The sequence below is a fragment of the Pseudomonas alkylphenolica genome, assembly GCF_016009175.1.
GTDB classification, from domain to species: domain Bacteria; phylum Pseudomonadota; class Gammaproteobacteria; order Pseudomonadales; family Pseudomonadaceae; genus Aquipseudomonas; species Aquipseudomonas alkylphenolica_B.
In genome coordinates, this window is the sequence record NZ_JADUCM010000009.1 from 57554 (window position 1) to 114284 (window position 56731).

At 61.4% G+C, this 56731-nt stretch carries 50 protein-coding genes (2 of these 50 cut by a window edge); 18 read left to right on the plus strand and 32 right to left on the minus strand.

Annotation, left to right across the window (positions count from 1 at the left end):
• Positions 1–5903, plus strand: partial view of an autotransporter-associated beta strand repeat-containing protein gene (locus I5S59_RS10765; RefSeq protein ID WP_197876586.1) — the 3' portion only. 3007 nt of this gene lie to the left of the window's left edge; 5903 of the gene's 8910 nt are visible here — the last part of the coding sequence; its start codon lies beyond the left edge, outside the window; its stop codon occupies positions 5901–5903.
• Between the two features lie 56 nt (positions 5904–5959).
• Here the strand turns inward: I5S59_RS10765 and I5S59_RS10770 are convergent, their stop codons facing one another.
• Both I5S59_RS10770 and I5S59_RS10775 read right to left on the minus strand, forming a co-directional pair.
• Positions 5960–6949, minus strand: a complete 990-nt coding sequence (locus I5S59_RS10770; RefSeq protein WP_197876587.1) for an aldo/keto reductase — start codon at positions 6947–6949, stop codon at positions 5960–5962.
• 91 nt (positions 6950–7040) lie between these two features.
• Complete coding sequence (locus I5S59_RS10775; RefSeq protein WP_197876588.1) at positions 7041–7721, minus strand: class I SAM-dependent methyltransferase; 681 nt, start codon at positions 7719–7721, stop codon at positions 7041–7043.
• 93 nt (positions 7722–7814) lie between these two features.
• Here I5S59_RS10775 and zapE point away from each other — a divergent pair, with 93 nt between their 5' ends.
• Both zapE and I5S59_RS10785 read left to right on the plus strand, forming a co-directional pair.
• On the plus strand, positions 7815–8933 hold the full coding sequence (gene zapE, locus I5S59_RS10780; RefSeq protein WP_197876589.1) for a cell division protein ZapE: 1119 nt from the start codon (positions 7815–7817) through the stop codon (positions 8931–8933).
• An 11-nt stretch (positions 8934–8944) separates the two neighbouring features.
• On the plus strand, positions 8945–9526 hold the full coding sequence (locus tag I5S59_RS10785; protein WP_197876590.1) for a DinB family protein: 582 nt from the start codon (positions 8945–8947) through the stop codon (positions 9524–9526).
• Here I5S59_RS10785 and I5S59_RS10790 read toward each other — a convergent pair.
• Genes I5S59_RS10790 through I5S59_RS10810 form a run of 5 tightly spaced genes read right to left on the minus strand, consistent with a single transcriptional unit; the run spans position 9523 to position 14085 of the window.
• Positions 9523–10521, minus strand: a complete 999-nt coding sequence (locus I5S59_RS10790; protein WP_197876591.1) for an alpha/beta fold hydrolase — start codon at positions 10519–10521, stop codon at positions 9523–9525. The genes I5S59_RS10785 and I5S59_RS10790 overlap by 4 nt on opposite strands.
• 58 nt (positions 10522–10579) lie before the next feature.
• On the minus strand, positions 10580–11014 hold the full coding sequence (locus I5S59_RS10795) for a YqaA family protein (RefSeq protein WP_197876592.1): 435 nt from the start codon (positions 11012–11014) through the stop codon (positions 10580–10582).
• Between the two features lie 10 nt (positions 11015–11024).
• Complete coding sequence (locus tag I5S59_RS10800; RefSeq protein WP_197876593.1) at positions 11025–11453, minus strand: DUF411 domain-containing protein; 429 nt, start codon at positions 11451–11453, stop codon at positions 11025–11027.
• A 15-nt stretch (positions 11454–11468) separates the two neighbouring features.
• Positions 11469–12374 carry a copper resistance protein B gene (locus I5S59_RS10805; protein ID WP_197876594.1) on the minus strand — a complete coding sequence of 302 codons (906 nt, stop codon included), beginning with the start codon at positions 12372–12374 and terminating at the stop codon, positions 11469–11471.
• Entirely contained in the window at positions 12367–14085 is a 1719-nt protein-coding gene (locus I5S59_RS10810; protein WP_197876595.1) for a copper resistance system multicopper oxidase, read from the minus strand. The genes I5S59_RS10805 and I5S59_RS10810 overlap by 8 nt, the downstream gene beginning before the upstream one ends.
• Before the next feature lie 173 nt (positions 14086–14258).
• Here I5S59_RS10810 and I5S59_RS10815 point away from each other — a divergent pair, with 173 nt between their 5' ends.
• Entirely contained in the window at positions 14259–15005 is a 747-nt protein-coding gene (locus I5S59_RS10815; RefSeq protein ID WP_197876596.1) for an SDR family oxidoreductase, read from the plus strand.
• A 19-nt stretch (positions 15006–15024) separates the two neighbouring features.
• On the opposite strand, the gene I5S59_RS10820 is transcribed toward I5S59_RS10815, so the two are convergent.
• From I5S59_RS10820 to ccoG, 3 genes are all read right to left on the minus strand, one after another.
• Positions 15025–17121 (minus strand): hybrid sensor histidine kinase/response regulator, encoded by a 2097-nt coding sequence (locus I5S59_RS10820; RefSeq protein WP_197876597.1) that lies wholly within the window; start codon positions 17119–17121, stop codon positions 15025–15027.
• 68 nt (positions 17122–17189) lie between these two features.
• The gene (gene mapR / locus I5S59_RS10825; RefSeq protein WP_197876598.1) at positions 17190–18599 is read right to left on the minus strand and encodes a GntR family transcriptional regulator MpaR; all 1410 of its coding nucleotides are present in this window, start codon (positions 18597–18599) and stop codon (positions 17190–17192) included.
• Between the two features lie 40 nt (positions 18600–18639).
• On the minus strand, positions 18640–20052 hold the full coding sequence (gene ccoG / locus I5S59_RS10830) for a cytochrome c oxidase accessory protein CcoG (RefSeq protein WP_197876599.1): 1413 nt from the start codon (positions 20050–20052) through the stop codon (positions 18640–18642).
• 297 nt (positions 20053–20349) lie between these two features.
• Here ccoG and I5S59_RS10835 point away from each other — a divergent pair, with 297 nt between their 5' ends.
• On the plus strand, positions 20350–20874 hold the full coding sequence (locus tag I5S59_RS10835; protein WP_197876600.1) for an MgtC/SapB family protein: 525 nt from the start codon (positions 20350–20352) through the stop codon (positions 20872–20874).
• 540 nt (positions 20875–21414) lie between these two features.
• On the opposite strand, the gene I5S59_RS10840 is transcribed toward I5S59_RS10835, so the two are convergent.
• From I5S59_RS10840 to I5S59_RS10850, 3 genes are all read right to left on the minus strand, one after another.
• A complete protein-coding gene (locus I5S59_RS10840; RefSeq protein WP_197876601.1) occupies positions 21415–22314 on the minus strand; it encodes a hydroxymethylglutaryl-CoA lyase in 900 nt (299 codons plus the stop codon).
• Positions 22315–22332: 18 nt separating this feature from the next.
• On the minus strand, positions 22333–22734 hold the full coding sequence (locus I5S59_RS10845) for a MerR family transcriptional regulator (protein WP_197876602.1): 402 nt from the start codon (positions 22732–22734) through the stop codon (positions 22333–22335).
• A 113-nt stretch (positions 22735–22847) separates the two neighbouring features.
• Complete coding sequence (locus I5S59_RS10850; protein ID WP_197876603.1) at positions 22848–23780, minus strand: LysR family transcriptional regulator; 933 nt, start codon at positions 23778–23780, stop codon at positions 22848–22850.
• Between the two features lie 138 nt (positions 23781–23918).
• On the opposite strand from I5S59_RS10850, the gene I5S59_RS10855 reads away from it, so the two are divergent.
• The gene (locus I5S59_RS10855) at positions 23919–25148 is read left to right on the plus strand and encodes an acyl-CoA dehydrogenase (protein WP_197876604.1); all 1230 of its coding nucleotides are present in this window, start codon (positions 23919–23921) and stop codon (positions 25146–25148) included.
• Between the two features lie 42 nt (positions 25149–25190).
• Here the strand turns inward: I5S59_RS10855 and I5S59_RS10860 are convergent, their stop codons facing one another.
• The 3 genes from I5S59_RS10860 to xthA all read right to left on the minus strand — a co-directional run bounded on the left by I5S59_RS10860 (position 25191) and on the right by xthA (position 28586).
• A complete protein-coding gene (locus tag I5S59_RS10860; RefSeq protein WP_197876605.1) occupies positions 25191–26198 on the minus strand; it encodes a TerC family protein in 1008 nt (335 codons plus the stop codon).
• 153 nt (positions 26199–26351) lie between these two features.
• A complete protein-coding gene (locus I5S59_RS10865) occupies positions 26352–27674 on the minus strand; it encodes a substrate-binding domain-containing protein (RefSeq protein WP_197876606.1) in 1323 nt (440 codons plus the stop codon).
• Between the two features lie 99 nt (positions 27675–27773).
• Positions 27774–28586: an exodeoxyribonuclease III gene (gene xthA / locus I5S59_RS10870; RefSeq protein WP_197876607.1), complete on the minus strand. Its 813-nt coding sequence runs from the start codon at positions 28584–28586 to the stop codon at positions 27774–27776.
• Between the two features lie 161 nt (positions 28587–28747).
• Here xthA and I5S59_RS10875 point away from each other — a divergent pair, with 161 nt between their 5' ends.
• Genes I5S59_RS10875 through I5S59_RS10885 form a run of 3 tightly spaced genes read left to right on the plus strand, consistent with a single transcriptional unit; the run spans position 28748 to position 34875 of the window.
• Positions 28748–29407: a GNAT family N-acetyltransferase gene (locus I5S59_RS10875; protein ID WP_197876608.1), complete on the plus strand. Its 660-nt coding sequence runs from the start codon at positions 28748–28750 to the stop codon at positions 29405–29407.
• A 57-nt stretch (positions 29408–29464) separates the two neighbouring features.
• Positions 29465–31204, plus strand: a complete 1740-nt coding sequence (locus tag I5S59_RS10880) for an autotransporter assembly complex protein TamA (RefSeq protein ID WP_197876609.1) — start codon at positions 29465–29467, stop codon at positions 31202–31204.
• Complete coding sequence (locus I5S59_RS10885) at positions 31201–34875, plus strand: translocation/assembly module TamB domain-containing protein (RefSeq protein ID WP_197876610.1); 3675 nt, start codon at positions 31201–31203, stop codon at positions 34873–34875. The genes I5S59_RS10880 and I5S59_RS10885 overlap by 4 nt, the downstream gene beginning before the upstream one ends.
• A 3-nt stretch (positions 34876–34878) precedes the next feature.
• On the opposite strand, the gene I5S59_RS10890 is transcribed toward I5S59_RS10885, so the two are convergent.
• The 4 genes from I5S59_RS10890 to I5S59_RS10905 all read right to left on the minus strand — a co-directional run bounded on the left by I5S59_RS10890 (position 34879) and on the right by I5S59_RS10905 (position 37326).
• Positions 34879–35415 carry a DUF2589 domain-containing protein gene (locus I5S59_RS10890; protein WP_197876665.1) on the minus strand — a complete coding sequence of 179 codons (537 nt, stop codon included), beginning with the start codon at positions 35413–35415 and terminating at the stop codon, positions 34879–34881.
• Positions 35416–35538: 123 nt separating this feature from the next.
• A complete protein-coding gene (locus I5S59_RS10895; protein WP_197876611.1) occupies positions 35539–36186 on the minus strand; it encodes a DUF2589 domain-containing protein in 648 nt (215 codons plus the stop codon).
• A 67-nt stretch (positions 36187–36253) separates the two neighbouring features.
• Entirely contained in the window at positions 36254–36646 is a 393-nt protein-coding gene (locus I5S59_RS10900) for a Mor transcription activator family protein (protein ID WP_197876612.1), read from the minus strand.
• Between the two features lie 218 nt (positions 36647–36864).
• Positions 36865–37326, minus strand: coding sequence for a hypothetical protein (locus I5S59_RS10905; RefSeq protein WP_232239693.1), 462 nt, complete (start codon positions 37324–37326; stop codon positions 36865–36867).
• 157 nt (positions 37327–37483) lie between these two features.
• Here I5S59_RS10905 and I5S59_RS10910 point away from each other — a divergent pair, with 157 nt between their 5' ends.
• Positions 37484–37672 carry a hypothetical protein gene (locus I5S59_RS10910; RefSeq protein WP_197876613.1) on the plus strand — a complete coding sequence of 63 codons (189 nt, stop codon included), beginning with the start codon at positions 37484–37486 and terminating at the stop codon, positions 37670–37672.
• Between the two features lie 36 nt (positions 37673–37708).
• On the opposite strand, the gene I5S59_RS10915 is transcribed toward I5S59_RS10910, so the two are convergent.
• Complete coding sequence (locus I5S59_RS10915; RefSeq protein ID WP_197876614.1) at positions 37709–38095, minus strand: fe2+ zn2+ uptake regulation protein; 387 nt, start codon at positions 38093–38095, stop codon at positions 37709–37711.
• 210 nt (positions 38096–38305) lie between these two features.
• Here I5S59_RS10915 and I5S59_RS10920 point away from each other — a divergent pair, with 210 nt between their 5' ends.
• On the plus strand, positions 38306–40615 hold the full coding sequence (locus I5S59_RS10920) for an acylase (protein ID WP_197876615.1): 2310 nt from the start codon (positions 38306–38308) through the stop codon (positions 40613–40615).
• Positions 40616–40649: 34 nt separating this feature from the next.
• Here I5S59_RS10920 and yegQ read toward each other — a convergent pair whose 3' ends face one another.
• Positions 40650–41969 (minus strand): tRNA 5-hydroxyuridine modification protein YegQ, encoded by a 1320-nt coding sequence (gene yegQ / locus I5S59_RS10925; RefSeq protein WP_197876616.1) that lies wholly within the window; start codon positions 41967–41969, stop codon positions 40650–40652.
• Between the two features lie 273 nt (positions 41970–42242).
• On the opposite strand from yegQ, the gene I5S59_RS10930 reads away from it, so the two are divergent.
• The 3 genes from I5S59_RS10930 (at position 42243) to I5S59_RS10940 (ending at position 44535) form a co-directional block, all read left to right on the plus strand.
• Complete coding sequence (locus I5S59_RS10930; RefSeq protein WP_197876617.1) at positions 42243–42989, plus strand: helix-turn-helix domain-containing protein; 747 nt, start codon at positions 42243–42245, stop codon at positions 42987–42989.
• A 9-nt stretch (positions 42990–42998) separates the two neighbouring features.
• Positions 42999–43385, plus strand: coding sequence for a hypothetical protein (locus I5S59_RS10935; RefSeq protein WP_197876618.1), 387 nt, complete (start codon positions 42999–43001; stop codon positions 43383–43385).
• An 85-nt stretch (positions 43386–43470) separates the two neighbouring features.
• Positions 43471–44535: an AI-2E family transporter gene (locus I5S59_RS10940; RefSeq protein ID WP_197876619.1), complete on the plus strand. Its 1065-nt coding sequence runs from the start codon at positions 43471–43473 to the stop codon at positions 44533–44535.
• Here I5S59_RS10940 and I5S59_RS10945 read toward each other — a convergent pair.
• The gene (locus tag I5S59_RS10945) at positions 44532–46595 is read right to left on the minus strand and encodes a TonB-dependent receptor family protein (RefSeq protein ID WP_197876620.1); all 2064 of its coding nucleotides are present in this window, start codon (positions 46593–46595) and stop codon (positions 44532–44534) included. The two genes, I5S59_RS10940 and I5S59_RS10945, sit on opposite strands and share 4 nt — an antisense overlap.
• 226 nt (positions 46596–46821) lie before the next feature.
• On the opposite strand from I5S59_RS10945, the gene I5S59_RS10950 reads away from it, so the two are divergent.
• The 3 genes from I5S59_RS10950 to I5S59_RS10960 are packed head-to-tail and all read left to right on the plus strand — an operon-like array spanning position 46822 to position 47835.
• Complete coding sequence (locus I5S59_RS10950) at positions 46822–47085, plus strand: helix-turn-helix domain-containing protein (protein WP_197876621.1); 264 nt, start codon at positions 46822–46824, stop codon at positions 47083–47085.
• A gap of 35 nt (positions 47086–47120) precedes the next feature.
• A complete protein-coding gene (locus tag I5S59_RS10955; protein WP_197876622.1) occupies positions 47121–47489 on the plus strand; it encodes a head completion/stabilization protein in 369 nt (122 codons plus the stop codon).
• Complete coding sequence (locus tag I5S59_RS10960; protein WP_197876623.1) at positions 47482–47835, plus strand: putative holin; 354 nt, start codon at positions 47482–47484, stop codon at positions 47833–47835. Before I5S59_RS10955 ends, I5S59_RS10960 begins: the two co-directional genes overlap by 8 nt.
• A 12-nt stretch (positions 47836–47847) precedes the next feature.
• Here the strand turns inward: I5S59_RS10960 and I5S59_RS10965 are convergent, their stop codons facing one another.
• The gene (locus tag I5S59_RS10965; protein WP_197876624.1) at positions 47848–48261 is read right to left on the minus strand and encodes a helix-turn-helix domain-containing protein; all 414 of its coding nucleotides are present in this window, start codon (positions 48259–48261) and stop codon (positions 47848–47850) included.
• Positions 48262–48530: 269 nt separating this feature from the next.
• Between I5S59_RS10965 and I5S59_RS26440 the strand changes: the two genes are divergently transcribed.
• Complete coding sequence (locus tag I5S59_RS26440) at positions 48531–48866, plus strand: ogr/Delta-like zinc finger family protein (protein WP_197876625.1); 336 nt, start codon at positions 48531–48533, stop codon at positions 48864–48866.
• Between the two features lie 61 nt (positions 48867–48927).
• Here the strand turns inward: I5S59_RS26440 and nuoN are convergent, their stop codons facing one another.
• The 8 genes in view from nuoN to nuoG are tightly spaced (at most 39 nt apart) and all read right to left on the minus strand, a layout consistent with a single transcriptional unit that may run on beyond the window.
• Complete coding sequence (gene nuoN, locus I5S59_RS10975) at positions 48928–50397, minus strand: NADH-quinone oxidoreductase subunit NuoN (protein ID WP_128324636.1); 1470 nt, start codon at positions 50395–50397, stop codon at positions 48928–48930.
• A gap of 7 nt (positions 50398–50404) precedes the next feature.
• Positions 50405–51937 (minus strand): NADH-quinone oxidoreductase subunit M, encoded by a 1533-nt coding sequence (nuoM, locus tag I5S59_RS10980; protein WP_197876626.1) that lies wholly within the window; start codon positions 51935–51937, stop codon positions 50405–50407.
• Between the two features lie 39 nt (positions 51938–51976).
• Entirely contained in the window at positions 51977–53830 is a 1854-nt protein-coding gene (gene nuoL / locus I5S59_RS10985) for an NADH-quinone oxidoreductase subunit L (RefSeq protein ID WP_128324638.1), read from the minus strand.
• Entirely contained in the window at positions 53827–54135 is a 309-nt protein-coding gene (gene nuoK, locus I5S59_RS10990) for an NADH-quinone oxidoreductase subunit NuoK (RefSeq protein WP_028944232.1), read from the minus strand. Before nuoK ends, nuoL begins: the two co-directional genes overlap by 4 nt.
• A 4-nt stretch (positions 54136–54139) precedes the next feature.
• A complete protein-coding gene (gene nuoJ / locus I5S59_RS10995) occupies positions 54140–54640 on the minus strand; it encodes an NADH-quinone oxidoreductase subunit J (protein WP_128324639.1) in 501 nt (166 codons plus the stop codon).
• A gap of 9 nt (positions 54641–54649) precedes the next feature.
• On the minus strand, positions 54650–55198 hold the full coding sequence (gene nuoI / locus I5S59_RS11000; RefSeq protein WP_009400993.1) for an NADH-quinone oxidoreductase subunit NuoI: 549 nt from the start codon (positions 55196–55198) through the stop codon (positions 54650–54652).
• Positions 55199–55209: 11 nt separating this feature from the next.
• Positions 55210–56217, minus strand: a complete 1008-nt coding sequence (gene nuoH / locus I5S59_RS11005) for an NADH-quinone oxidoreductase subunit NuoH (protein WP_128324640.1) — start codon at positions 56215–56217, stop codon at positions 55210–55212.
• A protein-coding gene (gene nuoG / locus I5S59_RS11010; protein WP_197876627.1) for an NADH-quinone oxidoreductase subunit NuoG crosses the window boundary here: on the minus strand, positions 56214–56731 show its final stretch. Its footprint extends 2197 nt past the window's final position; only the last 518 of its 2715 coding nucleotides appear in the window; its start codon lies beyond the right edge, outside the window; the stop codon is at positions 56214–56216. The genes nuoH and nuoG overlap by 4 nt, the downstream gene beginning before the upstream one ends.

The window sequence follows — 56731 nt, forward strand, 5'->3', positions numbered from 1 at the left end:
GTGCGCTGGGGATGGGCAACCTGAGGGTAACGGGTGCGTCTAACCTGGACAGCAGCACAGCTGTCAGCTTGAACAATTATCTGGAACTCGACGCAACCCTGACTAACACCGCCAGCAATGACCTGACCCTGGGCGGTGTCATCAGTGGCGCCGGCGCCTTGAGCAAAAGCGGTAACGCCAACCTGACGCTCAACGGCCTCAATACCTACCAAGGTGGCACCACGTTGAATGCCGGTACCCTGACGCTAGGCACCGCCAGCGCACTGGGCAGCGGCGCACTGACCGCCACCGGCAATGCGACCCTGGACACCAGCGCTGCGCTGCTGCTGGCCAACAACGTCAATGTCAACGCCAACCTGAATGTGGCAGGTAGCAACCATCTGACCTTGACCGGTGTAGTCGCCGGCGCTGGTACCTTGAGCAAAAGCGGGCAGGCCGACCTTACCCTCACAGGTAACAACACCTTCAGCGGTATGTTCGATGTAACAGGTGGCCGGCTCTTGACGCTAGGCAACAATGCACTGGGCAACGGCTCCAGTGCCAACGTCGATGCTTCTGCCAGCCTCAATCTTGGCGGCAACGCCAGTCTCGAGGCATTGACCGGGAATGGCACAGTGCAGACCCTTGCCGGTAATACCTTGACGCTTGGCGGGATAAACCACACCGGTACCTTCGATGGTTCCATCGTTGGTGGCGGCAACTTGAGCAAAGTTGGCAGTGGCACACTGACCTTGAGCGGTATGAGCGGCATCACCGGCACCACCCAGGTCAATGGCGGTACGTTGAACCTCAGCGGCTCTCTGGCCAGCGCGCAGGTCAACGTTACCAGTGGCAGTACCCTGACCGGCGAGGGCACGGTACTCGGTGCGGTCAGTGTCAACAACGGGGGGCACCTGGCGCTGTCTTCAGGCAGCACCCTGTCGACCGGCTCGTTGATTCTCGACGCCAACAGCAACTTCGATGCAACGCTGGGCGCGCCTACGCTCACGCCACTGCTCACGGTCAACGGCAACCTGTTGCTGGACGGCAACCTGAACGTCACTGATGCAGGAGGCTTCGGTGTCGGCGTGTACCGTTTGATCGACTACACCGGTGCCCTGATCGACAACGGCCTCGAGTTTGCCGGCCTGCCGAACGGTTATGGCCTGGGCGATCTCGTGCTTCAGACGGCAATCGGCAGTCAGGTCAATCTGCTGGTTTCGGCGCCTAACTACGACATTCGGTTCTGGGACGGCAGCCAGAGCATTGCCAACGGCTCCGTGGAAGGCGGCAGCGGTACCTGGAATGCGGGCAGCACCAACTGGACCAGCGTCAATGGCACGATCAACCAGACATGGGCCGGCGACTTCGCGGTGTTCCAGGGTGCCGCCGGTACCGTGACGGTGAACGGCACTCAGCTGCTGACCGGCATGCAATTTGTCACTGATGGCTACGACCTCGTCAGCGGCACGGCGGGGCAACTGACGGCGGTCAACGGCACCAGTGGCACCACGGCGGTGCGGGTCGATCCGGGCGTGACGGCGACGGTTGGCGTCGCTATCAATGGTAGCGGCATTCTCAACAAGCTCGACAACGGTACCCTGGTACTCAACGGTGCCAATACCTACACCGGTGGTACCCTGCTCAATGGCGGCACCCTGGTAGTGGGCAGCAATAACGCGCTGGGCTCGGGACAGTTGACCGCTGCAGGCGGTACGCAACTGGACAGCAACACCGCCGTCGTTCTGGGCAACGGTGTGACCCTTGACGGCAACCTCAACGTTAGCGGCAGTAATGCGCTGACGCTCAACGGTGTGATTGACGGTGCCGGTGGCCTGACCAAAAACGGTGCCAGCCTGCTTACCCTGGGTGCCAGCAACACCTTTGTTGGCCCGGTGCTATTGAATGACGGTGGGCTGGTGCTGGGCGCCGACTCGGCGTTGGGCGCAGGCACATTGGCTGTGGCCAATGGCACTACGCTGGACGCCAGCACGGCGGTCGCCCTGAGCAACGCAGTCAGTTTGACGGGCAGCCTGGGCATTGGCGGCACTGCCGACCTGACCCTGAACGGGACCGTCAACGGCATTGGCAGCCTGGTCAAGTACGGTGTGGCGGGCTTGACCCTTACCGGTAACAACGCCTACTCCGGCGGCACCACGCTCGCTGCCGGCGCGCTGACCGTCGGTAGCAACAGCGCGTTGGGGCTGGGTAACCTCACTGTTGGCGGTGCATCGACCCTGGACAGCAGCACGGCCGTCACCCTGGGCAATGATATGGTGCTCAATGCCAGCCTGACGAACGTGGGTAGCCATGACCTGACCCTGGGCGGTGTAATCAGTGGCACCGGAGGCTTGAGCAAAAATGGCAACGCCAACCTGACACTCAATGGCACCAATCTGTTCCAGGGTGGCACGCTGTTGAACGCTGGCACCCTGACGCTCGGCACTGCCAGTGCACTGGGTAGCGGCGCAATGACCGTTGCCGGCAATGCGACCCTCGCAACCGGTGCACCGCTGGTGCTGGCCAACAACGTCAACGTCAACGCCAACCTGAACATCGCCGGGGTCAACAACCTGACCCTCGGTGGCGTAATCGCCGGCGCCGGTACCTTGAGCAAAAGCGGCCTGGCTGACCTGACCCTGTCGGGTAACAACACCTTCAGCGGTGCCTTCGACGTCTTGAGCGGCAGCCTCTCCACACTGGGCAACTCGGCGCTGGGCAACGACGCCAGCGTCAACCTCGGCTCGGGTGCCGCGCTGAACCTTGGCGGCTCAGCAAACATTGCCAGCCTGAGCGGCGGCGGTACTGCAAACGTTGGTGCAGGCAACACACTGAGCCTCGGCGCCAGCAACCTGAGCAACACCTTCGTGGGTACCCTTAGCGGTAGTGGTGCGCTGGCCAAGCTTGGCACGGGCACCCTGACCCTGACCGGGAGCAACACCCTGACAGGCGGAACCACGATCGATGCCGGTACCCTGAAGGTCGACGGTTCGCTGGACAGTGCCCATGTGCAGGTCAACAGCGGTGCCACCCTTACCGGCGCTGGTTCTCTAGGTGGGGCTGTGACCGTGGCCGACGGCGGGCACCTGGCCGTGTCCAGCGGTAGCGCCCTGGCGATGAACGCGCTGGTGCTGGAAAACAGCGCCAACCTGGATGTCGACCTCAGCGCCCCGGTGACCGGTGGCGGCAATGGCCTGCTGGATGTGGCGGGCAACCTGACCCTTGACGGCACCCTGAATGTCAGCGACCTCGGCGGCTTTGGTACCGGTGTGTATCGCCTGATCAATTACACCGGCACCCTGACCGACAACGGCCTGGCGATCGGCAGTGTGCCGGGCAACGTGACGCTGGCTGACCTGCAGTTGCAGACCGTCATTGCCAACCAGCTCAATCTGCTGGTCGCTGCGCCCGATGTCGCTGTGCAGTTCTGGGATGGTGCTCAGCAGTCGAGCAATGGTGCCGTGGATGGCGGCAGTGGCAGCTGGGGAACCGGCAACGCCAACTGGACGTCGGTTGACGGTACTTCGAACCAGGCCTGGGCCCAGAACTTTGCGGTGTTCCAAGGCACACCGGGCACGGTCACGGTAAACGGCACGCAAGGTCTCACGGGCATGCAGTTTGTCTCCGATGGTTACCATCTGGTTGCCGGCGCTGGCGCTGAGTTGACTTTGAGCAATGGCAGCCTGGGTACGGCGTCGGTACGAGTCGATCCCAAAGCTACGGCTACGATTGACATCGCAGTCAATGGTGCCGGCACGTTGGGCAAATACGACAGCGGAACCCTGGTCCTCAATGGTAACAACGGCTACACCGGCGGCACTGCACTGAACGGTGGCACGCTGGTCGTCGGTCATGACAATGCCTTGGGCACGGGCGGCCTCACAGTGGCAGACGGCACGACGCTGGACAGCAATTCCGCCGTGACCCTGCGTAACGCGGTGGCGCTGAACGGTAACCTGACCCTGGCCGGTAGCCATGACCTGACCCTCAGCGGCGTGATCAGCGGCAACGGTGCCTTGAACAAACAAGGCGATAGCGAATTGACCCTGAGCGGCAACAACACCTTCAGCGGGGCGCTCAATGTACTGAATGGCACCCTGAACCTGATTGGCAACACCGCGCTGGGCAACGCCAACCTGAATGTCGCTGATACTGCATCGGTCAGTGTCGGCGGCCTCAACATCCTCAACGCGCTCGGTGGCACCGGTGCACTGACGCTGGCGGCGGGCAGTACGCTGCAGGTGGGTGCCAGCGGTGCCAGCAGCGTCTATGACGGCTTCATCAATGGCGCCGGCCGTCTGGTCAAAGTGGGCGATGGCAAGCAAGTACTGAACAACAGTGTGGCGCTGGGCGGCGGCACCCTGGTCGCCGGTGGCAGTCTGATCGTCGGCGGTGCGGCCGGCTCCAGTGCGCTGCTGGGCAGCGATGTCGATGTAGCCCAGGGCGCCATGCTCGGCGGCCACGGCCGCATTGTCGGGGATGTCGAGCTGGGCAATGGTGCAACCCTGAACCCAGGCAACTCCATTGGCACCCTGACGGTCGATGGCGACATCAGCTTCGACAGTGGCTCGACCCTGGTGATCGAGGCCGATCCTGACGGCCGTTCAGACCGGCTGGTGTCCACCGGTACCGTCTCGCTGGGCGGCGCTAACCTGAGCGTGCAGGCCGGCACCGGTAGCTGGGCGCCGAGCACGCAGTACAACATTATCCAGGCCAGCAGCCTGAACGGTACCTTCGGTAGCGTCAGCAGCAACCTGGCATTCCTGACGCCGCAGCTGACCTACGCCAGCAATGGGGTGACGCTGAACCTGGCGCGCAACGACGTTGCGTTCACGTCGGTTGCACAGACCTACAACCAGCGCGCTGTATCCGGTGCGCTGGATGCCGCCGATGCCGGTGGTGTGTATGACGCCATCGCTGTGCTCAGTGCCGATGAGGCGCGTGCGGCATACGACAGCCTGTCCGGCGAAATTCACGCCAGCACCCGCGGCGCGCTATTCGACGACAGCCGTTACGTGCGTGATGCAATCGGCACGCGCTTGCGCAGTGCCCAGGGCCAGGCCCCCGGCGAAGGTATTCTGCACGTCGACGCCGACAGCGGCATGACCTTCTGGATACAGGGCTACGGCGGCTGGGGTGACAGCAACGGCAACCACAACGTTGCCGATCTGGACCACAACAGCCAGGGCATGTTGCTGGGTGTCGACATCCCGTTGAACGACACCTGGCGTGCAGGGCTGGCGGCCGGCTATGGCAGCAGCGACCTCGACGTCGATGGCCGCAACTCGTCCGCACAGGTCGACAGCACATCGCTGACGGCCTACCTGGGCGGCCAGTGGGATGCGCTGCATGTGCGCCTGGGCGCCTCTTATGCCTGGAATGAGGTCGACAGCAGCCGTCACGTCAAGGCCGGCAGCCTGCAGGAGCACGTCAAGGCGAACTACGACGCCAGCACCCGTCAGGTGTTTGGCGAGTTGGGCTATGCCGTACAGGCCGGTGACCTGACCCTGGAGCCGTTCGTGGGCCTGGCCCATGTTGAAGTGAGCACTGACAGCTTCAGCGAAAAAGGCGGCAGTACCGCGCTGAAAGGTGATAGCGAGAAAGACCGTGCCACCTACACCAGCCTCGGGGTGCGCGCTAGCACTCCGGCAGCCGACGTGGCCGGTGTGCCGGTCAGCGTACAGAGCAGCCTGGCCTGGCAGCGAGTGCTGGATGAGCCCGGCGAAAGCAGCCGCATGACCCTGGCGGGCTATGACAGCTTCACCGTCAAGGGCGTGCCGGTTGCCCAGGACACGGCGCTGGTACAGCTTGGGGTCAGTGCAAAAATCGCCCCGCAAGCAAGTGTCGATCTGGGCTACTCCGGGCAACTCGGCGATGGCTACAGCGATCACGGCGTACGTCTGGGGCTCAACATCGCGTTCTAGTGACAGAAGCCTGCGCGGTGCACTACCGCGCAGGCTTTGCTGCCGGCCAGCAACCCCTACAGGCCCGTGGTAGCGAGCAACTGCTCGGGATAACGTTCGCCTTCAATCTGGATCGCTGCGGCGGCCTGCTCGATGCCGGCCAGTTCTTCAGCGCTCAGCTGCACGTTGGCGGCGCCGAGGTTTTCTTCCAGACGGTGCAGTTTGGTGGTGCCGGGAATCGGTACGATCCACGGCTTTTGCATGAGCAACCAGGCCAGGGCGATTTGCGCAGGGGTAGCGTCTTTAACGCTGGCAATGCGCTTGAGCAGATCAATCAGGGCCTGGTTCTTGGCCATGGCCTCTGGTGTGAAGCGCGGGAGCAGATGGCGAAAGTCGCCCTCGCCCAACGCGGTGTCCTTGCTCATGGCGCCGGTCAGGAAGCCTTTGCCAAGCGGGCTGTATGGCACCAGGCCGATGCCCAGTTCTTCGCACGTTTGCAAGATACCGTTGCTTTCCACGCCGCGCGTCCACAGCGAGTATTCGTTTTGCAGCACGCTGACCGGTTGCACGGCATGGGCGCGGCGAACCGTATTCGCCCCCGGCTCCGACAGCCCGAAATGCTTGACCTTGCCTTCGGCGATCAGGTCCTTGACCGCTCCGGCCACGTCTTCAATCGGTACGTTGGGATCGACACGGTGCTGGTAGAACAGGTCGATCTGTTCAATACCCAGGCGCTTGAGCGAGGCTTCGGCCACTTCGCGAATGTGCTCGGGACGGCTGTTCATTCCGGCCAGTTTGCCATCGACGATGTTGAAGCCGAATTTGGTCGCGATCACCACCTGGTCGCGCACAGGGCGCAGGGCCTCGCCGACCATTTGCTCATTGGTGAACGGGCCGTAGGCCTCGGCGGTGTCGAAGAGGGTGACGCCGCGCTCCACGGCCTGGCGGATCAGGGTAACGCCTTGCTGTTTACTGACCGTGTTGGCGTAGCCGAAGTCCAGCCCCATGCAGCCGTAGCCAAGGGCTGAGACGAGCGGGCCGTTGCTGCCGAGTTTTCGCAGTTGCATAGGGGGATCTCCGAAAGGTGAGCCCATCAGCGTAGGCGTGGTGGATTACCTTGATAAGTAGCTGAATGCCGATTGCAGTTATACCGGGATTTTATAAATGCCCCGGGGCGCGTTCGGCCACCAGCAGCAAGGACTGCGGCACCGGGCTTTGCGGGTGTTGCGGTTCTTGCAACGTGGTTAGCCGAAAGCCCGCCATGTCCAGCGCGTTGAGCCAGCTGGAGAGGGTGCGAAAATACCACGGCATCGGCTGCCACTGCCCCGCAAGCCCGGCGAAGGTTTCCTCGCGCCAACCATCCTGATAGCTGTTCTGCGCCACGGCCCAGGGGTGCAGGGTCTGGATGACCAGCGCGCCGCCGGGGGCGAGCAGGGCATTCATGGCGGCGAGCAGCGGGATGATGTCCTGGTGCAGCAAGGAAAAATTCGCGCAGATCAGGTCATAGCCACTGCCAATGTCGATCTGGCCCTCGACCAGTGCCTCATAGCTCGCGCAGTGTACCGGCGCATCGCCTGCAGCGCGCGCCGCAGCGGTCAGGCTGGCATCGCCGTCAACACCGACGGCCTCGATGCCCCGTTCGCTCAGGGCACGCAACAGCCAGCCCTCGCCGCAGCCAAGGTCGAGTACGCGCCCGGGTTGGCGGCCCAGCACCGCCAGGAGGATCGCCTGGTTGGTAACCTGCTGGCGGCTTTCAATGCTGCCCGAGCGGATCGCCTTGATCCAGGCGTCGGCATTGTGCTGCCAGCTTTGCAGGAGCGTGGTGTCATCAGTAGGCATGGGCGTACTCCGGCGTGAGGGCGGGATACACAGCATAGGTCAGCCACCCCGGGTATTTGCGCGTAGAATGGCGGTTTTTTCACGGGCGTTGCCATGTCCTGCTTCACTGAGCAGTCTCCGCTTCGGCGCTACCAGCAGGCCATCGAGCGTGACGGGTTTGTCAGCGACCCCGCGCAGCTGCAAGCCGCCAACGCGCTGAATGCGTGTTTTCTCGCACTGCAGCAAGGTGAGACGCCGCAGGGCGTATACCTCTGGGGCCCGGTGGGGCGTGGCAAGACCTGGCTGATGGACCAGTTTCATGGCTGCCTCACGGTGCCCGCCCGGCGTCAGCATTTTCACCACTTCATGCGCTGGGTTCATCAGCGCCTGTTCCAGCTCAATGGCACCGCCGACCCCTTGCATGCGCTGGCTTTGTCGTTGGCCGAAGAGATACGGGTGCTGTGCTTTGACGAGTTGTTCGTCAACGATATCGGCGACGCGATCATCCTCGGGCGGCTGTTCCAGGTATTGTTCGAAGCGGGCGTGGTGATCGTTGCCACCTCCAACCAGCCGCCAGGCCAGCTCTATTCCGACGGTTTCAACCGTGAGCGCTTCCTGCCGGCGATTGCCGCCATCGAGCGGCACATGCAGGTGGTGGCAGTGGCTGGCGAGCAGGACCATCGCCTGCATCCGGGCGCTGCCCGGCAACGTTACTGGGTGCGGGACACGACGCAGGCGCAGGTGTTGGGTGAAGTCTTTGTCCAGCTGAGCGATGACCTGCCTTGCACGGATCAGCCGTTGCAGATCGGCGCACGGCAGCTGACGGTGGTGCAGCGCAGTGCCACCGTGCTGTGGTGCCGGTACGCCGACCTGTGTGAGCAGCCATTCGCCGCCATGGACTTCATGGCGCTGTGCGATCACTTTAAGGCGATTCTCATCGGCGAAGTGCCGGCCCTGGGCGCCCGCCAGCGCGAGGCCAAGATTGCCCGCGGTACCGAAGACGGTGCCAGCCGCGTGGTCGCCGGCGACCGGGAGCTGCCGCAGTTATCGGTGCACGACGACAGCGTGCGGCGCTTCATCGCGTTGGTCGATGAGTGCTACGACCGTCGGATCGCCCTGTACCTGGAGGCCGAGGTCGAGCTGGATGCGCTCTACACTCAAGGGTATCTGGAGTTCCCGTTCCGGCGCACCCTGAGCCGCCTGCGGGAGATGCAACTGCAACGCTTCTGCTGAAGGAGTCGATCATGCAGCCACTTTCGCATCATTTGCTGACCATGGCCTACCAGAACGGCTGGGCCAACCACAGGCTTTACAAAGCCTGCCTGCAATTGAGCCAGGACGAGTTCGGGGAGCCGCGCTGCAGTTTCTTTGGCTCGATCAAAGCGACCCTCAACCACATCCTGACCGTCGACTGGTTCTACCTCAATGCCCTGGAGTCCGAGCAACGCGGCGAGGCGCCGGAAGCCGACAGTGAACGGTTTTTTGAACCGCAAGAACCCTTTGCCTCCAGCGAAGAACTGTATGCCGAGCAGGCTCAGGCCGATCACCGCCTGATTGCCTATTGCAGCCAGCTGCGCGATGACCAGTTGCAGCGTTACGTAAGTGTCGTACGCCCCGACTGGGTCCAGCGTGAACAACGTCTGCGGTTGTTGTCGCACCTGTTCGAGCACCAGATCCATCACCGTGGGCAAGTGCATACCCTGCTCAGTGAAACGTCGGTGCGGCCCCCGCAGCTGGATGAGTTTTTCTGCGAGGACGAAGCGCACCTGCGTGCCCAGGACTTTGCCGAGCTGGGCTGGACCGAAGCCCAGATCTGGGGGCGTTAGCGGCCCAGCCAGTCCAGCAGCGCCTTATGGAAGCGCTCCGGCTGTTCGATCTGTGGGGCATGGCCGAGACCGGGAAATTCCACCAGGCTGCCTTGGGGAATGGTCTTTGCCACCTGCTGGCCCAGTTGCTGGTAGTGGCCCAACCTGGCTTTTACTTCAGGTGCAGCGATGTCGCTGCCGATCGCAGTGGTATCGGCATCGCCAATCAACAGCAGGGTCGGCATCTGCAGGTGCTTGAACTCGTAGACCACCGGTTGGGTGAAGATCATGTCGTAGATCAGCGCCGAGTTCCACGCCACTGCCTCGTGCCCTGGCCCCTGGTTCAGGCCCACGAGCATTTGCACCCAGCGTTCGTACTCAGGCTTCCAGCGCCCGTCGTAGTAAGTTTTGCGCTCGTAATTGCGCACCCCTTCGGCATCGAGTTTCAGCTCGCGCTGGTACCACTGATCCACGGTGCGGTAGGGCACGCCGAGGGCTTTCCAGTCTTCCAGGCCGATCGGGTTGACCATTGCCAGGCGTTCGACCTGTTGCGGGTAGAGCAGGGCGTAGCGGGTGGCAAGCATGCCGCCGGTGGAGTGGCCGAGCAGGCTGGCCTTGTCCACACCCAGCCGGGTGACCAGGGCATGGGTGTTGTCGGCCAGTTGCTGGAAACTGTACTGATAATGCGCGGGTTTGCTCGAGGTGCAAAAGCCGATCTGGTCGGGGGCGATCACCCGGTATCCGGCCTGGCTCAAGGCCTCGATGCTGGTTTCCCAGGTCGCGGCGCAAAAATTCTTGCCGTGCATCAACACCACGGTCCGGCCATTGGCAGTGCCACGGGCGGCAACATCCATGTAGCCCATTTGCAGGGTCTGGCGCTGGGACGTGAAAGTGAAGTGCTTGAGCGGGTGGGGGTAGTCGAAGCCTTCGAGCTGCTGGCCGTAGGTCGGGGCTTGGGCGGCAAACGAGCTGCTGGCGAACAGGCAGGTCAGGGCCAGGGCGGGCAAGCGCAGCATGGGCACACTCCGTGTCGGGCGGTGGGTTCAACCCCGGACTGTACCTGTTTGCGTCGGGTCAGTGGGCAATCCAGCCCAGGGTCAGCAGGGCGAGCACCGCATAACGTCCGGCTTTGGCAATTGTGACCAGGATGACAAAGCGCCAGAAAGGTTCGCGCATGATCCCGGCAATCAGGGTCAGCGGATCGCCGATCACCGGCATCCAGCTCAGCAGCAACGACCATTGGCCATAGCGCTGGTAGCGTTGCTGGGCCTTGTCGAGCTGCGCCTGCGTGAAGGGAAACCAGCGGCGGTCACGCAAGTGCTCGATGCCACGGCCCAGCAGCCAGTTGACGATCGAACCCAGTACATTACCGAGTGTGGCAATCAGTAGCAGGCTGGCAACAGCCTGTGGCTCGCGCACCAGCAAGCCGACCAGCACGGCCTCCGATTGCAGCGGCAACAGGGTCGCCGCGCCAAAGGCGCTGAAGAACAGCGCCCATTCACTCAACATGCCGAGCGGATCAGTAGTTGGCGACCACTTCGTCCTGGCCGTCCTGTGTCAGGCCGATGACCTTGTAGGCGTCCTTGTGATCACCCATTTCCATGCCGGGCGAGCCCATCGGCATCCCCGGCACGGCCAGGCCGCGCAGGTCTGGGCGCTTGGCCAGCAGCTTGATCTGTTCGGCCGGTACGTGGCCTTCGACAAACTTGCCGTCGATCACACCGGTGTGGCACGAAGCCAGGCGAGGTGCCACACCCAGGCGTTGCTTGACCGCGCTCATGTTGGCTTCTTCATGGTCGTTTACGGTGAAGCCGTTGTCGCGCAAGTGGCTGATCCAGGCCTTGCAGCAACCGCAGTTAGGGTCGCGGTAGACGTCGATGGTTTGCCCGGCCTGGGCCAGGGTGCTCAGGGCCAGCAGGCCAAAGGCGATGACTTTCTTGCTCAGCATGGTGATTCTCCAATTCTAGAAACGCAGGCGCACGCCCGCGAGCACGCGGGTCTGGCTGATATCGCCGTCATCATCGCGCAGCTGTTCGGCGGTATTGCCGTAGCTGCGGTTGAAGCTGACGCCCAGGTAGGGGGCGAAGCCGCGGGTGATCTCGTAACGCAGGCGCAGGCCGATTTCACTGTCTGCCAGGCCCGGGCCCTGATCGCGCGAGGCATCGTTGCGACCGTAGAGGTTAGCTTCCAGCGAGGGTTCGAGTATCCAGCGATTGGTCAGCAGGATAGCGTAACTGCTCTCCAGGCGCAGCGCGGTCTGTTGCCGCTCTCCGACATAGGCCGTGGCTTCCAGTTCCAGGCCATACAGCGGCGTGCCCTGGATGCCGAACGCCGCCCACGTCTGGCCGCTGGCCGGCTTGAAATCCTGGCGCAGGCCGCCCACCAGTTCCCACCAGGGGCTGATGGCATGACCCCAGAGTGTCTGCAGTTCGGCTTTATGGGTGACGCCCTGTTCGCGCTCGCCTTCGGTGCGCAGCCAGAGGCGGTCGATGTCGCCGCCGATCCAGGCGTTGGCGTTCCAGTTCAGGGCGCTGCTGCTCTCGAAGTTCTGGTACTCAAGCTGCTCGACGATCACCGCCCAGTTGACCTGTCGATCGTGCACCTGATGGCCGGGCAGGGGCGGGAAGGCGGCGCGGCGGTCGGCTTCGCTGATCGGCCGCAGCGGTGTGCGCGGTGTGTCTTGCGCCTGGACGTGGCCCATGCTGCTGTGGTCCATGGCAGAAGGGGGCATGCTGCCATGGTTCATGGCTCCGTGGTTCATCGCGCCATGATCCATCTCCTGCGCCCGGACCTCTTCACTGACCAGCAGGGCCAGCAGTGCCAGCAGTGCCAGGCTGCCGAGCAGCGGACGGTTGATTACTTCATTCATCGACGCGTACCTCGCGGAACATGCCCATTTCCATGTGGTAGAGCAGGTGGCAGTGGTAGGCCCAACGGCCCAGTGCGTCGGCACTGACGCGGTAACTGCGGCGGCTGCCGGGCGGAATGTCGAGGGTGTGTTTGCGCACCTGGAAGCGCCCGTGCTCATCCTCAAGGTCACTCCACAGCCCGTGCAGGTGGATCGGGTGGGCCATCATCGTGTCGTTGACCAAAGTGATGCGCAGGCGCTCGCCATAACGCAGGCGCAAGGGTTCGGCGTCAGAGAACTTGATGCCATTGAACGACCAGGCAAAGCGCTCCATGTGCCCGGTCAGGTGCAGTTCGATCTCCCGTGAGGGTTCGCGGCCGTCGGGGTCGGCGAAGGTACTTTTCAGGTCGGCGTAGGTCAGCACCCGGTGGCCGTTGTTGCGCAGGCCGATACCGGGGTCGGCGAGGTTCGGCTTGGGCGACATGGTCTGCATGTCGACCAGTGGATTGCCGGTTTCACTGGCCGGGTGCTGTTGCATGCCACCCATCCCGGCCATGCCGGCGTGGTCCATCGCGCCCATCTGGCTATGGTCCATGCCGGCCATGGCGTCCATGCCACCGTGGCCCATGTCGGCCATGGTCAGTACCGGCCGCGGGTCGGGCTGTGGCACGGGGGCCTCGAGGCCAGGGCGGCGTGCCAGGGTGCCCCGGGCGTATCCGCTGCGGTCCATGCTTTGCGCATACAGGGTGTAGGCGGGCAAATCGCCCACTTGCACCAGCACGTCATAGGTTTCGGCCACGGCAATGCGCAGTTCATCAACACTGACCGGCTGCACCGGTTGCCCGTCTGCAGCGATCACTGTCAGCTTCAGGCCAGGAATGCGGAAGTCGAAATAGCTCATCGCCGAGCCGTTGATCAGGCGCAAGCGTACGGTTTCACCCGGTTGGAACAGGCACGTGAAGTTGCCGTCGGGCGGCTGGCCGTTGAGCAGGTAGGTGTAGGTGGCCGCGCTGATGTCGGCGAGATCGGTAGGGCTCATGCGCATGGCAGCCCAGGCCTTGCGTTCGGCCAGGGTCTTCGACCAGCCGTGGTCGGCAACGTCGTTGATGAAGTCGCCGACGGTGCGCTTGTGAAAGTTGTAGGCGTCGGACTGCTTTTTCAGGGTGGCCATCAGCGCCTCGGGCGTCTGATCGCTCCAGTCGCTGAGCAGCAGCACATAGTCACGCTGGTAGCGGTGTGGCTCGGGGGCTTTCGGTTCGATGACAATCGCCCCGTAGACGCCCGCCTGTTCCTGCAGGCCGGAGTGGCTGTGGTACCAGTAGGTGCCGCTTTGCTCGAGGGTGAAGCGATAGAGGTAGTCGCCACCGGGCTCGATGCCGGCAAAGCTCAAGCCCGGTACGCCGTCCATGTTGGCTGGCAGGATGATGCCGTGCCAGTGCAGCGATGTCGGTTCGGCCAGGCGATTGCGCACGCGCAGGGTCACGGTATCGCCTTCGCGCCAGCGCAGTACCGGGCCGGGCAGGCTGTTGTTGATGGTCAATGCCGTGCGCGGTCGACCGGTGATATTGACCGGGGTCTGGCCGATAAACAGCTCAAAGTCGCGCCCGCTGAGCTCATGGCCCAGGGGGGATTCGGCGGCGAAAGCGGGCAGGCGCCAGAGGCCAAGGCCGGCCAAGGCGCTGCCGGCGGCGAAGCCTTTGACGAACGTGCGGCGGGTCGGGTGTACAAGCATGGTCGGTGCCAATCCATCAGCGAGAATGACATGACCTTAGCGAGCGCAGACTGTCAGTTATCTGAGTGCCAGATTACAGATTTGTCAGTGTCCCCGAGCGTTGTATGGCTTTGCGCCAACCTCGTCCTGCGTTAGCCTTGATTCGCAATCATCACTGGGGGCAAGGAGTATCCATGGATAACGTCATCGTCATCACCGGCGCCAGCCGCGGCATTGGTGCTGCGACCGCACGTCTGGCTGCGCGTGAAGGCTATCGGATCTGTATCAACTACGTGAGCGATGATCAGGCCGCCCAGCGGGTGCTGGCCGATGTGCGTGAACTGGGGGCCGAGGCCATTGCGGTCAAGGCCGATGTCAGTGTCGAAGACGAGATCATCCAGTTGTTCCAGCGCGTCGATGCCGAGCTGGGACCGGTCACTGCGCTGGTCAACAATGCCGGCACCATTGGCCAGAAAAGCCCGCTCGAGCAGATGTCGGAATTTCGCCTGCTCAAGTTGATGAAAACCAATGTGGTCGGGCCGATGCTGTGCAGCAAGCATGCGCTGCAGCGTATGTCGACACGTCACGGTGGCCAGGGCGGCAGTATCGTCAACGTGTCGTCGGTGGCTGCCCGGTTGGGCTCACCCAACGAGTATGTCGACTACGCGGCGTCCAAGGGGGCGCTGGACACCTTCACGCTGGGATTGGCCAAGGAGGTCGCCGATCAGGGGGTGCGTGTCAATGGCGTACGTCCCGGCTATATCTTTACCGATTTCCATGCGCTCAGCGGTGACCCGCACCGTGTCAGCAAACTTGAGTCGAGCATTCCCATGGGGCGGGGTGGTCAAGCCGAAGAGGTGGCCGAAGCCATTATCTGGCTGTTGTCCGACAAGGCTTCGTATTCCACCGGCAGCTTTATCGATCTCGGCGGCGGGCGCTGAACCGGCCCAGGCATGCCGCTCAGTCGAGCATCTGTGCAATGCGTTGGGTCAGGGTGTCGAAGCCGAACGGTTTGGTCAGTACCCGCGTGGAGTGATCGAACAGATTGTCGCCGAACACCGAGTGTTCCGAGTAGCCGGTAATGAACAGTACTTTGAGCCCGGGGCGCAGCTTGCGGGCTGCGCTGACCAGCTGATGGCCATTGATGCCCGGCATGCCGACATCGCTGATCAACAGGTCAATGGCCGTTTCACTTTCAAGGACCTGCAGGGCACTGTGGCCATCGCTGAACGTCAGGGCGGTATGGCCCAGATCACCAAGCACTTCGCTAACCAAAAGGCGCACGGTGGCCTCATCGTCCACCAGCATCACCGTTTTGCTGCGTTGCCCGTTCGCCGGCCCGGTAACAGGTTCCAGGGGCGGTACGTCCAGCGCCGCAGTGTGGATGCGTGGCAGATACAGATGAACATGGGTGCCATGCCCGGGATCGGATTGCAGGCGCACCTGACCGCCGGATTGCCGTACAAACCCATACACCATCGATAAGCCGAGCCCGGTTCCCTGACCCGGTGGTTTTGTGGTGAAAAAAGGGTCGAACGCGCGGGTTTGCACGCTGGCCGACATGCCTGTGCCGGTGTCGCTGACCGTCAGCCTGAGGTACTGCCCCGCTGACAGTTCAAGGGTGGCAGCAGCCTGCTCATCCAGGTCCATCGTGCTGGTTTCGACAATCATCTGCCCACCCTCTTGCAAGGCGTCGCGGGCGTTGATGCACAGGTTGAGCAGGGCGCTTTCCAGTTGCGGCGGATCAATGTTGCTCAGCCAGCGCGCCGTGCTGCCGATGACCTTGACCTCAATGTGCGGCCCGACACTGCGCCGGATCAGGTCTTCCATGCCTGTCACCAGGTGATTGATATCGGTGGGGCGCGGCTCCAGGGCCTGGCGTCGTGAAAATGCCAGCAACCGCTGGATCAACGAGGCGGCGCGAAGTGAGCTTTCTTCGGCTGCCATCAGCATTCTGCCGATTTCTGCGTGCCGACCTTTAATGAGCAACTTTTGTGATATCTCCAGGGCACCAAGGATACCGGTCAGCAAGTTGTTGAAGTCATGGGCGATGCCGCCGGTGAGCTGTCCTACCGCCTCCATTTTCTGCGATTGGCGCAAGGCCTCTTCAGCCTTGCGCAACCGCTGTTGCTCGCTGACGCGTTCGCTGATGTCATAGGCAAACAGATAGGCGCCGATCAGCTGCCCCTCGCTGTCGTGCAGCGCACTGAAACGAAGTTCGTAGTGGTGCGGCTGATCATCCACGTTGAAAGTGTCGATTTCGGTGAAGGTTTCACCGTGCAGGGCGCGATTCCACAAAGCCATGCCGCGAGCGCTGTCCTCGGGGCGATGGCGCATGCACGCAAGAAGATCATCACCGACGGTTGGTGCCACGCCGAAAATGCGCTGGAACTCGTCGCGCGCGGCGCTGTTGATTGCCATCCAGCGTCCATCACTGCCCACCACCTGAATCTGTGCCAGTGTGGCCTCCACCACATCGGTAAGCACTTTACGCTCGGCCACGGCCTTGGCGACGCGTACCTCCAGATCTTCATTGAGCCGGTTGAGTGCTGCTTCGGCACGTTTGCGCGCGGTGACATCCTGGAACAGTACAGCGACCTGATTACGCCTGGCCGGCTCCATGCGAAACGCACAGATACTCAAAAAGTGGCCGGTGGCCACAAGTTCCTGCTCAAAGCGAATCGGTTCTCCCGTGATCAACACGGGACGGTAGCGGGCAATCCAGTCATCGGCCTCTACCGGCACCATTTGCCGTAGCGTTTGCCCCACGACGTTTTCGATGCCGGCATGTTTGGCGTAGGCGGCATTGGCTTCGGTATGGATGTAATCGCTCAGCGGGCCATGGGGGCCATCGAAGAACTCGATGATGCAGAAGCCTTCGTCCATGGTGTCGAAGAGAAAGCGGTAGCGCTGCTGCGCTTCGAACAGCGCTTGTTCGGTATGCGCCTGCAACTGCACCGACCCGTGCTGTTGTGCAAGCTGGGCCTGGAGCCGGGTATTTTCCTGCTGCAGCAGGTCAAGTTGCTGGCGCAGGGACTGAAGTTCGCTTGGCGGCATATCGGGGTGTTCCGGCCTGGGTTACCGACCAATATAGCGCTCGTGCGAAACAGAACAATGCCGGCGGGCTAAAACGAGCGCACGATCCTGCCCAGGGTTTCCATGGCTTTTTCCGATTGCTCGGTCCACGGGCTGCCGTAGTTCAGGCGGATGCAGTTGCGAAAGCGTTGGGTCGGCGAAAAGATCGGCCCGGGGGCGATGCTGATGCCTTGTGCCAGGGCCATCTGGAACAGCTTGAGCGAGTCCATCTGCTCGGGCAGTTCCAGCCACAGGAAGTAACCGCCGGAGGGATGACTGACCCGGGTCTGCGCCGGAAAGTGCCGGGCAATGGCGGCGAGCATGGCGTTCTGTTGCTCTTCCAGGGCATAGCGCAGTTTGCGCAGGTGCCGATCGTAACCACCGTGCTGCAAATAGTCGGCAATCGCCGCTTGCGCTGGCATCGAGGCGCACAGTGAAGTCATCAGTTTCAGGCGTTCGATTTTCTGTGCAAAGCGTCCGGCCGCGACCCAGCCTATGCGGTAGCCTGGTGCCAGGCTCTTGGAGAACGAACCACAGTGCATCACCAGGCCATCGGTATCGAAGGCCTTGGCTGGTTTGGGTGCCTGCGCGGCGTAGTACAGCTCGGCATAAACGTCATCTTCGATCAGCGGCACCTGATGCTGGCGCAGCAGTTCGACCAGTTGCTGCTTTTTCTCCTCCGGCATGCTTGCGCCCACCGGGTTCTGGAAGTTGGTCATGCACCAGACGGCCTTGACCGGGTGCTTGGCCAGGGTTTGCCCGAGTACGCCAAGGTCGATGCCTTCGCGCGGGTGCACCGGAATTTCCACTGCCTTGAGCTTGAGCCGTTCGAGCACCTGCAGGCAGGCGTAGAAGGCCGGGGCCTCGATCGCCACCAGGTCACCCGGCTCGGTCACCGCCTGCAGGCACAGGTTGAGTGCCTCCAGCGCACCGTTGGTGATCAGTAGCTCTTCCATCGGCAGCATCAGCCCGCCAACCACGTAGCGCAGGGCTATCTGGCGACGCAGGTGCGGGTTGCCCGGTGACAGGTCGGTCACGACCATGCGCGGGTCCATCTCGCGGCTGGCGCTGGCGATGGAGCGGGCCAGGCGCGGCAGCGGGAACAGGTGGGGGCTGGGGAAAGCGGAGCCAAATGCGACGGTTTGCGGGTCTTTGATCGAGTCGAGAATCGAGAACACCAGTTCACTGACATCCACTTCGGTGGACTCGCTGGCCTGTTCGATGATCTGCGGCTCGCTGAACGGGCGCGGGACATGGGCATTGACGAAGTAGCCCGAACGCGGCCGTGCCCGGATCAGCCCGCGGCGTTCCAGCAGGTAGTAGGCCTGGAACACCGTGGACGGGCTGACGCCGTGCGTCTGGCTGGCGTAGCGCACTGACGGCACGCGCTGGCCGGGACCCAGGACCCCGGAGCGAATCAGTTCGGCAATGTCGTCGGCGAATTTTTCGTAGCGTTTCATCATGGCTCAAAAGGTTTCGACTGCTGCAGAGTGTATGTGATCAGCGGTTCATCGGCGCGACAAAACGGCTGTGGGCGACGCTGGAAATACCCGGCTGGTCGCTGTCGGTGATTTCGAAGCCAATCGCCTGGGCGCTGCTTTTCGCGCGTTCCGTCAGCATGGCTACCGAAACGGGGATCTCACTCATCTCGCCGGCGGCCAGGGTAAACGCCGTCTTGCCATGCAGCTCGAAGCCTTCGGCGTCCACCAGGCGCAGGCGATAATGCTGCGCTTGCTGGGTTTTGTTGATGACTTTGAGGGTGTAGATGTTCTCGATCTGCCCCAGGTTGTTTTCGCGGAACAGGCCACGGTCCTTGATGACGTCCATCGACACCATCGGCCGCTGCTGCAGGGCGATGACCAGGGCGCCGATCATTACCACCAGGACGGTGACATAGCCGAGCAGGCGCGGGCGCAGCCAGTTGGTCTTGCCACCCTGCAGGTTGTGCTCGGACTTGTAGCCCACCAGGCCACGGGCATAGCCCATTTTGTCCATGATCGAGTCACAGGCGTCGATACAGGCTGCGCAGCCAATGCATTCCATCTGCAGGCCGTCACGGATGTCGATACCGGTCGGGCACACCTGCACGCACATCTGGCAATCGATGCAGTCGCCCAGGCCGTTGGCCTGGTAGTCGCTGCCTTTCTTGCGCGGGCCACGTGATTCGCCGCGCGCCGGGTCGTAGGCAATGGCCAGGGTGTCCTTGTCGAACATCACGCTCTGAAAGCGCGCATAGGGGCACATGTGCATGCACACCGCTTCACGCAGCCAGCCGGCATTGATGTAGGTGGCGCCGGTGAAGAACAGGATCCAGAACAGGCTGATGCCGCCCAGTTGCAGGGTGAACAGCTCTTCGGCCAGCGGCCGGATCGGGGTGAAATAGCCGACAAAGGTCAGGCCGGTGAGCACGCTGATGGCCAGCCACAGGGTGTGCTTGGCCGAGCGCCGCGCCAGCTTGTTGAGGGACCAGGGCGCTGCATCGAGTTTGATGCGCTGGTTGCGATCGCCTTCGGTGACTTTCTCGCACCACATGAAAATCCAGGTCCAGGAGCTTTGTGGGCAGGTGTAGCCACACCATACCCGGCCGGCAAACACGGTGATGGCGAACAGGCCGAACGCGCAGATGATCAACAGCGCCGACAGGAGAATGAAGTCCTGCGGCCAGAAGGTCGCACCGAAAATGTGGAACTTGCTGTCGGCCAGGTCCCAGAGTACCGCCTGGCGACCGTTCCAGTTCAACCAGACGGTGCCGAAGAACAGCAGAAACAAAAAGCCCGCGCCACCCAGGCGCAGGTTGCGAAACAACCCGGTGAAGCTGCGGGTGTGGATGTGTTTGTCACTGCTGGCGTTCTTCTTCTTGGCGTGAGAAGGCTCGGCAATTTCGACAATCTGGACAGGAATTCGATCGCTCATGGTTCGTCGCTCATCAGGCCTCGATCAGGCCAGAGCACTATGGCGCCGCATCTGTTTGCATAACAGGTTCAGGTATTTCTATAAAAACCGTATCAGATTTCACTCTGGAGCGTTGAAGCCCCGGGTTTGCGGTGCTTTGCCCACGGGTATCGAGGTGGCTGCGACCATCCACCGCACCCGCTACAGTCGCTGGCATCGTTGCGGGGACAAGCAGGTCGTCGGCGCCCGGCGCGCACTGCCGCACTAGCACCCCGGCGGGTGGTCCATCGAGAAAGGGCCCGTTCCTGGAGCGCGCTGATGGATGCCTGGTGGCAACAAATCTGGACGACACTGATCGCCGAGTTCGCCGACCTCAGGGATATCAAGCAACTGACCCAGGTCACCGTGCGCCTGCTGATGGCGGCGCTGCTCGGTGGCATCCTGGGCTTTGAACGTGAGCTCAAGGGCAAGGCTGCCGGGGTACGTACGCATATGCTGGTGGCAATGGGGGCTGCGCTGTTCGTGCTGGTCCCGCGCATGGCCGGGGTCGATGATGCCGCCTTGAGCCGGGTGGTGCAGGGTATCGTTGCCGGTATCGGTTTTCTTGGCGCCGGCACCATTTTGAAAGGTCATCACCAGCAACTTGATCACGTCAAAGGCCTGACCACGGCTGCGGGCTTGTGGATGACGGCGGCCATCGGTATTGCCGCGGGGATGGGGCGTGAGGCCACTGCGGTGATCAGCACGCTGCTGGCACTGCTGGTGCTGGGCATGATGCCGTGGGTGGTGAACCGCTTCGAGAAGGACGATGAGGACGAAAACGAGGAGGGCAGGAAGCACTGAGGGGAGCCTAAGCTCCCCTCAAAGATTGTTGCGTGCTCTTTTTTTGTTATTGGAGGGCGGCCTGTTGTTGTTTTTGGTGACCGTTGCCTCTGTATCACTGGCGATCCCCATCCGGGATCAAGAGCAAACGTATTTTTTTGAGCGCTGATCTACTCTTATCATTGCTGATCCAACCGTGACCTTCGCTACCTTGGGGTAGTTTTATTGTTTTTTGTCAGGTTGCGGGGGCGAACCCCGGAAAAGCACATCTTCTCCAAAAAAATCTGTTAGCTGCGTCTCTGCCGTGTTGTTCTTGTTATGTCAGAGTCGTTACGTCTTGTTTTTATTGGTGTGTCGCACTTTTTATTATTCTTGTACCAAAGATATAGCAGTTGCCGTGCCAACTTTTTAAAACCTAGTAAAATCAATGGCTTACGATTTTTGGCAGGAAAGGCGAGCGGGGATTTCTGTCGAATTGTTTCCGTGTTACCCGGTTTTTTCCGGTGAAGCGTGGGGGCGGTAACACTCAGACATGCCGTCTGCTGTTACCGCCCCGCTGTTTCAGGCCGCGCTGCGGGCGCGGGCCACACGCGAGCCGTTGGCGCGCCCCAATACGTTGCTGATGCGCTGGCCGGCGAGGATCAACTGCTCAAGGTCAATGCCGGTATTGATGCCCAGGCCTTGCAGCATGTAGAGCACGTCTTCGCTGGCAACGTTACCGCTGGCGCCCTTGGCATAAGGGCAACCGCCGAGGCCTGCGACCGAGCTGTCGAACACGCTGATGCCTTCAAGCAGGCTGGCATAGACGTTGGCCAGGGCCTGCCCGTAGGTATCATGGAAGTGTCCGGCCAGCTGTGCTCGCGGTACATGCGCCGCCACCACCTCGAACAGGCGGCGGGTAGCACCCGGGGTACCGGTACCGATGGTGTCGCCCAGGGATACCTCGTAGCAGCCCATCTCGAACAGCTCGCGGGCCACCGGTGCGACCTGCTCGGCAGTCACCGCGCCCTCATACGGGCAACCCAGTACACAGGACACGTAACCGCGCACGCGTACACCGTGCTCGCGTGCCGCTTCCATGATGGGCACAAAGCGCTGCAGGCTTTCGCTGATCGAGCAGTTGATGTTGCGCTGGGAGAAGGCCTCGGATGCCGCCGCAAATACCGCCACTTCCTTTACACCGGCGGCCAGGGCATCTTCGAAACCACGCAGGTTAGGCGACAGGGCAGCATAGGTAACGCCGGCTTTTTGTTGAATGCGCGAGAATACCTCGGCAGAGCCTGCCATCTGCGGTACCCACTTTGGTGACACGAAGCTGCCCACCTCTATATAGGACAGGCCGGCTGCCGTCAGGTCGTCGACCAGGCGAACCTTGTCGTCGACGCTGATGGGCTGGGCTTCGTTCTGCAGGCCGTCGCGCGGGCCAACTTCGACCAGGCGAACGTTTTCAGGCAATGACATGGCAGGGGTCCTCAGGGCTCAGTGGCTGTTTTTCTGGTTGTTCAGGGTGGCTGCCAGGGCTTGCTCGCAACGTTCCTGGGCGGTGTCGAGCTCCAGTTGCATCTGCTGGATATCGAGCAATTGTTGTTCGAGCTGGCTGCGCCGGTTGGCGATCTTGTCCAGCATGCTGTGCAATTGCTTGAGATTGCCGCTGGAGGGGTCGTAGAGCTCGATCAGCTCGCGGCATTCGGCCAGCGAAAAGCCAATGCGCTTGCCACGCAAGATCAGCTTCAGGCTGACTTTGTCGCGGGCCGAATAGACCCGCTCAAGGCCCCGGCGCTCGGGGCTGAGCAAGCCTTGTTCTTCATAAAAACGGATGGCCCGGGTGGTGATGTCGAGCTCGCGGGACAGGTCGGAAATGCTGTAGGTCTGGACGCTCATGGTCAGGCTCGGGAAAAGGGCATGAGCTAACCTACTGGCAGGTTGACGTATACGTCAAGCAAGGATTGGCCAACGTTGCGCGGGACGCCATTGGCCATCCCGCGGCAGAGCGTTTAGGCCGTGGCTTTGCTCGTGCGCTCATCGTGTGCCACCACTGCCTGGCACAATTCGATGATCTGCTCGCGCATCCAGCGATTGGCCGGATCCTGGTCGGTGCTTTCGTGCCAGTACAGGTGAGTTTCCAGGGGCGGTACGTCGTTGACCGGCAGGCTCAGGTAGTTGAGTTGATGGCGGCGGGCGAATCGCTCCGGCACAGTCATGACCATGTCGGTCTGCTGCAGTACTTGCGAAGCCATCAAGTAGTGCTGGGAGCGCAGGGCGATCTTGCGTTGCACCCCCATCTTGCCCAGCGCCAGGTCGACATAGCCCAGCCCGTTGCGCCGGCTGGAGATATGAATGTGGGTCAGGCCCAGGTAGTCGTCGAGGCTGAGTTTGTCTTTGGCCAGTGGGTGGCCCTGGCGCATGGCGCACACGTACTGGTCCTGCATCAATTTGACATGGCGCACCTGAGGGTCGGTGTTCAGCGGTGCATCCACGGCAAAATCCAGTCGCCCGGCCGCCAGTTCCTTGGTGGTCTCGCGGCGTTTGCACAGAAAACTCTCGATGATCACCGCCGGCGCCAGCCGCCGCAGGCGTTGGAACAGGGGCGGGAGAATCACAGCTTCGGTGAGGTCGGTCATGCTGATACGGAAGGTCTTGTTCGCCTGCAGCGGGGTGAAAATCCGGCTTTCCTGGACCGATACGCGTAGCAGCGACAGCGCGTTGCGCACCGGGCCGATGATGTTCTGCGCCATCGGTGTTGGCACCATGCCCTGGGCGGTACGCACGAACAACGGATCGTTGAAGGTTTCACGCAGCCGCGCCAGGGCATTGGAGACTGCTGGCTGGGTAATGCCGACGATCTGCCCGGCGCGCGTCAGGTTGGCTTCGGTGTAGATGGCATCGAAGACGATGAACAGATTCAGGTCGACCTTGCTCAGGTTCATGGGCGCTGCTCTTGTTGGTGTTATGGGTGGATCATATATTGGTTATGAATGTTTATACACGCCGAGAATAGACTAGGTGGATTTTGCTGGCTGATCTAGGCTCTTTACCAGATCCCCTTTCCACTGAAGGTACTGCCCATGGATTTCGCCTATTCACCCAAGGTCCAGGCGTTGCGCGAACGTGTCACGGCGTTTATGGACGCTTATGTCTATCCCGCCGAGGCGGTGTTCGAGCAACAGGTTGCCGAGGGCGACCGTTGGCAGCCGACCGCGATCATGGAAGAACTGAAGAACAAGGCCAAGGCTGAAGGGTTGTGGAACCTGTTCCTGCCCGAGTCGGAGCTGGGGGCCGGGCTGAGCAACCTCGAATATGCACCGCTGGCCGAAATCATGGGCCGTTCGCTGTTGGGGCCAGAGCCCTTCAACTGCTCGGCGCCGGACACCGGCAACATGGAAGTGCTGGTGCGTTATGGCAGCGAGGCGCAAAAGCGTCAGTGGCTGGAGCCATTGCTGCGTGGCGATATTCGCTCGGCGTTTGCCATGACCGAACCGGACGTGGCGTCGTCCGATGCCACCAACATGGCGGCGCGGGCGGAGCGCGACGGTGACGAGTGGGTGATCAACGGCCGCAAGTGGTGGACTTCCGGCGCCTGCGATCCGCGCTGCAAGATCATGATCTTCATGGGGCTGAGCAACCCGGACGGCCCGCGTCACCAGCAGCATTCGATGATCCTCGTGCCCACCGACACTCCGGGGGTAAAAATCGTTCGGCCGCTACCGGTCTTCGGCTACGACGATGCGCCACATGGTCATGCCGAAGTGCTGTTCGAGAATGTGCGCGTGCCGTACGAAAACGTGTTGCTTGGCGAAGGGCGTGGATTTGAAATCGCTCAAGGGCGGCTTGGCCCGGGCCGGATTCACCACTGTATGCGCTCGATCGGCATGGCCGAGCGTGCCCTGGAGCTGATGTGCAAACGTTCGGTAGAGCGCACCGCGTTTGGCCGGCCACTGGCGCGTTTGGGCGGTAACGTCGACAAGATCGCCGACTCGCGCATGGAAATCGACATGGCCCGGCTGCTGACGCTCAAGGCCGCCTACATGATGGACACCGTGGGTAACAAGGTGGCGCGCAGCGAGATCGCGCAGATCAAGGTCGTGGCGCCGAACGTAGCATTGAAGGTCATCGACCGGGCGATCCAGATTCATGGCGGCGCCGGCGTCAGTGGTGACTTCCCGCTGGCCTACATGTACGCCATGCAGCGGACCCTGCGCCTGGCCGACGGCCCGGATGAAGTGCACCGGGCAGCGATCGGCAAGTATGAAATCGGCAAGTACGTCCCCAAGGAGATGCTGCGTAGCGGTCATTGACCGACGCGCTTCACCGTTCAGGCCCGCTCATGCGGGCCTGAATCATTTGTGGCTGTGGGAATTGACCGGCTGGGGCGGCTGGTCGCGGGTTTTCAGCAGTGACAACACCACGCCACCCGACAGCAACGCCATGGTCACGCCCAGCGAAAGCAGGGCAGGCACCGCACCGATCAGGCCGTGGTAGAAGATCTTGCAGCCGATGAAAATCAGCACCAGTGCCAGCGCGTACTTGAGATAGACAAAGCGGTGCATCAGCGCCGCGAGGGCAAAATACAGCGCGCGCAGGCCAAGGATTGCAAAGATGTTCGAGGTGTAGACGATGAACGGGTCCTGGGGGATGGCGAAGATGGCGGGGACGCTGTCGACGGCGAACACCAGGTCGGCCAGCTCGATCAGCACCAGCGCCAGGAACAGGGGGGTGGCGTACAGCACCGCCTTGTGCTGCCCGGCAGCTTTGAGCCGGACAAAAAAATGCGGGCCGTGCAAATCGTCGGTAACGCGCATATGGCGGCGTACGAACTTCAGTACCGGGTTGTTGCCAAGGTCCGGGTGGGCCTCTTCGCGGGTAAACAGCATTTTTATCCCGGTCAGCAGCAGGAAGGCCCCGAACACATAGAGTATCCAGGCAAACTCCTGGACCAGCGTGCTGCCGATGCCGATCATGATCGCGCGCAACACCACCACGCCAAGGATGCCCCAGAACAGCACCCGGTGCTGGTACAGGCGGGGGATGGCGAAGTAACTGAAGATCATTGCCATCACAAAGACGTTGTCCATGGACAACGACTGCTCGACCAGAAAGCCGGTGTAGAATTCCAGGGCACGTTGCGTCCCCAGTTCCAGCCAGACCCAGCCGCCAAACAGTACCCCGACACTGAAATACCCGGTGTAAAGCAGCAGGCTTTCGCGCATTTCAATTTCGTGGGCCTTGCGGTGCAGCACGCCCAGGTCCAGGAACAGCAGGAACAGGACAATGCCAATGAATGCCAGCCAGAACCAGGCGCTGGTGCCGAGAAAGTCGTTTTCGAGAAATGCCTCTAGAGTCGCCATGCGCCCCTCCGTAATTGTCGTCGTTGCTGTAGCAACAGTGACTCCGACATGGCGGCTTGGCAGCCGTCAGAGGGGCCCGGCGTCACGTATTAAAGCGTAGTTGCGATCCGAGGGGGCGTGGGGACGGGCCTGTAACAAATGGTTGCGCAACCCTCAATAGACCCACACCTCGACACGCCGATTACGGATGCGGCCTTCTTCTGCAAGGTTGGTGGCCACCGGCAGTTCATCGCCCAGGCCGATGACTTCGCGCAACGTCACCCCTTCTTTAGCCAGCTCCCGACGCACCGCCATGGCGCGCAGGCGCGAGAGCAGGGCGGCGCGCTGCGGATCATGCTTGGCATCGCCAAAGCCGACCAGCACGGCACCGTGTTCGAGCTTGTCATTGCGTCGCAGAAACTCCGCTACGCGCTGCACATCGCGCAGCGCCTTGTTGTCCAGGCTGGCGTTGCCTTCCTGAAAACGAAAGTTCACCGACAGGCGCTGGGCATCGCGCACCAGCGCCTGGTAAGGCTTGGGCATGCCCTCTGCGGGCGGGACTTTGAGTGCGTGAACCTGCTGCCCGACAAACCCGTTGCCCGTGACGATGGCCTGGCCTTTGGCGCTCTGGGCAAACTCCACCAGGGCGCGGGCCCACGGATTGTTCTGGCTGGGGGGCAGGTAGAAGTACAAGCGCCGTGACAAGGGGTAGTCTTCGCTGGCGACCAGGGCCGGGCTGGGCAGCATCGGCCTGGAAGCGCCGTCGGCGATTGCCAGGACCTTGGCGCCATGTACCGAAGCCAGGCTGCTGAAGCCGATGGCCTGGCGGTCTGCGCGCACATGAGCGGCCAGTTGTTCACCCGACTCGAAACGCTGTGCCGAGGGGGCCAGGCGCTGGCCTGCAGCATCCAGCACCAACGCCTTGAAGGTTTCGAAGGTGCCCGAGCGATCGTCGCGGGCGTACAGGTGAATGGGGCCGCTGCCCAGGCCCAGCGTCTCCCAGGAGGTAATCTGCCCGGCAAATATCTGTGCCAGCTGCTGGGTGCTCAATTGCGGCAGCGGGTTGTCGGGGTGAACGATGACGGCGACGCCGTCCAGGCCGATGATATGTTCGGCTGCGGCACTGTTGAGGTCGCCCAGTGCCTGCAGTTCGCTCAACTCACTGGTTTTGATCGGGCGAGAGGCCGCCGCCAGTTCTGCCTGGCCGGACTTGAGTGCGGCAAACCCTGTGCTTGAACCGTGGGCCGCGATATCGAAACGCAGGGGCTGGCCGTCCGGGGCCTGGGCACGCACCTGGATTTCGTTGGCCGTCGCGGTGGCTTCAATCGAAATCTTGCGGGCGCCCTGGAACTCCAGCAGACCTTTGACCAGTGCCGGCGCCAGGGACGCTCCGATGGTGTTCGAGCCCTGGATGCGCAGTTGCGCCTGATCTTCAGGCGCAGCGCGGGCAAGGAGGGGAATCAGGCACAGCAGGAGCAGGCTGAGGGGGCGGAACATGCCGGCAGACACTCTTCAGGCAAAGGATGTGCCGCAGATTAAGACGGTTAGATGACTGCAAGATGACAGTCATCTGCCTGCCCTCAGCTTTATCAAGCGTTACGCCAACTCCAGCCAGATCGGCGCATGGTCCGAAGGCTTTTCCATGCTGCGCAGGTCATAGTCGACGCCCGCCGCCTTGATGCGCGGTAGCAGCGCCTGGGAGGCCATGATCAGGTCGATACGCAGGCCGCGCTTGGGCTCGTCTTCAAAGCCACGGCTGCGGTAGTCGAACCAGCTGAAGCGGTCGGCGACCTCAGGGTGCAGGTGGCGGAAACTGTCGACCAGGCCCCAGTTTTTAAGGCGGGCCATCCACTCGCGTTCTTCGGGCAGGAAGCTGCATTTTCCGGTCTTCAGCCAGCGTTTGGCGTTGTCCGCGCCGATACCGATGTCACAGTCTTCTGGCGAAATGTTGACATCGCCCATCACCAGCAGCGGCTGGTCGTTCTTGAACTGGGTTTCCAGCAAAGCCTGCAGGTCGCTGTAGAAGCGCTGTTTGGCCGGGAATTTGGTCGGGTGGTCGCGACTTTCGCCTTGAGGGAAGTAGCCGTTCATGATGGTGATCGGCGTGCCGTCGGCATCGGCGAAGGTGCCCCAGATAAAACGGCGCTGGGCATCTTCATCATCCGTGCTGAAACCCTTGTGCAGGCTCAGTGGCGCCTGGCGCGACAGCAGGGCAACCCCGTAGTGACCTTTCTGGCCATGAAAATGTACGTGATAGCCCAGTGCCTGGACTTCGGCCAGCGGGAACTGCTCGTCGCTGACTTTGGTTTCCTGCAGGCCGATGACATCCGGCTGATGTTTGTCGATCAACGCCGCCAACTGATGGGGCCGGGCGCGCAGGCCATTGATGTTGAACGAGACGATCTTCATGGGAAACACAATCCTGGTAAAACCCAGGATGCTAGCCGACAACGGCGGCGGCGGCCAGCGTGGCGCTGCAACCGATAGGCTGCTAACGTGGTGCTCGGGGTGAACGTCGGCGCAACGTCTACCTCAAAGGCAATGAATGCCCTTTTGCGGAGGTCTGCCCGATGACCGAATCAACTGCTGCTGTGGCTCAGATCCGTCTGCTCGACGGGGGGTACAGCCGCGAAGCACGTTCCCTGTTGTACCACGCCTATCGCCACGAGCCGACCTATGCCTTTCTGTTCGAGGCGCAGCGGCCGGGCTTTGACCAGCGCATCCGCGCGACGGTGCGTGAGCGGGTCAAACAGCATTTCTTTCAGGAGTTGCCGGCACTTGGGTTGTTGCTCGACGACCGGCTGATCGGCATCGCCCTGATCGCGCCGCCGCAGCGTCGCCTGGGCGTGACCGACAGCTGGGCCTGGCGCATGCGCATGGTGCTCAGTACCGGTTTTCGCTGCACCCGGCGCTACCTTGATTATCAGGCGGCACTGATGGCCTGCCTGCCGGGTGATGCGGTGCACATCCTGCCGCTGCTGGGCATTCATCCGCAGTTTCAGGGCAAGCACTATGGTGAACAATTGTTACAAGCCGTTCACGACTGGTGTGCCGAAGACGAGCATTCGCAAGGCGTTGTGCTCGATACCGGCAATGAACACTACCTGGCCTTTTACCAGCGCCAGGGCTACCAGGAAATTGGTGAAATTGCTGTAGGGCCGGTGCGAGAGCATGTGTTCTTTCATCCCAATCCCCAGTCATCTCAACGTGCATCGGCCGTGCCTGCATAGCAGGCGGGAGAGCCTCGGACTCCATGCTGGCGCCAAGCTCTGGTAGCATCCGCGCCTATGACGTATTCAGGACGATTCACCTGCGGTTTGATTCTGTTGTTTGCCAGCGTTGCCGCGTATGCGCAAAGCGAGCTGGTGGTACGGATCAAACCTGCCAATAAAGAACTCAAGGCCAATGTCGAAGGCTACATCGGCAACCTTGGAAAACGCGATGAAGAGGCTTTGCTGCGCTTTAGCCGCGGTGCCATGGAGCAGGCGCGCAAAGCCGCCCAGGCGCTGGGTTACTACCAGGCGCGGATCGACAGCGAAGTCAAACCGGCCAAAGGCGATAAAGAGCCGCAACTGGTGCTCAGCATTGACCCTGGCGAGCCGGTGCACTTGCGCGATGTGACCATTCGTATCGACGGTCCCGCCAGCGAGATGAAGGCATTTCGCCTGCCCGACAGCAAGGCGCTGCGCTCAGGGGAAGTGCTCAATCACGGTCATTACGAAGACGCCAAACGCCTGATCCAGAACCAGGCAGCGCGTTACGGCTTTTTCAGCGGGCGTTTTGTGCGCCAGCGCCTGGCCGTCGATCCACAGGCCGGTGTGGCCGATATCGAACTCATCTATGACAGTGGCCCGCGTTATCGCCTGGGCGCGGTCAGCTTTGCCGGCGATACGCCGTTTGACGAAACCCTGCTGCAGCGCATGGTGCCTTTCAAGGCCGACACCCCCTACGATTCCGAACTGATCGCCGAACTCAACAACGCCCTGCAGTCCAGTGGCTATTTCGAAGGCGTGCGGGTTGATGCTGCGCCCACGGCTGCCGTCGAGCAGCGCATTCCCGTGGCGGTTCAGTTGAGCACCCGCAAACCCCGGACCATGGGCCTGGGTCTGGGTTTTTCGACCGACGTCGGCCCGCGTGGCAAGGCCAACTGGACGCGCCACTGGGTCAACCCGCAAGGTCATAGCTATGGCTGGGAAACCGAATTGTCGGCGCCGCGCCAGAACGTCGGGCTGTGGTACGACATTCCCCTCGATCCGCCGCTGACCGACAAATTGCGCTTTGCCGGGGGCTACCAGAACGAAGAAATCGCCGGCACCGACACCTTGAGCAAGCTGCTCACCGTCGGCCCGGAATGGCACAGCAAACTGCCCAGCGGCTGGCAGCGGGTGATATCGCTCAAGTACCAGCGAGAGGAATACCGCCTGGGCGATGACTCGGGCCTGAGCAACCTGTTGATGCCGGGTGTCAGCTATTCGTACCTGCGCAGTGACAACCGCATCGACCCGCACAACGGCTACCGCCTGCAGTTCGATCTTCAGGCCGCCAAAGAAGGGCTGGTATCGGATACCAACCTGTTGCATGGCAATGTCGTGCTCAAGGGTTTGACCACCCTGGCGCACAACCACCGTTTTCTGGGGCGTATTCAATTTGGCGGAAGCGCCACCAACGACTATCAAAGTTCCCTGCCGCCGTCGCTGCGCTTCTTTGCCGGTGGCGACCAGAGTGTGCGGGGCTACGACTATCAGAGCCTGTCGCCGAAAAACTCCGACGGTGACCGCATCGGCGGCCGCTACCTGGTAGCAGGCAGTGCCGAGTATCAGTACCAGATTGTAGACAAGTGGCGGGTGGCGACCTTTGTCGACCAAGGTAACTCGTTCAACAACCTGGAACTGCCCAGCCTCAAGACCGGTGTCGGTATTGGCGTGCGCTGGGTCTCACCTGTTGGGCCGCTGCGACTGGATCTGGCCCACGCGCTGGATGACGACGGCGGTTTCCGTTTGCACTTCTCCATGGGGCCGGAACTGTGAGCCGCGTTTTCAGAAACATCCTGCTCGGTGTGCTGGCACTGCTGCTGTTGGTCCTGCTTGCACTGGGCCTGGTACTTGGAACCCAGGCGGGCAGCCGCTGGGCCCTGGGACTGGTGCCAGGCTTGCAGCTTGAGCAATTTCAGGGGCGGCTGGCGGGCCAGTGGCACGCCGACCGTGTGTTATGGGAGCAGGGCGGCGATCGGGTAGAACTGGTCAAGCCGGTGTTTGCCTGGTCACCCGCTTGTCTGCTGGGCATGACGCTGTGTATCGACCGATTGCAGGCCGAGCAGGTCAATCTCGCGTTTGCCCCGGGTGAGTCCACACCTGACGCCGGGCCCTTGCAGTTGCCAGCATTGAAGCTGCCCGTGGCAATCAAGCTGGGTGACGTTCAAATCGGTCACCTGCGCCTGGATGGCAACGAGCAACTGAGCCAGTTGCAGCTGTCGGCGCACTGGACTGTTGCGGGTATGCAGATCGACAGTCTCGCGCTGCAGCGAGATGACCTGCAGGTAAACCTGCATGGGCTGCTGCGACCAGAAGGCGATTGGCCGTTGCAGGTTCAGGGGCAGATACAGCTGCCGAAGGTCGATGGGCAGGACTGGCAACTGTCGGTAAAGGTTGATGGCCAACTGCAAAAAAGCCTCACGCTCAGCGCTGACAGCAGCGGTTACCTGAACGCCCGGTTGAACGGGGAAGTGCAAGCATTGGCCGAGCAACTGCCGGCCACCCTGCAGATCAGCGCCAAGGCCTTCAAACCCGGCGCCGATCTGCCGGATACCCTGCAACTGAATGACCTTGAACTCAATGCCAAGGGCGATTTGAAGAACGGCTATCGATTGCTGGGTACGGCCAGCCTGCCGGCAGAGCAAGGGCCGGTAGCCTTGAGCCTGCAGGGAAAGGTTGATGCCAAAGGGGCCCAGTTGAGCGCTCTGGATCTCGCCGCTGGTGCGGACCAGCACCTCAAGCTGACGGCCAATGCCGATTGGCAACAAGGCTTGAGTGCCGATGCGACCCTGGACTGGCTGGATTTCCCATGGCTGCGGTTGTACCCGCTGGAGCAAGCACCCCAGGTGACCTTGCGCCGTTTCAATGCCCAGGTGCAGTACCGCGACGGCAACTATAGCGGTGAGTTCAAAGGCGACCTGGACGGCCCCGCTGGCGCGTTCAGCCTGAGTAGCCCGTTCAAGGGTGATTTGCAGCAGGTTAGCTTGCCGCAACTGGCGCTCACTGCTGGCCAGGGCAAGCTTGCCGGCAGTGTCGGTGTGCAGTTTGCCGAAGGCGTGGCCTGGGATGCCGCGCTCGAGCTGTCAGCGCTGAACCCGGCCTACTGGCTCGCCGAACTGCCGGGCACCCTGGCGGGGCCACTGCGCAGCAAGGGACAGATGAAAAACGGCGAACTGCGCCTGGATGCCGACCTTGACCTGAAGGGGCGCCTGCGTGGTCAGAGCGCTGTCTTCAAGGCGGTCGCCCAGGGCGCGGGGCAGAACTGGACGCTGGGCACTCTGGATATCCGTCTGGGTGACAATCACATCCAGGGTAGCGGCAGCATGCAGCAACGGCTGGCGGGCAAGCTCGAACTCAATTTGCCCCGTCTCGGCCAGCTATGGCCGCAGTTACAGGGTCAGCTCGCCGGTACGCTGGACGTAGCCGGCACCTTGAGCGCGCCGCAAGGCACACTGGTCTTGAACGGCCAACGACTGGCCCAGGCGGACAATCACGTGCAGCGCTTGTCTTTGGACGCCAAACTGGACAATGCCCAGCGCGCGTTGATCGAACTGCAGGCAAGCGGCATTCAGCTAGGCGATACCAATCTCGGTGTGCTCAGCGCCAAGGGGCGTGGTGACATACGTCAGCAACAGCTGGAGCTGGCCCTGGACGGGCCGCAGCTCAAGCTCGACCTTGGCCTGGACGGGCAACTGGACAAGGGCAATTGGCGCGGGCGCCTGGCCACCGGGCAGATTCAGGCAGGCGGCCAGGACTGGCGCTTGCAGGCTCCGGCCAAACTGCAGCGCCTGGCCAGCGGCCAACTGGACTTTGGCGCGCACTGCTGGCGTTCCGGCGAGGCCAGCCTGTGCGGTGAGGACCAGCGACTGGCGCCGGAACCGCGCTTGCGTTACCACCTCAAGCAATTCCCGTTGCAAAGCCTGGCCCAGTGGCTACCCAATGACTTTGCCTGGCAAGGGCTGCTCAATGCCGACATCAATCTCGATGTGCCGGCTAGCGGCCCTAAAGGCACCATTGTGGTAGACGCCAGTGGTGGCACGTTGCGCATGCGCGAAAAGGGCCAATGGCTCGATTTCCCGTACCAGACCCTGCGCCTGGAAAGCAATCTGGCCCCACGCCGGATTGACACCCGCCTGAATTTTCGTGGTGACCGCCTGGGCGAGCTGGCGCTGGTCACCCGGCTTGATCCGGTGGCGCGCAACAAGCCGCTGAGCGGTGACTTCCGCCTGACCGGGCTGGACATCGGCATCGCCCGTCCATTTGCACCGATGGTCGAGCGCCTGGCCGGGCAACTGAATGGCAGTGGAACATTGTCTGGTACCTTGCTGGCGCCGCAAGTCAACGGCAGCCTCAACCTGAGTGGGGGTGAAGTCGCTGGCGCGGAGCTGCCGATCAGCCTCGAGGCGCTGACTGTACAGGCGTTGATCGCTGGTGAGCACGTGCAGCTCAATGGTGCCTGGAAAAGCGGTAAGGCCGGACAGGGCAGCCTGAGTGGCCAGATCGGCTGGGGGCAGGTACTGGCGGTCGATTTGCAACTGCAAGGGCAGCAGCTCCCGGTCACCGTCGAGCCTTATGCAAACCTTGAGGTCGCGCCGGACCTGAAGATTACCCTTGAAAATGACAAGCTGGCGGTTTCCGGCAAGGTGCTGGTGCCCCGGGGCGAGATCATCGTACGTGAATTGCCGCCTTCCACGGTCAAGGTGTCTGATGACACGGTCATCGTCGGCCATCAGACCGAAGAGGGCAAGGCGCCGATGGCGATTGCCATGGACATCGATGTCGAGGTGGGCAAAGACAAGCTGTCGTTCAGCGGTTTCGGGCTGACGGCCAATTTGCTTGGGCATGTGCACATCGGCGATGACCTGGATACGCGCGGGGAGCTGAGCCTGACCGATGGCCGTTACCGGGCGTACGGTCAGCGCCTGACCATCCGCCGCGCGCGGTTGCTGTTTGCCGGTCCTATCGATCAGCCGTACCTGGACATCGAAGCCATTCGCCAGACCGATGATGTGATTGCCGGTATCCGCCTCAGCGGCAGTGCAGAACAGCCCACAACCCAAGTGTTCTCGGAGCCGGCCATGAGCCAGGAGCAGGCGCTTTCGTACCTGGTGCTGGGGCGTCCGCTGGGCACTACCGGTGAAGACAACAACATGCTCGCCGAAGCGGCGCTGGGCCTGGGCCTGGCTACCAGTGCAGGGGTTACCGGCAGCCTGGCATCAAGCCTGGGTATCGATGATTTCCAGCTCGATACCCAGGGCAGCGGTAACAGTACCAGCGTGGTCGCCAGTGGCAACCTGACCGAACGGCTGAGCCTGCGCTACGGGGTAGGCGTGTTTGAACCGGTGAATACGGTTGCGCTGCGCTACAAACTGAGCAAGAAGGTCTATCTGGAGGCTGCCAGTGGCCTGGCAAGTTCACTGGATATTTTTTACAAGCGCGATTTCTGATCGTTACCCACCGCGCACGGTCGCCGCTTCGATGAATTCGTTGCTGTCGGCCGGGGGCGGAGGTGGGTCAGGCAGGCGCCGCGGGCTGATCAGGTTGGTGTATTCCTCGATCAGACGGTTGAGGGCTTCAGGCGGGTCACAAGCCTGAAACTGCATGCGGATCTGCACCTCATCAGGGTCGCGGGCATCACCGCTGCGCTTGTTTTGCCCGCCGACGGTCACGTAGAAGCGCTCGCGCTGCAGGTCCTCGCTGGCCGGGGTGGTTTCAGTGTTCTGGATTCTCACCGACAGATCGACCTGCATGCGCTCCAGTGCCAGTCCCCGCGGTGAAACCAGGGCAATCAACGGCACCTGCATGGTGTGCTGATCGTCCATCGCCACTTCGACCATCTTGGCCTTCATGGGGGTGCCCAGCGCCTGGGCATCGTAGTCGAAGAACTGGTCGAACAGCTTGATGTACTGTTGGGCAATCAGCTGGTTGGTAGCGGCGGCAGCTTCCTGCAGGCCCCGGGTGATGTCGCACAGGTCACTGGCGGTTATGGGGGCGTTGTTCGCGGCGGGATGATCCAAGGGTTCCTGCTCCTTAGGGGGCGAGCCAAGGGCCTCTCATGCGCGAGAGGCCGGGTGTCTGGCAGTGAGGCGTGTTGAAGCAGCGGGCGAAAGTTATGGGGTGTTGGCGCTACTGTCCGCTTCGTCGGGCATCGGCAAGACCGACGGCGGCAGTGCGTCAATGTTCTGCGTGGTGGTATCACTCATCATGACCGGTTTGGTGGCTGCGTCGGTCAGGAAGTCGATGACGCGCATCAAGGCTTCCGGTGGATCCTGACGACGTACCTTGGTGTTGAACGCGTACCTTGCGCGCGTGTCGGTCTTGCGGGTCTGACTGGACTTGTGGCTGACCTGGCCTTTGATATCCAGCTTGAACGCCCCCCAGCCCAGCGAGGCGCCGAAGCTCGCTTCACCCCCTGTTTCGCTGGTGCTTTCGGCTTGCTGGCTGATGGTCAGCTCGAATTCGATGGTGCCTTCTTCAATAACGATGTTGGGGTGGGCAATGGCTGCCAGCAGAGGAATCTGCATCTTCTTGGCGACCGTACCCTTGTAGACGCCTTGCTCATCAGTGAGGGTTTCGTCGTAGTCGAACTGGATGGCAACAGCTTTACCGTCCTGGATGCAAACCCCCATCAGGAAGTCGGCATAGGACTTGCTCGCGGTGACTTGCGCTTGAATCATCGCCTGCAGGGGGCCGGAGATCATCCGGTCCAGTGGCAGCGCATTCATTACAGAGCCAATCAGGCTGGTATCGATGGTCATGGAGTAGTCCCTTGTGTTGAGTGCACGTCATTGTGCGGGTGGTGAAATTGACGTCGCGTTGTCCGGATCAGATGAGGCCGGCGCGAGCGCACGACTCCTGCCGGCGGATATTGCCGATCTGGCGCAGGCTCAATCCGTACTTGTCGGCGAGCATGCTGCGCGACAGGCCTTCGGCACTTTCCTGCTGTATTTGCTGATTGCGCAGCTGACGCAGAAAATGATCGGCCTTGGGGATCTCAAGGGCCATGCCGGCGAAGCGCTTGATCAGTGCGTCCAGGGCCGCTGGCGGAAGTACGTTGGCGAGGGCGGTACGTTCACGGTGTTTGGGAATGTACTTGGGGCGTCCGCCAAAGGCGCAGGTCAGGTGGTAGGCGTTCTCAATACCCAGGCATTCGATCAGCATCTGCAGTGAATGAGGCAGTTGATGAATATCGATACGGTCGAGCTCATGCAGTTCCATGAAGACATCCTTGTAGGTGTTGGCTTGACAACGTCATGGTTGAATATTCAGAACGGTTCCGACAGGCAGCAAGCGCGGCACGGGCGGTGGGCATCGGGCACTCGGTATGTAGGCAGTGCGCGTCAAGCAGATAGGACTATTAGGGAAGATTCGACGTAACTCGTTGATTTTGTGTGCAGGGTGCAAGGGTGAAGGTGGCCAGGTTTGGCCACCCATGTTCATTGGCAAGGGCGGGTCAGCAGCAAGCTGATTTGTCCGAGCCAGGGGGTGGGCCGGTTCACCGCATGTTCTGGCAGCGTGCGCCAGTCAACCCAGAGGCAGATGGCCGTGTAGGAGGTATTGCCCTGCTTGCCCACGGTCTGGGGTGAAAAATCCCGGCGATACATTGCCTGTGTCTGATTGTGCGGTTGTGTCTGGTCGGGTTGTGACAAAGTCAGTCGCAGCGAATCGATCAGTTGCGGGGGAGCAAGGCTGAAATAGGGAACATCTGGATTCTCAAGCAGGTGCCCGGCTTGCCGTGAACGTTGCCAGAGCTGTTGCCATTGGCTGGCCCCTGCATGTTCGGCGAGTTGCCTGCCCAGGGCCAGGTGTTGCTCTGGAGACAGTGTGGTGGTGGGAAGCGCCTGGGCCTGCAAGGCGACCATCAAGGTGATGCAGCTAACGATGCGTAAGATGAACATGGCGTGGGTCCTTTCGTCGGGGGGATCACCCGGGACGCCATGGTTTCAGGAGGCAGGGGGCTGCAAAAGGAGGAAATTGTCCGCCCGCGGCAAAGCAGCGTTGTATGATACGCCCGGGCTGTTGTGGCCCTTTCCCCGATGTTGCAAGGAACTATCAATGACTCAAGGTCAACGCCTGAAATATTCCATTCTGATCTCCCTGCTGGTGCTGGGGATCATGCTCGGCCTGTCTTACCTGCAAAAGCAGGGCATTATCACTGAGCAAGTGTTCCAGTACGTCGCAATTGGCGTCGCCATCGTTGTTGTGGTGGTCAACGGCATCATGCGTCGCAAGGTCAAGGTCTGAGACCCTCTGCACGGCCGGCATGTACCGGCCTGCTGCCTAGCGTGGGCAGGCGTGCGCGAGGATGCTGCGGGCCTCGGGGTTGAGGCTGTAGCATTTGTCGCTGCCCAGGCTGATCACACCTTCGGCGCACAAGCGCTTGAGCACTTCGCGAACGCTCAGGAACGACAGCGGAATATCCAGCTGTTCAAGCTGGCTATGGACGCCACGCACGCCGATGGTGCGGCCGTTCTTGTCGGCCGTATGCAGGGCATCGATGACTTTCAGGCGTATCAGGCTGGTGCGCAGCCCATACGATTTGAGTAGTTCGCGAATGTGCTCGTTACCTGGACGCTCGCTGTCGGCGGCATCGCTTTTAGCTGCCGGTGCCGGCTGAGCCTTGCGCACGGGCCTGTCGATGATCGCCGTGTGTTGCTGGTTAAACATGTGAACACTCCCTTTCGTGGTCAGTCCAGATACCGATTTATTCACGCCTGTACCCTATAAGACGAATGAGCAGGGCAAAACTGCAGTACCTGGCGAAAAAAAATTGCGCCACTCAGGTAAAGACGTATTGCAACGGCATATTCCGTAAATTTATTCCCCGGGTTTCGTTCAATCAGGATCAACCGTTCCCTGATCAGAGCAGGAGTACCCGTGATCTCACCCCGTCCGTTGGCGAGCGTCTGTCTGGCTGGACTGCTCATTGGCCTGAGCGGTAGCGCCCAGGGCCGTGTTGCACCTGGCGATGCCAGTGCCGAAATCCGTCGTACCAGTTTTGGTGTTCCGCACATCCTCGCCCGCGACGAGCAAGGGCTGGGCTATGGCATCGGCTACGCCTACGGCCAGGACAACCTGTGCCTGCTGGCCAACGAAGTGGTTACCGTCAATGCCGAACGGTCGCGGTACTTTGGCCCCGATCAGCTCACGCTCGAGCAGCGCAAGAATATCGCCAGCGATCTGTTTTTCAGCTGGCTCAATACGCCCGCCGAGGTGTTCGGTTTCTGGCAGGCGCAGCCCGCACCGGTGCGGGCCTTGCTTGATGGCTATGCCAAGGGATACAACCGCGCACGGGCCGAGCGCGTGGCCCAAGGGCAAGGCGCACAGTGCCTGCAAGCGCCGTGGTTGCGGCCGATCACAGCGCTGGATCTGGTCAAGCTGACACGACGCCTGTTGGTTGAGGGGGGAGTAGGGCAGTTTGCCGAGGCGCTGGCGGCGGCCGCGCCGCCCACAGCCGTTGCCGGGCTTGAGTTCGACATGAGCGTGGCCCAGGCACAGCAGGACAATTTTTCCCTTGAACGCGGCAGCAATGCAGTCGCCGTTGGCCGTGAGCGTTCGGCCAGCGGGCGTGGCATGTTGCTGGCAAACCCGCACTTCCCTTGGTCAGGCGGCATGCGTTTTTACCAGATGCAACTGACCATACCGGGCAAGCTGGATGTGATGGGCGCGGCGTTGCCGGGGTTGCCGTTGATCAATATCGGGTTCAACCGCCACCTGGCCTGGACGCATACCGTGGATACCTCCAGGCATTTCACCCTTTACCGGCTTGAACTCGACCCAAAGGATCCGGCGCGCTACCTGCTTGATGGCAAATCTGTACCGTTGACCCGCCAGCAACTGACAGTGACCGTCAAAGGGGAGGATGGCACGCTCAAGCCGGTTACCCGCGAAGTGTACAGCTCGGTATTCGGGCCCGTGGTGCAATGGCCAGGACGCCTGGACTGGAACAGGCAGCATGCCTTCAGCCTGCGCGATGCCAACCTGGCCAACACCCGCGTGCTGCAGCAGTGGTACAGCATGAATCAGGCTGACAGCCTGAAGGCCATGCAGGATTCGGTTCAGCGCCTGCAGGGTATTCCCTGGGTCAACACCCTGGCCGTCGATGCGCAAGGGCAAACCCTGTACTTGAACCAGTCGGTTGTGCCCTACGTGGATGCCTCGATGCTCGCCCGATGCGGTGACCCGGCTGCCGGGCAGGAGATGGTGGTTCTCGACGGCTCGCGCAGCGCCTGTAACTGGAAAGTGGATGCCCGTGCGGCACAGCCGGGGATCTTCCCGACACAGTTGCAACCTAGCCTGAGCCGTAAGGATTTCATTCAACACGCCAACGACTCGGCGTGGATGGTGAACCCGGCGCAGCCCCTGCGCGGCTTCTCGCCCCTGATCAGTCGTGAGGACCAGCCACTGGGTGCGCGCAGCCGCTATGCGCTGCAGCGTCTTGCTGGCAATGACAAACTGACAGGCGCCGATCTGCAGCAAATGGTGATGGGCAATCAGGTCTACCTGGCCGAACTGCTGATGCCCGATGTGTTGCAATGGTGTGGTATTCAGCCGCACGACACGACATTGGCCGGGCTCTGCACCAGCCTCAAGGCCTGGAACCTGCGTGCCGACCTGGACAGCGGCATCGGCTGGGTGCATTTCCAGAACATTTTGCAGAGCCTGCTCAAGCGCAGCGATATCTGGCGTGTTGGCTTTGATCCGGCCGATCCGCAGCACACCCCACGCGGGCTGGCGGTCGAACGCCCCGAAGTGGCCGAGGCATTGAACCTGGCGGCGCAGGCTTCGCTGGCGGCGGTGAAGCAGGCCGGGCTGGCGGACGACGTACGCTGGGAGCAGATCCAGCAAGCGTCGGACGGCACGCCCATCCATGGCGGGCCGGCGAGCCTTGGCGTTTACAACGCCATCCAGAGCGTGCCGAGTGGGGCCGGCAAACGACAAGTGGTCAGCGGCACCAGCTACCTGCAAGTGGTGACCTTCGAGGCCAACGGGCCGCAAGCCCGGGGCCTGCTGGCGTTCTCGCAGTCCAGTGAGGCGCAGTCGCCGCATGGCGGTGACCAGACGCGGGCGTTTTCGGCCAAGCAATGGCACCTGATGCCCTTCACCGAGGCGCAAATCAAGGCGGACCCGCAGTACCGTGTGCAGGTGATTCGCGAGGCCGCATCAGTGGCTGACGCGGCACGATGATACAAGGGGCCTGCTGCAGACCGGCCCCGAACAGTCAGGCAATCAGTTCTCTGAGCAACAGCCCGAACGCCAGGTCGACCTGCTCAGGGATGGGCAGATAGACCGTATGCCCATCACCGGGCGCCACTTCGATGGCCGCACCCTGACGGTCGCGCAACTGGTGCAGGTCGAAGTGGTAGTTACCGCGCGGCGTCATCAGCTCCAGGTGATCGCCCAGGGCAAAGCGATTTTTCACCCGCACTTCAGCCAGTCCGTCGACACGCTTGCCTGTGAGTTCACCGACAAACTGCTGACGATCGGACACAGAATTGCCACGTTGATAATTCTGATACTCGTCATGCACATGCCGTCGCAGGAAGCCTTCGGTGTAACCGCGTTGGGCCAGTGACTCCAGGTTGAGCATCAGGCTGCGGTCGAACTCACGGCCAGCCACGGCATCGTCGATGGCCTGGCGATAGGCCTGGGTGGTGCGCGCGCAGTAGAAGTGCGACTTGGTCCGGCCTTCGATCTTCAGCGAGTGTACGCCTATGCGGGTCAGCCGTTCGACATGCTGGACGGCGCGCAGGTCTTTGGCGTTCATGATGTAGGTGCCGTGTTCATCCTCGAAGGCCGGCATGTCTTCATCGGGGCGATTGCTTTCCTGCAGCAGGAACACCTGGTCGGTGGGTGCGCCGATGCCCAGGGTGGGCTGCACTTCACGCACGATGTCGCCGCTGGCGTCTTCAGTGGCCGGTGTGGCGCTGTACTTCCAGCGGCAGGCATTGGTGCAACTGCCCTGGTTGGCATCGCGACGGTTGAGGTAGCCCGACAGCAGGCAGCGACCGGAATAGGCCATGCACAACGCACCATGCACGAAAACCTCGAGTTCCATCGCCGGCACTTGCTGGCGAATTTCTTCGATCTCTTCCAGCGACAGCTCGCGTGACAGGATCACCCGTGTCAGCCCCTGGCTGCGCCAGAATTCGACGCTCGCCCAGTTCACGGTATTGGCCTGGACGGAGAGGTGAATGGGCATCTGCGGGAAGTGCTGGCGCACCAGCATGATCAAACCCGGGTCCGACATGATCAGGGCATCCGGCGCCATCTCGATGACGGGGGCGAGGTCTTTGAGGAAGGTCTTGAGCTTGGCGTTGTGCGGGGCGATGTTGACCACCACGTAGAAACGTTTGCCCTGGCTTTGGGCTTCCTTGATCCCCAGCGCGAGATTGGCGTGGTCGAATTCGTTGTTGCGCACCCGCAGGCTGTAGCGTGGTTGCCCTGCATAAACGGCGTCGGCGCCATAGGCGAAGGCGTAACGCATGTTCTTCAGGGTGCCGGCTGGGGCGAGTAATTCAGGTTTGGCAAGCGGGGTCATGTTCGGGTCGCGGCTAAAGGCGCGGATGCTATCGACACTGCACGGCGGGCTTGTTGATCTGCATCAACTTCACGCGCTCTGCTGCCGGCTTTTGCGTGGGTTGCTGGTGGTTATGAGATTATTATTTATTCAATAAAATCAATGCTTTGATATGAAATGACGATTGTTGAGGGGTGTTTCAAGGTGGTGCGCGGGACACTGAACGGGTTGTTAAAGCGCGCCTGATTGAGACTGGTTCAGGCACATGGGTGTTATTCCATAAGGACCTGATAAATGTCGGAGCCCGTTAGGTTGCACGCTCACCGCCAGACGCAATGCAAGACCTGCCGACTGGCGCCGGTCTGCTTGCCCGGTTCAGTGAGTCACGAAGAAGTCGACATACTCGATGGCCTGGTCAAACACACCCGCTTGCTGAAAAAAGGGGAGTTCCTGTTTCGCCAGGGCGACAGTTTCAGCGCTATTTATTCGATTCGTTCCGGCGTGTTGAAGTCCGTAAGCCTGAGTGCAAACGGTCAGGAAAAGATCATCGCCCTGCATTTTCCAGGTGAGCTGATCGGCCTGTCGGGCATGGATTCTGACACCTATCTGGTCACGGTCCAGGCACTGGAAGTTACCGATGTCTGCGAGTTGCCTTTCGCCCCGCTCGATGAGCGCTTGATACGCTTGCCGCAAGTGCGCCGGCACCTCATGCGGACAATGAGCCGTGAAATTCGCAATACCCAGCAAATGACCCGGTTGCTCTCGAACAAGGCGGCTGATACGCGGGTCATCAGCTTGCTGGTCAACCTGTCGGCACGCTTTCGCAGCCTGGGTTATGCGGCCAATGAGTTGAACCTGAGCATTTCACGCAACGAGATTGGCAATTACCTGGGCCTGGCCTCGGAAACGGTCTCCCGGGTACTCACCCGTCTTCAGGACGACGGCTTGATCGAAGTGGAGGGCAAGGAGGTCCGCATTCTTGATGTGCTACCCGGCAAGAGCGGGTGCAACGTAGACAGCAGCGGGCTGAGCCCGCATTAAGGAACCTCAATGACCTTGACTCTATCGCACGGCACCTGGTCCGTCACAATCGCCAGGCCAACCGGTCCGGCCTTTCAAATGCAGTACCTCCTCACTGAACGTATCCCCATGGACACCACTTACCAGTGGAACCTGAAGGGGCAACGCTTGAGTGCCGTGAGCAACTGCACGTTCTCCTTTGCCAATCACAACGTGCCCAGCCCGTTTACCTGGAAACCCTCACTCGCTCAGTGCGCCTGGGAAGACGCAGCCAGCGCGCAGGCCCCCGAAAGTCTCCAGGATGCGGCCGAGAACAATGACGGTCAGCGCCATGTGCAGATTGAGCTGGTCGCGCAATTTTGTTGGGAAAGTGACCTGGCCATGGGGCAAGCCAGGGCGAACTGGCACGCGGGGTAAATGCTGCCGCAGGGGAATGTGCTGTGTCGGCGGCACTTTTTCCCCTGTGCTGCGCACTAATGTTGACAACGACATCGGTGCACACATGAACGAAACCGCCCTGCAGCACAAAGCCTTGATCCTGTTACTGGCCCTGGTGACCATTGCCTTCATCTGGATTCTGCTGCCGTTCTATGGCGCCGTGTTCTGGGCGGTGATCCTCGGGATCGTGTTTGCTCCACTGCAGCGGCGCTTGTTGTTGCGCCTGGGCTGGCGGCGCAACCTGGCAGCCGGGGCAACCCTGCTGGTGTGCCTGGTGATTGCCATCTTTCCGGTGATTGTCATCAGCACCTTGCTGGTGCAGGAAGGCGCGGCGCTGTACAGCAACATCGAAAGCGGTCATCTGGACATTGCCAGCTACCTGGAGCGCTTCAAGGACCTGCTTCCGGCCTTTGCACAGACGGGCCTGGAACGGATGGGCATGAGCGATCTGGAAGGCCTGCGTGACAAAATCGCCAAGGGCCTGATGCAGGGCAGCCAGTTCGTTGCGACTCAGGTGTTCAGCTTCGGCCAGGGCACGTTCGAGTTTGTGGTGAGCTTCGGCATCATGCTCTATCTGCTGTTCTTCTTTCTGCGCGACGGTGCCGAGCTTGCCCGCAAGGTGCGCGCGGCAGTACCGCTGGCCGAGCACCAGAAACGTCGCCTGCAATTGAAGTTCAACCGGGTGGTGCGCGCCACGGTCAAGGGCAACCTGGTGGTGGCCGTGACCCAGGGCACACTGGGCGGGATCATCTTCTGGGTACTCGACATTCCCAGTGCGCTGGTGTGGGGCGTCCTGATGGCGTTTCTTTCGTTACTCCCGGCCGTGGGCGCCGGCATCGTCTGGGCGCCGGTAGCGGCCTACTTCCTGTTGGCCGGAGCCTTCTGGCAGGGGATAGTGCTGACTGCGTTCGGCGTATTGGTCATCGGTCTGGTGGACAACCTGCTGCGCCCGATCCTGGTGGGCAAGGACACAAAAATGCCCGACTATCTGATTCTGATCTCGACACTGGGGGGGCTGGCGGTGTTCGGTTTGAACGGCTTCGTCATCGGGCCGTTGATCGCCGCGCTGTTCATGTCCAGCTGGGCGATCTTCGTGTCCACCAAACCCCAGGTGCAGTTGCCCGGTTAACGGAAACTGTAGGACACCCCGGCATACACCCCGAAACCTTCGCCAGGTGTCGAGTGGGCTACATCCTTGCCGTTATCGTTGTAGCCTGGCGTGACCGTGGCGGCATAGCGTTTGTTGGTCAGGTTGCGCAGGTCGAGCCAGGTCTGCCAGTCCTGTTTTGCCGAGTTGTAGCCCAGCGTTGCCCCAAGCAGGGCGTAGGCGTCGGTCGGGTAGCTATTGGCGTAGTCAACCTGGACTTTGGACGCCATCTGCGTGTTGATTCCGGCGTAAAGGCCACTCGGCAAATCGAAGCGCAGCTCGGCCTGGTAGTAGTGCATCGGGATGCCCGGCAGACGGTTGTCGCCGAAGGTATCGTCGTCGCGGTAGTGGAAGTCGCTGAAGGTGTAGGCCTGGCGCAGGGACAGTTTGCCCACACCCGCGTCTTCCCAGAGCAAGCTGTCCAGCCCCGCTTCGATACCTTGGTGCACCGTGGGGCTGGCGTTGAATTCCTTGGCCGGCAGTCCCTGTACGATCTCCACGGCCAGCAGCTCATGGCGCACGTCCGAGTAGTACCAGGCCAGGTCCCAGCGGCCGATGGAGGATTCACCGCGTGCGCCCAACTCCAGGGTGGTGGCAGTCTGGTTCTGCATTTCGATCGGCTGGGTGAAACTGGTCGAGCTCCAGATCAGCGACCAGGGGTGCGGCGGCTCTACCGAGCGGCTGAGGTTGCCATAGACCTGCAGCTGAGGGCTGATGTCGTAGCGCAGGCCCAGGCGCGGGGCGTAGTCCCAGTCGTGCTGGCTGACCTTGCCGCCATTGGCCGGATAGCTCACGTCGCTTTCGCGGCGGGTATAGATCATTGCCAGGCCGCTGGTCAGCCACAGGTCTGGTACCAGCTCGAGGTCGTTGCCTACGTGCAGCACGGTGTCCGAGCCCTGGTAGCTGAAGTCCCGGGTGCGGGCACCGGTGATGTCGTCTTTGCGTTCAAACTGCGAAGCGCCGCTGTTGGGCAGGTGCTTGGTGGTCCGCCAGCCCACCGTCGTCTTGGTTTCGTGCCCGAGCAGGGTGTCTGTGCGGAAATAATTCAGTGTCCCGCTGACGTCAGAATAGGCAACCTTGAGGCGCATCGGGCCTTCGCGCAGGTCCATCGGGTAGTCGTGATAAACCAGCCCGGTTTCCAGGCGTGAATCGTCGTCGAGGTAGAACGTGGTCTTGTTGCCCACCCAGGTGCTGCCCGGTTGCGGGCGGCTGTCATCGCGGGCCAGGTAGGCGGGGTTGGCGTCGCGTGGGTGGTGCTTGATCTGATCCTTGGTCAGACGCCCGGCCAGGTCATTCTCGGTTTCCCGATACCGCAGATAGAAACGGGTCTCCAGGTTCGGGTTGAAACGGTAACCGACATTGGCCGCGATGCCCTTGCTGCTGCCGCTGCTGTGGTCCTGGTAACCGTCATACTCGGAGTCGGTCAGTGCCACGTAGTAGTCCAGATCCCCCAGCACCTGGCCCGAACTGATCTGGCGCTTGGCGTAACCGCGGCTGCCGAGCTCATAGCGAACCTGCAAGGGCGCCGCATCGTAGCCGGTGTGGGTGATGTAATCGATGGCGCCGCCCAGGGCCAGCGCTCCTCTGTCGAAACCATTGGCGCCGCGCAGTACTTCCGCGCGGCTCAGCCACAAGGGTTCGAATAGCTCGTAGGGCGTACCGCCGGGACCGGTCAGCGGCAGGCCGTCGAACATCGTATAGACACCCGAACCATGCGCACCGGGTGCGCGGTTGATACCCGAGCCCCTGATCGACAACTTGATGCCGTCGTTGCCCGCCGATTGGGCAAATACGCCTGGCTGGTAGGCGAGGACGTCCTGATTGGTGGCCACCCGACCTTGTTCTACCCGCTGCATGTCCACCAGGTTGGTGGCGCCCGGTACCTGATGCAGGCGCTCCTGGGCAGTTTCCACTTCACTTTGCTGGCGGTCTTCGATCAGCACCTGGCCCAGCTCCAGCGGCGCAACCGTTTGTGCCTGGCTCACGGGAACGAACAACCCGAGGAGGCCAAGGGAGGAGGGGAAGAGTAAAGCGGGGCGCATCGCGGGACTCCAACGACAAAGGGACTGCAGAGATAGAGGGTCAGACGCCGCAAGGGCGGGGTAAAGCACGCGCCAGGGCGCTAAAAACCGCGTTAGCCGTTATCGCGTTGAATTGTGGTATGGCGCCGTACAAGTCACTTGGCTGGCGGCGTCGCAGTCGCTGTTCGTATCGTGGAAGCAACTCCCGAGCGGGAAAACTCCGCCGGAGAACTTCTGGAGATCAACCATGACATTGACCCCTGCTGCTACCTGCCCATCTGAGGCGTATGCCGATGGCACCAAGGCGCCCATCAAACTCACTTCACGCGAACAAGAGGTACTGCTGTGGTGCGCCTACGCCAAAAGCTCGTGGGAGATCGGGAGGATCCTTGGTTGCAAGGAGTCCACGGTGAACTTCCATATCAGCAACATCCTGCGCAAGTTCAACGTGAGCAACCGTGTCGCTGCGGTGGTCAAGGCCTTGCGCTACGGAATGCTACAGCACCTGTGACCTGGAGCGGTACTAATGAACGTGAGGAGCGTTTCATGCCAAGTAAAAACGATACAACTGAGCCGATCCGTCGACGCGACCTATTGGTGAGCGATGACCCGTTCTGGCCCAGTATCAGTCTGCTGAGGTTACGTCGGCAGCTGCTGCTTCCCCCTTCCGTCAGTGATGCGCGACTGGAAGTCGCCGCGCAGATAGCGGTGCGCAAGGCCGGCGGTGAATTCGCGCAATGGCGCCGCGTGCTCAGGGCACGTGGCTACAAGCGATTGCAGGACATGAAGGCGCATGGCCCATTGTCTTGTTGCTACGTACATGCGGTTGAGGCGTATGCGATCAAAGCGTTGCAGTACAACGTGCGGGTTATCGAGCGCCTTCGCGGTTTAGCGGGGAGACAGGTCGATGAGTGAGCCAACCAGTACCAGTTTACTAAGCCTGCTCGTTGGTTTGGGGCTCGCCACATCCGTACCGACGGTTGAGGGGGATATAGTGTTCGGCGCATTGCTGGGTGCCTGGCTGGTCACCAGTACGCGAAGCTTACTCAAGGCCTGGCAACGAATTGGAACGCTTTTTCTCTCGGCAGGTGTCGGGTATCTGTTCACGCCGCTGGTGGTGCAACTGGCGCCCTTTTTGTCAAATGGTGTCGCGGCATTCATTGCTGCAGTGGTGGTGATTCCGATCAGCATCAAGGTCATGATCTGGCTGGATACCGCGGACCTGCGCGATATTCTTCAGCGGCTGCGTAACGGTTCATGAAGTTGTCAGCGGTCAGGGGGTAATGTGCAATTGTTTGCTCAACGCCTCGACCTGACGCTCCAGCTGACGAATGTGTTGTTTTTCTTTGACTGCAATTGCAATCGCTTGTCGATCCAGTGGGCCCAATGTGCGCAGTTGATCGATCAGTTGAGTTTCCCAGTCCTCTGCCTGTTCGTTCGTGGCAGTTGCGTCGGGGTTACGAGTAAGCCAGCGCTGTGGGCCATTGCCAAGCAACAGCCAGTCCAGCGACACGTTGTAGTGCACGGCAAGGTCTATGCATAACGAGTAGGGCGTGCTGTTGCGTCCTTTCCAGGTGCTCAAGGTTTGCGGGCTGATCTTCAGCGCGTAAGACAATTCCGCATCCGTTGTTGTGCCGGTGATGAGTTTCATCCGACTCAGTACAGCAGCAAATCCATTTGTACTCATTTTGAGTAATCCATTGCGATAGTCTTATAATGTTCGACAAAATAATATTCGTTTTGAGTACTCGTTATTCGGAACATTAAGTGCAACTCATAAGGAAGTTATCGACCTATGGCAAATTCCGGGAGAAAAAGTAAAAAGTACTCTTTTCATTTCCACTTGAGCTTACGTCACAGTATGGAATGTATGAATTTGTACCGGATGATGAGGTTTTTTACTGAGAAAAGCGTGGAGTTTTTTCAATTGCTGATGTGCTTCAGCGGGAGGCGGTCGTGAGCACTTACAAATTGGTGTGCCCTCATTGCAAAAGCCGTATGCGCATTCGTACCAGTGAGGGGCGGCATATCTTCTTGCGTGTGGCCTACCTGCAATGCACGACCGAGGCATGCGGTTGGTCGGTGCGCGCCGAGTTTGAAATGACTCATGAACTGTCTCCCAGTGGCATGCCTGATCCCGCTGTTCGCCTGCCGTGTGCAGGGGGTGAACTGCGCCAGGCAGCACTGCGTGCGGAACCTGCGCCAAGCAGTTCGCTGAGCGAAAAACGCGGTGTTCGCCGAAAGGGCAATGCGGCCTCAGCCTCGCCTGCGCCGCAACTCAACAAAGCGTAGCCCCCATAACAGAACACCCCGCCGAAGCGGGGTGTTCTGTATGCCACAGCAGATCAGGCAATCAGCCGATCAGTTGCAAGCCGGCATGTTGAACCATGTCCAGCAACGGCTGCGGGTACACACCCAGGACGAAGGCCAGAATGGCAATCGCCAGCAGCATGACGCCACCGGTGCGCTGCTCCCAGTTCAGCGGAGCATCGTGACGGCGCAGGTTCGGCTCGATCAGGTACAGGGTGACCATGACGCGCAGGTAGTAGAACACGCCGATGGCGCTACCGATAACCAGCGCACCGACCAACCACCACAGTTGCGACTCAACGCCGGTGGCGATGATGTAGAACTTGCCGATGAAGCCTGCGGTCAGCGGGATACCGGCCAGCGACAGCATCATCACGGTCAGTACGGCGGTCAGGTACGGACGGCGCCAGAACAGGCCGCGGTATTCGTACAGGGCGTCAGCGTCACGGCCGTTGTACGGCGAGGACATCAGGGTGATTACACCGAAGGCACCCAGGCTGGTGATCACGTAGGTGACCAGGTATACGCCAATGGCTTCAACGGCCAGACCCTTGCTCGCCACCAGGGCAATCAGCAGGTAACCGAAGTGGGCGATGGACGAGTAACCGAGCAGACGCTTGAGGTTGCTCTGGGTCAGCGCCAGCAGGTTACCGATCAGGATCGAGGCTACGGCAATCACCGACAGCACGGTGGTCAGCACGCCGCTGCTGGCAGCAGGGGAGAGCATGAACAGGCGTACCACGACGGCGAACACGGCAACCTTGCTGGCAGTGGCCAGGAAGGCCGCGACAGGTGCCGGAGCACCTTCGTACACGTCCGGGGTCCACAGGTGGAAGGGTACCAGCGACAGTTTGAATGCCAGGCCGACCAGCATCATGCCCAGGCCCAGCTGTGCCAGCAGGCTTGGCATGTTGGTGGCGGCCAGCGCCTTGCCGATACCGTCGAAGCTCAGGCTGCCCGCGTCAGCGTACAGCAGGGCCATACCGAACAGCAGGAAAGCGGAACCGGCGGCCGACAGCACCATGTACTTGATGCCGGCTTCCAGCGAGCGTTTGTTGAAGAAGGCATAGGCGACCAGGCCGTACACCGGTACCGAGAGCAGCTCCAGGCCGATGAACAGGCCCGCCAGGTGCTGCGCGCTGACCAGTACCAGACCACCCAGGGCAGCCATCAGGATCAGCAGGTACAGTTCTTCGCGGTTGCCCGGGTAGCCTTTGCCGCCTTCACCCAGGTAGGCATGGGCGAGGGTAACGCAGGCCAGGGTGGCGACCAGGATCAGCGCCATGTACAGGCAGGCGAATTTGTCGATGGTCAGCAGCGGGGTGACTGCCAGCGGCACGACTTTCAGTACCGGCAGGATCGACAGCAGGGCCAGGTTCAGGCCTACCGTCGACAGCAGGAAGGTTTGCGAGTGGTTGCGGCGCCAGGCGATTGCCAGCATCACCACGACAACGGTGATGGTGGTTATCAGCAGCGGCGCAAGCGCGATAAAGTGTTGAATCGTCAGGTCCATAGCGCTCTTACCGGGCCGAAGCGAGTTGAGTGAAAGCGGAGCCGAGCCACTGCTGCACACCACTCATGGTGGCGGCGGAAGTGTCCAGGAACGGCTGCGGGTAGACGCCCAGCAGGATCAGCAGGCCGGCCAGGCCCAGTACCATGATCATTTCGCGGGAATCCATGCCAGCCAGGACTTCGTCCGACTTCGCCGGGCCGAAGTAGGCACGGTGAATCATGATCAGCGAGTAGACCGAACCGAACACCAGACCGGTGGTGGCGATGACGGTGACCCACGGCGAAGCCACGAAGCTGCCGATCAGGATCAGGAATTCGCCAACGAAGTTACCGGTGCCCGGCAGGCCCAGCGACGCCGCAGCGAAGAACAGGCTGATGGCCGGCAGGTAGGCGATGCGGTGCCACAGGCCACCCATCTGACGCATGTCACGGGTGTGCAGGCGCTCATACAGCTGGCCGCTGAGGATAAACAGTGCCGCTGCCGAGAGGCCGTGAGCCAGCATCTGGATCACCGCACCTTGCAGGGCTTGCTGGCTGCCGGAGTAGATGCCGATCAGCACGAAGCCCATGTGCGAAACGCTGGAGAACGCGATCAGACGCTTGATGTCGGTCTGGGCGAAAGCCAGGAACGCGCCGTAGAAAATCCCGATCAGACCGAGGGTCATGGCGATCGGCGCGAACTCGGCCGAAGCATTCGGGAACAACGGCAGGGCGAAGCGCAGCAGGCCGTAGGCAGCGGTTTTCAGCAAGATACCCGCCAGGTCAACAGAACCTGCGGTCGGTGCCTGGGCGTGTGCATCAGGCAGCCAGGAGTGGAACGGTACTACCGGCAGCTTGACCGCGAAGGCGATGAAGAAGCCGAGCATCAGTATGTATTCGGTGCCGGCCGGCAGTTCGGCCTTGAGCAACTGGGTGTAGTCGAAGGTGATCACACCGGTGTTGCTGTAGTTGACCAGTACCAGACCGAGGATCGCCACCAACATGATCAGGCCGCTGGCCTGGGTGAAGATGAAGAACTTGGTGGCGGCATAGATCCGGGTCTTCTTGCCGTCGGAGGAGCTGTGACCCCAGAGCGCGATGAGGAAATACATCGGCACCAGCATCATTTCCCAGAAGAAGAAGAACAGGAACAGGTCCAGGGCCAGGAACACACCGACCACGCCGCCCAGGATCCACATCAGGTTGAGGTGGAAGAAGCCGACGTGACGCTGGATCTCTTTCCAGGAGCACAGTACCGAAAGCACACCGAGCAGGCCGGTGAGCAGGATCATCAGCAGCGACAGGCCATCGAGGGCCAGGTGCAGGCTGATGCCGAAGCGCTCGATCCACAGCACTTTGAATTCGACCGCCCACTCAGGCGCAGCGCCTGGAGCAGGGGCCAGGGTGTAGTCCCCGTTGGCCCACAGCCAGAGGCCGATACCAAGCAGCAGGGACATGGTCAGCAGCGCAATCCAGCGTGGCAGGGTGGCGCCGAAGCGCTCACCCAGCCAGCACAGCAGGCCGCCGATAAAGGGGATCAGGATCAGCCAAGGCAAAATCATGACGGGCTCAATTCCTTTCGCAAAGTCGCAAGGTTCATATCAGACCGCAGCCATTACAACGGCGCCGAGTACAAGCACGGCACCTACGGCGATCGAAGCGGTGTACCAGCGCAGCTGACCGGTTTCGGTTTTGCTCATGGCGGCATGACCGCCTTTCGCCATACGCGGAATCAGGCCAATGGTGCGGTCAACCGGATCCTTGCGCAGGATGTGGGCGATCAGCAGGTAAGGTTTGACGAACAGCTTGTCGTAGATCCAGTCGAAGCCCCAGGCGGCGAACCACCAGGCCGACAGCACACGACCGATACCGCTGTTTGCAATCGCAGTCACCAGGCGACGCTTGCCGAGGAACAGCACGGCGGCGAGCAGGATGCCGGCGATGGCGATGGCGCCCGAGGCAATTTCCAGGCTGTGCTTGGCTTCACCACCGGCATGGCCGACGCTCTGCGGCAGCACGCCTGCCAGTGGTGGATGAATCCAGGCACCGACGAAGGTCGACAGCACGATCAGCACGCCCAGCGGCAGCCAGTGGGAAATCCCGTGGCCAGCATGGGCTTCGGTCTTGGCTTCGCCGTGGAAGGCGATGAAGATCAGGCGGAAGGTGTACAGCGAGGTCATGAAGGCACCGACCAGGCCGGCGTACAGCAGACCGTTGTTGCCGCTGGCGAAGGCTTCCCAGAGGATCTCGTCCTTGGAGTAGAAACCGGCGGTCAGCAGCGGCAGGGCAGCCAGGGCGGCACCACCGACGATGAAGCTGGCGTAGGCCAGTGGCAGTTTCTTCCACAGACCGCCCATCTTGAAGATGTTCTGCTCGTGGTGGCAGGCAACGATCACCGCACCGGAGGCAAGGAACAGCAGGGCCTTGAAGAAAGCGTGGGTCATCAGGTGGAAGATCGCGCCTTCCCAGGCACCTACGCCCAGGGCCAGGAACATGTAGCCGATCTGGCTCATGGTCGAGTAGGCGAGGATACGCTTGATGTCGGTCTGCACCAGGGCGGCGAAGCCGGCCAGCACCAGGGTCACACCGCCGACCACACCGACCAGGTGCAGCACGTCAGGGGCCAGGGCGAACAGGCCGTGGGTACGGGCGATCAGGTAGACACCGGCGGTCACCATGGTCGCGGCGTGGATCAGTGCCGAAACCGGGGTAGGGCCGGCCATCGCGTCCGCAAGCCAGGTCTGCAGCGGCAGCTGGGCGGATTTACCGACCGCACCACCGAGCAGCATCAGGGTCGCCAGAACCATCCAGAAATCACCGGCCTGGAACTTCTGCGGCGCCAGTACCAGCAGCTCTTGCACGTTCAGGGTGCCGAGCTGGGCGAACAGGATGAACAGGCCGATGGCCATGAACACGTCGCCGATACGGGTAACGATGAAGGCTTTGAGTGCGGCGTTACCGTTGTTGCGGTTGCTGTAGTAGAAACCGATCAACAGGTACGAGCACAGGCCTACGCCTTCCCAACCGAAGTAGATGAACAGCAGGTTGTCGCCCAGTACCAGGAACAGCATGCTGGCGATGAACAGGTTGGTGTAGGCGAAGAAACGCGAGTAACCGGTTTCACCGCGCATGTACCAGGAAGCGAACAGGTGGATCAGGAAGCCGACACCGGTGACCACACCGAGCATGGTGACCGACAGGCCATCCACGTACAGGGTGAAGTTCGGCGCAAAGCCGTCCACCGACATCCACTGCCACAGCAGCTGGCTGTACGCGCCGCCTTCCGGCGGTGCGACGTTGAACTGCCAGATCACGTAGGCAGCGGTGGCGGCCGAAAGGCCTACCGAGCCGACACCGACCAGCGCCGACAGGTTCTCGGACCAGCGGCCGCGCGAAAACGACAGCAGCAGGAAGCCGATCAGGGGGAATACGAACGTCAGGAAGATAAGGTTCATCCGCGCATCTCACTGGCAGCATCGATGTCGAGAGTGTGGAAGCGGCGATACAGCTGCAGCAGGATCGCCAGGCCGATACTGGCCTCGGCGGCTGCCAGGCTGATCACCAGGATGAACATGATCTGTCCATCCGGCTGCGCCCAACGGCTGCCCGCGACAATGAACGCCAGAGCCGAGGCGTTCATCATGATTTCCAGGCTCATCAGCACGAAAAGAATGTTGCGGCGCACCATCAGGCCGACAAGGCCGAGGCAGAACAGGATGCCGGCGACTGCCAGGCCATGCTCGAGAGGAATTGCAGGCATGTGATTACTCCTTCGCCTCGTTGCGGCCGAGGTGGAAAGCCGTCACCGCTGCAGCGAGCAGCAGCATCGAGGCCAGTTCCACCACCAGCAGGTAAGGACCATACAGGCTGATGCCGACTGCCTTGGCGTCGACCGTGGTGTGGCCGATGCCAGCACCGCTTTCATTGCTGAACAGCACGTACAGCAATTCGAGCAGCAGCAGCGCGGCGAGCACCACAGGACCCAGCCAGATACCCGGCTTGAGCCAGCCGCGCTCCTGGGCGACCGAAGCCGGCCCGAGGTTGAGCATCATCACCACGAAGACGAACAGCACCATGATGGCGCCAGCGTAGGCGATCACTTCCAGGACACCGGCGAACGGAGCGCCGAGGGCGAAGAACGTCATCGCCACGGAGATCAGCGAAATGATCAGGTAGAGCAGGGCGTGCACGGGGTTGGTGTTGGTGATCACCCGAAGGGTGGACACCACAGCGACACCGGATGCGAAATAGAAAGCGAATTCCATCTTTCTTCCTTAAGGGAGCAAGCTCTTCACGTTGATCGGCTCGGCTTCGTTCTGCGCAGCGCCTTTCGGCTTGCCGGCAACCGCCATACCTGCAACACGGTAGAAGTTGTAGTCAGGGTTCTTGCCGGGACCGGAGATCAGCAGATCTTCTTTCTCGTACACCAGATCCTGACGTTTGAACTCGGCCATTTCGAAATCCGGTGTCAGCTGGATTGCGGTGGTCGGGCAGGCTTCCTCGCAGAGGCCGCAGAAAATGCAACGGGAGAAGTTGATGCGGAAGAACTCCGGGTACCAACGACCGTCTTCTGTCTCGGCTTTCTGCAGCGAGATGCAACCGACCGGGCAAGCCACGGCACACAGGTTGCACGCTACACAGCGCTCTTCGCCATCCGGGTCACGGGTCAGGACAATGCGGCCACGGTAGCGTGGCGGCAGGTAGACCGGCTCTTCGGGGTACTGCAGGGTGTCACGTTTGCGAAACCCGTGGGAGAACACCATCACCAGGCTGCGCAGCTGGGTGCCGGTGCCTTTAACGATGTCGCCAATATACTTGAACATGGGTCAAATCCTCACTGGGCCGCAACAGCTGGCGTGTTGAGCAACACGAGCGCAGCGGTCACCAGCAAATTGATCAGGGTCAGCGGCAGGCAGAACTTCCAGCTGAAGTCCATCACCTGGTCATAGCGTGGGCGCGGAATCGAGGCGCGCAGCAAAATGAACAGCATGATGAAGAACGCGGTCTTCAGGGCGAACCACAGGAACGGTACTTGCGGCAAGATGCCGAACGGACCGTGCCAGCCACCGAAGAACAGGGTGACCAGCAGTGCCGAGATCAGGATGATGCCGATGTACTCACCGACGAAGAACATGCCCCATTTCATACCGGCATATTCAATGTGGTAACCGTCGGCCAGTTCCTGTTCCGCTTCCGGCTGGTCGAACGGGTGACGGTGAGTCACGGCGACGCCAGCGATGAAGAAGGTGCAGAAACCGAAGAACTGCGGAATGATGAACCACAGGTTCTGAGCCTGATAGTCAACGATATCGCGCATGTTGAACGAGCCGACCTGCGCCACGATGCCCATCAGCGCCAGGCCCATGAACACCTCGTACGACACGGTCTGCGCCGAAGCCCGCAGGCTGCCGAGCAGGGCGTACTTGTTGTTCGACGACCAGCCGGCGAACAGTACGGCGTACACCGACAGACCGGCCATGGCGAAGAAGAACAGCAGGCCGATGTTCAGGTCCGCGACACCCCAGGTCGGGGTGATCGGGATGATGGCGAAAGCGATCAGCAAGGCACTCATGGCCACGACCGGCGCCAGGGTGAAGATCATCTTGTCGACAAACGGCGGGTTCCAGTCTTCTTTGAAGAACATTTTCAGCATGTCTGCTGCGATCTGGAACATACCGAACGGGCCGACGCGGTTCGGACCGTAACGGTCCTGCCACCAGCCCAGCAGGCGCCGCTCGACGAAGCTGAGCAGCGCACCGCAGACCACTACCGCCAGCAAGACCACGATGGCCTTGACGACAGTGATGATCACATCGATCACTTCAGGGGTGAACCAGGTCATTGTGCTGCCTCCTGCAGGCCTTCAACGGATGCACCGAAGATGGCAGGCGGGATGCCGGCCAGGCCTTTGGGCAGGGCAACCAGGCCTGCGCCCAGTTCTTCATTGATGCGCAGCGGCAGACGCAGGGTCTGGCCCGCCACGTTCAGGCTGAGCATCGCGCCGTCGTTGACGCCCAGGCGATCTGCTTCGGACTTGGCCAGGCCAACGTAAGCCTGCGGAATGCGCTCTTGCACCGGTGCTGCGCGCGAGGAGTTTTCTTCGCTGCCGAACAGGTGATAGAACGGCACAACCTGCCAGGTGCCACGCGCCGGAGAGAACGCGGCCGGTACGCTGGCGAACCAGTTCAGCTTGTCGCCCTGGGTTTCGATCAGGCGGGTGCCCGGGTCGCCTGCACGCAGGTGACCACCGACCTCGTCCTGGAACTTGTTCCAGGCTTGCGGCGAGTTCCAGCCCGGAGACCAGGCGAACGGCACTTGCGAGCGCGGTTCGGCCGAACCCGAGTAGCCTTCCATGG

What these genes read in the sequence shown, in the direction of transcription:
- I5S59_RS10775 (WP_197876588.1), bottom strand. Translation starts at nt 7,721, where the DNA reads ATGCCTACTGATGACACCACGCTCCTGCAAAGCTGGCAGCACAATGCC.
- I5S59_RS10790 (WP_197876591.1), bottom strand. Translation starts at nt 10,521, where the DNA reads ATGCTGCGCTTGCCCGCCCTGGCCCTGACCTGCCTGTTCGCCAGCAGC.
- I5S59_RS10785 (WP_197876590.1), top strand. Translation starts at nt 8,945, where the DNA reads ATGCAGCCACTTTCGCATCATTTGCTGACCATGGCCTACCAGAACGGC.
- I5S59_RS10860 (WP_197876605.1), bottom strand. Translation starts at nt 26,198, where the DNA reads ATGGCGACTCTAGAGGCATTTCTCGAAAACGACTTTCTCGGCACCAGC.
- I5S59_RS10840 (WP_197876601.1), bottom strand. Translation starts at nt 22,314, where the DNA reads ATGTCATTGCCTGAAAACGTTCGCCTGGTCGAAGTTGGCCCGCGCGAC.
- I5S59_RS10850 (WP_197876603.1), bottom strand. Translation starts at nt 23,780, where the DNA reads ATGAACCTGAGCAAGGTCGACCTGAATCTGTTCATCGTCTTCGATGCC.
- I5S59_RS10855 (WP_197876604.1), top strand. Translation starts at nt 23,919, where the DNA reads ATGGATTTCGCCTATTCACCCAAGGTCCAGGCGTTGCGCGAACGTGTC.
- I5S59_RS10930 (WP_197876617.1), top strand. Translation starts at nt 42,243, where the DNA reads ATGTCGGAGCCCGTTAGGTTGCACGCTCACCGCCAGACGCAATGCAAG.
- nuoI (WP_009400993.1), bottom strand. Translation starts at nt 55,198, where the DNA reads ATGTTCAAGTATATTGGCGACATCGTTAAAGGCACCGGCACCCAGCTG.
- ccoG (WP_197876599.1), bottom strand. Translation starts at nt 20,052, where the DNA reads ATGAGCGATCGAATTCCTGTCCAGATTGTCGAAATTGCCGAGCCTTCT.
- zapE (WP_197876589.1), top strand. Translation starts at nt 7,815, where the DNA reads ATGTCCTGCTTCACTGAGCAGTCTCCGCTTCGGCGCTACCAGCAGGCC.
- I5S59_RS10895 (WP_197876611.1), bottom strand. Translation starts at nt 36,186, where the DNA reads ATGACCATCGATACCAGCCTGATTGGCTCTGTAATGAATGCGCTGCCA.
- I5S59_RS10910 (WP_197876613.1), top strand. Translation starts at nt 37,484, where the DNA reads ATGACTCAAGGTCAACGCCTGAAATATTCCATTCTGATCTCCCTGCTG.
- I5S59_RS10960 (WP_197876623.1), top strand. Translation starts at nt 47,482, where the DNA reads ATGAGTGAGCCAACCAGTACCAGTTTACTAAGCCTGCTCGTTGGTTTG.
- I5S59_RS10880 (WP_197876609.1), top strand. Translation starts at nt 29,465, where the DNA reads ATGACGTATTCAGGACGATTCACCTGCGGTTTGATTCTGTTGTTTGCC.
- I5S59_RS10805 (WP_197876594.1), bottom strand. Translation starts at nt 12,374, where the DNA reads ATGAATGAAGTAATCAACCGTCCGCTGCTCGGCAGCCTGGCACTGCTG.
- I5S59_RS10945 (WP_197876620.1), bottom strand. Translation starts at nt 46,595, where the DNA reads ATGCGCCCCGCTTTACTCTTCCCCTCCTCCCTTGGCCTCCTCGGGTTG.
- nuoK (WP_028944232.1), bottom strand. Translation starts at nt 54,135, where the DNA reads ATGCCTGCAATTCCTCTCGAGCATGGCCTGGCAGTCGCCGGCATCCTG.
- nuoN (WP_128324636.1), bottom strand. Translation starts at nt 50,397, where the DNA reads ATGGACCTGACGATTCAACACTTTATCGCGCTTGCGCCGCTGCTGATA.
- I5S59_RS10800 (WP_197876593.1), bottom strand. Translation starts at nt 11,453, where the DNA reads ATGCTGAGCAAGAAAGTCATCGCCTTTGGCCTGCTGGCCCTGAGCACC.
- I5S59_RS10815 (WP_197876596.1), top strand. Translation starts at nt 14,259, where the DNA reads ATGGATAACGTCATCGTCATCACCGGCGCCAGCCGCGGCATTGGTGCT.
- I5S59_RS10770 (WP_197876587.1), bottom strand. Translation starts at nt 6,949, where the DNA reads ATGCAACTGCGAAAACTCGGCAGCAACGGCCCGCTCGTCTCAGCCCTT.
- I5S59_RS10835 (WP_197876600.1), top strand. Translation starts at nt 20,350, where the DNA reads ATGGATGCCTGGTGGCAACAAATCTGGACGACACTGATCGCCGAGTTC.
- I5S59_RS10875 (WP_197876608.1), top strand. Translation starts at nt 28,748, where the DNA reads ATGACCGAATCAACTGCTGCTGTGGCTCAGATCCGTCTGCTCGACGGG.
- xthA (WP_197876607.1), bottom strand. Translation starts at nt 28,586, where the DNA reads ATGAAGATCGTCTCGTTCAACATCAATGGCCTGCGCGCCCGGCCCCAT.
- mapR (WP_197876598.1), bottom strand. Translation starts at nt 18,599, where the DNA reads ATGAAACGCTACGAAAAATTCGCCGACGACATTGCCGAACTGATTCGC.
- yegQ (WP_197876616.1), bottom strand. Translation starts at nt 41,969, where the DNA reads ATGACCCCGCTTGCCAAACCTGAATTACTCGCCCCAGCCGGCACCCTG.
- I5S59_RS10965 (WP_197876624.1), bottom strand. Translation starts at nt 48,261, where the DNA reads ATGAGTACAAATGGATTTGCTGCTGTACTGAGTCGGATGAAACTCATC.
- I5S59_RS10905 (WP_232239693.1), bottom strand. Translation starts at nt 37,326, where the DNA reads ATGTTCATCTTACGCATCGTTAGCTGCATCACCTTGATGGTCGCCTTG.
- I5S59_RS10935 (WP_197876618.1), top strand. Translation starts at nt 42,999, where the DNA reads ATGACCTTGACTCTATCGCACGGCACCTGGTCCGTCACAATCGCCAGG.
- I5S59_RS10950 (WP_197876621.1), top strand. Translation starts at nt 46,822, where the DNA reads ATGACATTGACCCCTGCTGCTACCTGCCCATCTGAGGCGTATGCCGAT.
- nuoH (WP_128324640.1), bottom strand. Translation starts at nt 56,217, where the DNA reads ATGACCTGGTTCACCCCTGAAGTGATCGATGTGATCATCACTGTCGTC.
- I5S59_RS10845 (WP_197876602.1), bottom strand. Translation starts at nt 22,734, where the DNA reads ATGAGCGTCCAGACCTACAGCATTTCCGACCTGTCCCGCGAGCTCGAC.
- I5S59_RS10915 (WP_197876614.1), bottom strand. Translation starts at nt 38,095, where the DNA reads ATGTTTAACCAGCAACACACGGCGATCATCGACAGGCCCGTGCGCAAG.
- I5S59_RS10955 (WP_197876622.1), top strand. Translation starts at nt 47,121, where the DNA reads ATGCCAAGTAAAAACGATACAACTGAGCCGATCCGTCGACGCGACCTA.
- nuoM (WP_197876626.1), bottom strand. Translation starts at nt 51,937, where the DNA reads ATGATTTTGCCTTGGCTGATCCTGATCCCCTTTATCGGCGGCCTGCTG.
- I5S59_RS10820 (WP_197876597.1), bottom strand. Translation starts at nt 17,121, where the DNA reads ATGCCGCCAAGCGAACTTCAGTCCCTGCGCCAGCAACTTGACCTGCTG.
- I5S59_RS10940 (WP_197876619.1), top strand. Translation starts at nt 43,471, where the DNA reads ATGAACGAAACCGCCCTGCAGCACAAAGCCTTGATCCTGTTACTGGCC.
- I5S59_RS10900 (WP_197876612.1), bottom strand. Translation starts at nt 36,646, where the DNA reads ATGGAACTGCATGAGCTCGACCGTATCGATATTCATCAACTGCCTCAT.
- nuoL (WP_128324638.1), bottom strand. Translation starts at nt 53,830, where the DNA reads ATGAACCTTATCTTCCTGACGTTCGTATTCCCCCTGATCGGCTTCCTG.
- I5S59_RS10795 (WP_197876592.1), bottom strand. Translation starts at nt 11,014, where the DNA reads ATGTTGAGTGAATGGGCGCTGTTCTTCAGCGCCTTTGGCGCGGCGACC.
- I5S59_RS10865 (WP_197876606.1), bottom strand. Translation starts at nt 27,674, where the DNA reads ATGTTCCGCCCCCTCAGCCTGCTCCTGCTGTGCCTGATTCCCCTCCTT.
- I5S59_RS10810 (WP_197876595.1), bottom strand. Translation starts at nt 14,085, where the DNA reads ATGCTTGTACACCCGACCCGCCGCACGTTCGTCAAAGGCTTCGCCGCC.
- nuoJ (WP_128324639.1), bottom strand. Translation starts at nt 54,640, where the DNA reads ATGGAATTCGCTTTCTATTTCGCATCCGGTGTCGCTGTGGTGTCCACC.